Below are 53,310 nucleotides of genomic sequence, written 5' to 3' on the forward strand. Positions count from 1 at the left end.
GACGGACAACCACCGGACGTGGTCTACCGCGCCGGCACGACGATCATGCAACCCGACCAGGAGGCCCAGAGAGTAGCTTAGAAAACGCCAGATCCTGTCCAAGGATCGGGGAGCACCTCAGTAGACATAATTTTATCGTCCTAGGTGGCGCGTGAAAATAGAGGGGAGCACCTGCCACCTGCGGAGCCCACGCCTCATTCGACCGCTTGCGCGGAAGAATTGGTCATGTCTGGAACTCCGTTGATAGCGAACGCGATTCCGCGTCCGTGGGGCATAGGTAGGCTTCCGAGGCCGGGTAGTCAAGAATTTCTTTTTGTAACAGTGGCTTGGCTGTTTAAACGTCGAGCGCAACATTCCCGCGATGTTGCAAAGTTGTTGCAAAATCTGAGGGGCGATGGATCGCCGCCCGACTATTTATCCAACGATTTCATGATGTTATATGGTGCCCCCACACGGACTCGAACCGCGGACCTACTGATTACAAATCAGTTGCTCTACCAGCTGAGCTATAGGGGCACGTCGCGTGCCATAACCGTCGCCGCGCGCCCAGACAAGGGGCGGCGTGGCCCGGCTTTGGCGTTTGCCTGTCCCGCTGGCCGCGGCTAGGCTGGTGCAAAAGACCAGAGGGGCCGGGCCGGTGCAGATCGCTATACATCTGGGTGCACATTGCACCGACGAAGATCTGATCCTTCGGACGCTCGGCGAAAACACATCCCTCCTGACGCAGCATTCCGTTGCCGTGCCGCCGGGCGGCAAGGCCCGACCGGCAATCCGCAAGGCGCTGCAGGGCGAAGCGGCACTGCTGCCGGGCGCGGCGAACCCGCTTCTGCAGGAGCTTCTGACCGATCAGGATGCGGATCGCGTCGTACTGAGCTACGAAGGATTTCTCGGTGTCTATGCCAAGGTGCTGAACGGCACCGGCATGTATGCCGAGGTGGGCCGCCGCGCCGAGATGTTGCGCGATGTCTTTCCCGGTCACGAGGTCCGGTTCTATCTTGCGCTGCGCAATCCGGCCACGTTCATCCCCGCCCTTTTCGAAGCTTCCTCGGCCACCGAATTCCCGGCCTTCATCGCGGGGCAGGATCTCGCGTCGATGCTCTGGTCCGGGCCTGTCTCGCGGATCCGAGAAGCCTGTCCCGACGTGCCCCTGACGCTTTGGTGCAACGAGGATCTGCCGCTCCTGTGGCCCGATGTCCTGGGCGCGATCGCGGGTATCGACGTCGACCTCGAAGGCGAGGACGCCGTCTTGCGCCAAGTGATGACACGGGAGGGTTACAAGCGTTTCACGTCCTACCTGCGCGACAATCCCACGCGCAGCCGCGCGACATGGCGCAAGGTCGTCACCGCCTTTCTCGGGAAATACGCGGATGAAAAGGCCGTCGCGCCCGAGATCACGCTGCCGGGCTGGACCGAGGAGATGATCGTGACGCTCTCCAGCCTCTACGAGCACGACGTCGCCGCGATCCGCGCCCGCGTCGACGTCACCTTCCTCGCGCCCTGAGGTGCGGCGGATCAGCTCATGCCGAGCGCTTCCTTGTACATGTCGAGGATCGCCTCTTCCTCGGCTATGTCGTCAGGCTCCCGCCGGCGGAGTGCGATCAGCTTGCGCATGACCTTGGTGTCGTAGCCGCGGCCCTTGGCCTCGGCCATGACCTCCTTGACCTGCTCGGCGATGTCCTTCTTCTCCTGTTCGAGACGCTCGACACGCTCGATGAACTGCCGCAGCTCGTCCGCCGTCACGCGGTAGCTGTCCGCGGGTCCGTCCTCGACCACCTTGAGATCTACCATTCTTCCCTGCTCCTCTTGTCGGCTTTGCCGGTCTTCGCTACCGCCGGCGGCAGGGTGATGCAATCGGGAGGCCCGGGAATGGCGGCATTGGTTTGGATCGGCGCGAGCCTGACGGCGCTAGGCCTCGCGGGGCTCGTATGGTGCATCGTCGTCGCGGCGCGCGCCCGGGCGTCGGGGCTCGAAGGAGCGGAGATGGAGGCCCGACTTCGCCGGCTCGTGGCGCGCAACCTCGGGGCGCTGGCGGTTTCGGCGATCGGCCTGATGTGCGTTGTCCTGGGCGTTCTGCTGGGCTAGCCGACGCACCGGCGGGGATCCGCGCAACACATTGTCGTAACTTGAAGATCGACGCGACCTTGGCTTGGCGTGTCCGCCTCCGAATTCAAGGTGCCGGACCCGCGCGATAGTGCCGCAGTACGGGCTTTTCCCACTGCCGCTCCTCCCTATCTGCCGCTCATCGGTCCACGCGGCCGAACTGCAATGCAAATGGGAGACATCACATGATCCGCAGAACCTTCATCGCCCTCGCCGCGACGACAGCTATCGCGATGCCCGCCTTCGCCGAAGACGCGAAGGACATCGTCGATACCGCCGCCGAAGCCGGTAGCTTCACGACGCTCCTCGCCGCGGCCGAAGCCGCCGGTCTCGTTGAGACGCTCAAGGGCGAGGGTCCGCTCACGGTCTTCGCTCCGACCGACGACGCCTTCGCAGCCCTGCCCGAGGGCACGGTCGAAAGCCTGCTCGAGCCCGAGAACCAGGAGCAGCTGGTGAACATCCTGACCTATCACGTCGTTCCGGGCGCGGTGATGTCTGGCGATCTCTCCGACGGGCTTGAGGCGACGGCCGTGAACGAGGGCACGCTGACGATCGGCACCGAGGGCGGCGTGACCGTCAACGGCGCGAACGTGACGACGGCCGACATCGAGGCCTCGAACGGCGTGATCCACGTCATCGACGCGGTGCTTCTGCCCGAGGGCTGAGCGACGCAGGGCGGGCGGGTCAGCCGATCCGCTCGCCCGTCTTCGCATCGAAGAGATGACAGATCGAGGCGGGAACGTTCGCCGAGAACGCCGCCTTGATCTCGGTGCGGAAATCCTTCGGGGCCTTCACCGCGACGAGCGCGCCCCCGGCCCGCACCGTCACCATCGTCGAGTCGCCCAGAAGCTCCATAGAGTAGACTGGAGCCGAAACCTCGCCCCTGCCCTCCTCGGCCACGGTCGCATCTTCCGCGCGGAAGCCGCAGATCACCGATCCCTTCACGCCGTCGAAGCCGGGAATCTCGGCACCGTTCGCATGGAAGGTGCCGTCGACGACCTCCCCCTCCATCAGGTTCATGGCCGGACTGCCGATGAAACCCGCGACGAAGGTGTTGGCCGGGCGGTCGTAGATCTCGGTCGGGGTTCCGACCTGCTGGACGACCCCCTGTTTCATCACGACGACGCGGTCGGCGAGCGTCATCGCCTCGATCTGGTCGTGGGTCACGTAGATCGTCGTGACCTTGAGTTCATGGCTGAGGTTCTTGATCTGCGCGCGGGTCGAGACGCGCAGCTTCGCATCGAGGTTCGAGAGCGGCTCGTCCATCAGGAAGACCTTGGGCGTGCGCACGATTGCGCGGGCCAGCGCCACGCGCTGCCGCTGCCCGCCCGAGAGCGCGGCGGGCTTGCGGTGCAGGAAATCGTCGAGTTCCACCATCGCGCTCGCCCGGCGCACGCGCTCGTCGTGTTCCCCCTCGGGCACCTTGCGCACCTTCAGGGGGAAGCGGATGTTCTCGTAGACATTCATGTTCGGATAGAGGCCGTAGGACTGGAACACCATGGCGACGTCCCGGTCCTTCGGGTCGAGGTCGTTCACGCGCGTCTCGCCGATGACGATGTCGCCGTCCGTGGGGTCTTCGAGACCCGCGATCATGCGCATCGTCGTCGTCTTGCCGCACCCCGAGGGTCCGAGCAGCACGAGGAACTCCCGATCCGCGATGTCGAGATCGAATTCCTGCACACCGACGAAATCGCCCCAGCGTTTGGTGACGCCCTTGAGTTGAATTCCCGCCATGGTCGAACCTCGATCACTGTCTCCCGATCACCCTAGACAGCCGCGCCCCTCTGCGGCAAGCGTTTTGCAAGCGTATGCAAGGAGACGACCATGCCCTTCGACACCGCCGCCTCCAGAACGGGCGCCCTGCACGTTCTCGAGGCCTTCGCCGCCGGAGACGACAGCCGCATCCTGCCGGATGCGCCGGTCGACGCGCCCGCGCCCTTCGGGGCGATGGACGGTGCGGGCTATGGCGAGCTTATGGCCGCGCTGCGACGGGCGCTCCCCGATCTGGAGCGACGCGACGAGATCCTCCTTGCCGGTCCGAACCGGCCCGATACCCGCTGGACGCAACATCGCGCACCGACACTCGTCGCGACGCTCGGCTCCTACATGGGCACCTTCCGCGCCCCCTTCGCCGACATTCCGCCGACGCAGGGCTTGGTCACGCTCACCTACGGCGAGGCCCACCACATCGAAGACGGTCGCATCCAAGCGTCCTGGCTGCTGTGGGACATCGCGGGACTGATGCGTCAGGCCGGATGCTGGCCCATGGGACCATCCCTCGGGGTGCCCGGTCACTGGCCCGCCCCCCGAGGCGGCCACGGCCTGCGCCTTGCCCCGGCCGAAGACGCGGGCAGCCTCGACCGCGTGCTGGCGATGCACGACGCGCTTCACCTCTTCGACGGCGAAAACATCGACTCGATGCCGATGGAGGCCTGGGCGCAGGACTTCATGTACTACGCAGCCGGCAACATCGGGGCCTGCCGCGGCCTCGACGGCTTCCGCGCGCATCATCAGATCCCGTTTCTGCGCGCCTTTCCGGACCGCAAGGGTGCCGGCCATTTCGTGCGCCTTTCGGATGGCCCCTTCGCGGTGACGGGGGGCGACGTGCTCTGCCCGCACACCGGCGCGGACTACTTCGGCATCCCAGCCACGGGTCGGGATCTGCGATTCCGGGTGATGGACTTCTACCGCTTCGACGAAACCGGCCGCATCGCCGAGAACTGGCTGCCGAACGACACGATCGGCCTGATGGCGCAGATGGGCGTCGACGTCATGGCGCGGATGCGTCACCTGACCGGTCAGCCGCGCCGGCAGTTGTAGCCTAGTCGCGAAGCCTTTGCCCGAGGGCAATCAGCTCGGGCACGAGCGCCCCGTAGGCGCGGCCCTGCTGGGGGTTCGACGCGTTGCCCGCCGCCGCCCGCGCCCCGACGCCCGCAAGGATCGCCGCGAGGCGATAGGCCGAAAGCACCATCCACGCCGACCAGTCGGTCACCGCGATGCCGCTCGCCGCCGACCATCGCGCGACGTAGGCAGCCTCCTCCGGCAGGCCCAGTGCGCCCCGGTCCAGACCGCCGAGACCGCGCAGCGGGCCGCCATGGGGCAGATGCCACTGCATGCATTGATAGGCGATGTCGGCCATCGGATGGCCGAGCGTCGACAGCTCCCAGTCAAGGAGGCCGATCACCCGCGGCTCCTCGGGGTGGAAGATCATGTTGTCGAGCCGAAAATCTCCATGCACGAGCGCCGGCGGGGCCGGGTCGACCGCCTGACCTGCAAGCCAATCGCCAAGATCCAACATGCCGGGGTCGGGCGTCTCCACGCTGGCTGCATATTGCCGTGTCCAGAGCGAAACCTGCCGCGCGAAGAATCCCTCGGCCCGCCCGTAGTCGGCCAGACCGACGGTCACCGGATCGACGCGAGCGAGCGCCGACAGCACGTCGTTCATCGCGGCATAGATCGCCGCGCGGCCCTCGACCTCCGGCAGGGCCGGATCCCAGAAGATGCGCCCGGCGAGGTGCTCCATGACGTAGAAGTCGCGCCCGAGCGGGTTCGCCCCGTCCGCCAGCAGGATCATCCGGGGCACCGGCACCGCGCTTTCCGCGAGCGCCGCCATCACGCGATACTCCCGGTCGACCATGTGCGCCTTCGGCAGCAGCGGCCCCGGCGGCTTCGCGCGCAGGACGAGTGGCCCGGCATCGGTGTCAAGCGCCCAGGTGGGGTTCGACTGCCCGGTTCCGAACCGGCGCGCCCCGGTGATACGGGGGCGGCCCGGCAGGCGCGGGCCGAGCCAATCGGCGAGATCGGGGGGCAATCCATCCATGGTGGCAGGGTTGCGCGCCCGTCGCGCGCTGGCAAGAGTGGCGCGAGGGAGGACGCCATGGATATCGGACTGAGCGAGAGAGGCCACACGCTGCGGGATGCGGTCGCTGCGATGGTGCGCGAGGAGATCGCCCCCCGCGACGCCGAGTTCCATGCCGAAACGGGGCGCGGCGACGACCGCTGGCAGCACACGGCGCGTCAGACGGAAATCCTTGAAACCCTCAAGCAGATCGCTCGCGCCCGTGGCCTCTGGAACCTGTGGCAGACCCATCTACCTGGTGGGCCCGGCATCACAACGGTCGACTACGCCTGGATTGCCGAGGAGATGGGCCGATCGTGGCTCGCGCCCGAGGTCTTCAACTGCAACGCGCCCGACACCGGCAACATGGAGGTCTTCGCCCGCTACGGCACCGAGGCGATGAAGTCGCGCTGGCTTGCGCCCCTCATGGCCGGGGAAATCCGCTCCGCCTACCTGATGACCGAGCCGAAGGTCGCCTCCTCCGATGCGACGAACATCGCGCTCCGCTGCCACCGCGATGGCGACGACTGGGTTCTCAACGGCGAGAAGTGGTGGGCCACGGGCGCTGGCGATCCGCGCTGCGCCGTCCATATCGTCATGTGCCGCACCGCCGACGACGGGCCGCGCCACGCGCAGCACTCCATGGTGGTGGTGCCGAGCGACACGCTGGGCGTTGAAATCCTGCGGGGGATGCAGGTCTTCGGCGACGACGAGGCCCCGCACGGACACATGCACATCCGATATACGAACGTGCGCGTTCCGCTCGACGCGATGCTGCTCGGCGAAGGCCGGGGCTTCGAGATCGCGCAGGGACGGCTCGGGCCGGGGCGCATCCACCATTGCATGCGCGCGGTCGGCATGGCTGAGAAGTGCCTCGACCTGATGATCGCGCGCGGGGCGGACCGGCGGGCCTTCGGGCAGGACATCAAGGACCTCGGCGGCAACCCCGACCGCATCGCCGAGGCGCGCATCAAGATCGACGCCGCGCGCCTGATGTGTCTGCGCGCGGCCGCCGAGATGGACGCCGCCGAGGCCGAGACGGGCGACATGAAACGCGCCGCGCCCTTCATCAGCCAGGCCAAGGTCTTCGTGCCTCTCGCCGCGCTCGAGGTCTGCGACGCGGCGATCCAGATGCACGGCGCGACCGGCGTGAGCCAGGATACCGATCTCGCCCGCACCTACGCTCACCTGCGCACCCTGCGGCTCGTCGACGGGCCCGACGCCGTCCACCTGCGCAGCGTCACCCGCGCCGAGCTTCGCGCCCGCGGCCTGCGCTGACGCTGCGGAACACCGGGCCCCCTCGCGCGTTCGAATGACAGGAAACCTGCATCAGGAGTGTTCAAGATGGCCAAGACCTACAACGTCGGCGACAAGGTGAAATGGGAGTGGGGCAACGGCACCGCCGAAGGCACCGTCGAGAAGACCTACACTCAGAAGATCACCCGCAAGCTCGGCGGCAGCGAGGTAACCCGCGACGGTTCGGACGACGACCCCGCGCTCTATATCGAGCAGGAGGACGGCGACGGCGTCTTGAAGCTCTCGTCGGAAGTGCGCGCGGCCTGAAAGGCAGCCGGGAAGGACCGACCGGATGGAAAAGCTCCCGACACAGGGCCTGCACCACATCACGCTGATGGGGGCCGACCGCCAGACCTCCATCGAGTTCTGGGAAGGCGTTCTCGGGATGCCCTTCCTCTTCGAGCAGCCAAACCTCGACGACCCCGAGCAGGGGCATCTCTACTTCGATCCGGGCGACGGCCGGCTCATTACGATCTTCACGAACGAGGCCCGCAGCCCCGATCCGGCGCGCACCCCGACCGATGCGGGCTGCGTCCACCACATCGCCTTCGCGGTCAGTCAGGCCACCTACAGCCAGCTCGTCGCCCGACTCGATTCACGTGGCATCGACCACTCGGGCGAGAAGGATCGAGGCTTCATGAACTCGATCTACTTCCAGGATCCGCTGGGGATGCTCATCGAACTCGCGTCGTACAAATTCGTGCCTCCAGAGGGCGCGACGCACGCCGACGTTCTCCACGAAGCACACCTGGTCCGCGTGGCCGCGGGAGACGACGCCATCGCCGACCCGCATATCGCGGACGCCATCGCGCGTCTGAGCCGACGCCGGCACCGCAGCCTGTCGGACGGCTGATCTTCCGCGTGGTTACCCGTAGTGCGTCACCGGCGTCCCGGCGAGCGCCGAGATGTTCAGAAGACCCCGCGCCGTAATCGACGGTGTGACGATGTGGGCCTTGTTCCCCATCCCCATCAGGATCGGACCGACCTCTAGCCCCCCGGCCCGGGCCTTCAGGATGTTGCGCGTGGCCCCGGCGGCATCGGTCGAGGCGAAGACGAGCACATTCGCGGGCCCGTTCATCCGGCAGTCGGCCAGGAAGCGGGCGCGCAACTCGGGGTCGAGCGCCGCGTCGACGTTCATCTCGCCCTCGTACTGGAAGTCGAGCGCCATCGCGTCGAGCCGCGCCATGGCGGCCCGCATGCATTGCCCGGAGGCCGAGTCGAGGTTCCCGAACTGCGACCCCGAGCAGAGCGCGATCCGCGGCTCCACTCCGAAGCGGCGCACATGGCGGGCGCAGGCGATCACCGTCTCGGCGATCTGATCGGGCGTCGGCTGCGCGTGGACATGGGTATCGGCGATGAAGAGCGGGCCGTCCTCCAGGATCATCAGGCTGAGCGCACCGACGGGGTGCAGCCCGCCCTGCCCCAGCACGTCGGTCACGTAGCGCAGATGCCAGAGGAACTGCCCGAAGGTGCCGCATATGAGCGAGTCCGCCTCGCCCCGGTGCACCATGACCGCCCCGATCGCCGTGGTGTTCGTCCGCATGACGGCGCGCGCCAGATCGGTGGCGACGCCCCGGCGGGCCATCAGCGCATGATACGTCTCCCAATAGTCGCGATAGCGCGGGTCGCTCTCGGGGTTCACCACTTCGAAGTCGCGGTCGACGACGAGGGCAAGGCCTGCACGTTCGATCCGGGTGTCGATGACGTCGGGGCGACCGATGAGGATCGGAATGTCGGTCGTCTCCTCGATCATTGCGTGCGCGGCCCTGAGAACCCGTTCGTCCTCCCCCTCGGCGAAGACGATGCGCCGCTGTGCCTGCGCGGCGGCGGCGAAGACGGGACGCATGATCATCGAGGATTTGAAGACGCTGGCGTCGAGATTGGCCTTGTAGGCCTTCATGTCGTCGATGGGTCGGGTGGCGACGCCCGACTCCATGGCGGCCTCGGCCACGGCACTCGCGACGACGCCCATGAGCCGCGGATCGAAAGGCTTCGGGATCAGGTAATCGGCCCCGAAGGTCAGTTGCTCCCCCTGATAGGCGGCGGCCGCCTCGGCCGACGTCGTGGCACGGGCGAGCGCGGCGATGCCCTCGACACAGCCCACCTTCATCGCCTCGTTGATCTCCGTCGCGCCGACGTCGAGCGCGCCGCGAAAGATGAACGGGAAGCAAAGGACGTTGTTCACCTGGTTCGGGTGGTCGCTGCGCCCCGTCGCGATCACAGCGTCGGGCGCGGTCGACTTGGCGAGGTCGTAGACGATCTCGGGGTTCGGGTTCGCGAGCGCGAAGATGATCGGTTTCGCGGACATCCTGGCCACCATCTCGGGCTTGAGGACACCCGGTCCCGACAGCCCGAGGAACAGATCCGCCCCCTCGATCACGTCATCCAGCGTTCGCGGACCGCCCGACTGGGCGAAGGCCGCCTTCTCCTCTGTCATATCCTCGGTCCGGCCCTCGTGGACGAGGCCGGCGAGATCGCAGAGAAAGACGTTCTCCCGCTTCACGCCAAGCGTGACGAGCATGTTGAGGCAGGCGATCCCGGCCGCGCCGCCGCCGGTCGAGACGACCTTGATGTCGCCCCAGTCACGCCCGGTCAGTCGCAACGCATTCAGCGCGGCAGCCCCGACGACGATCGCCGTGCCGTGCTGATCGTCGTGGAAGACGGGGATGTTCATCCGTTCCCGGCAGAGACGTTCGACGACGAAGCAGTCAGGAGCCTTGATGTCCTCGAGGTTGATCGCACCGAAGGTCGGCTCCAGCGCGCAGACGATGTCGGCGAGCCGCCGGGGGTCGCTCTCGTTCACCTCGATATCGAAGCAGTCGATGCCGGCGAACTTCTTGAAGAGCACCGCCTTGCCCTCCATCACCGGCTTGGAGGCGAGCGCGCCGATGTTGCCCAGACCGAGGACGGCCGTGCCGTTCGATACGACGGCGACGAGGTTGCCACGCGCGGTGTAGTCGCGCGCCGTCTCGGGGTTCTCGTGGATCGCGGTGGAGGCATCGGCGACGCCCGGCGAATAGGCCCGCGCGAGGTCGCGACCATTGGCGAGCGGCTTCGTCGCGCGGATTTCGAGCTTCCCGGGTTTCGGATGCTGATGGTAGTGCAACGCTGCCTGGCGCTGTGCGGCCTGGCTGTCGTCGGTCGGGTCGGTCATCGCGGAATCCTCGGTCTGGCTCGCGATTTGTTTAACGTTAAACCAAACTCCTCGGCCAGCCTGAATTTCCGCAACGGCACCCGTGTGACCCGCCTCAGATCGTGTCGAGGCCCCGGCGCAGATCCGGCGGAATCCGCTCGTGCAGCGGCGTGACGAGGCGGCGGCTCTCGGCGATGCAGAGCAAGATCTGGTTACGCGTCAACGCGGCCCCCTGGATCTGCCGGTAGTCGCGGGGCTCCGTCACGTAGAGCCCGACCGACGCGATGACCTCGGCGTCCGTCAGCGCGAAGGATTCGCCGAGATACCAGGCCATGACCTCGGCCTCGGTCAGCGGCAGCAGCGCCGCATGATCCGCCGCCCAGCCGTCGGGACAGAAGGCATCGTCGAAGCCGGCCTCGACCACGGCGCGCCGCAGCGCCGCCTCCGTCTCGAGAACGGGCGGCAGGGTCGCCTGAGCCACGGTCACCCCGAGCGCGAGTCCGAGCCCGCCGAGGCCGACCATCATGCAGAGCGTCTCGGCCCGGCTGGCGCGGCGCGACAGGGGCGACCTGCCAAGCGACAGGACAAGCGGAGGAGTCCTCCGCTTGAGTGTTTCGAAAAGCTTCACCGGCAGGTCGGCAAGGGGCATTGAGGCAGAACTCCGGTCGGATTGCGTCGGATATAAAGCAGATTTGCGGCCAGATTTTGTCGAATTGACCGCGTATTCGCGCGAAAGTCGAGACAATGATGGAAATCGGCGCAGATCGTTCGCAGGCGCGCGCGGGATTTCAACTGGCGCGCTCCGAGGCGACCGTGCCAGATGCGGCCATGTCGCTCTGGGTCCTCGCCACGCTCTTCGCCGCCTCCGTACAATCGTTCCGGTTCCTGCTGCAGAAGCGGCTGGCAGTCTCCGGGCTGAGCGCGGCGGCCGCGACCTTCGCACGCTTCGTCTATGCGCCGGTCGCGATCGGGGCGGGGCTCGCACTCTATGCCGGGGTCTCCGGCGCGCCGCTTCCGTCCGTCGGACCGGGTTTCTGGAGCTACGCGCTCGCCGGTGGCATCTGCCAGATCCTGGCGACGATGTGCGTCGTCGCGCTTTTTGCCTACCGCAACTTCGCCGTCGGCATCGCCTTCTCGAAGATCACCGTCCTGATGACCGTCGCGACCGGCTTCCTGATCCTCGGAGAGACGGTGACCTGGCTCGATCTTGTCGCAATGGGCGTCGGCCTCGTCGGCGTGCTGATGCTCTCCGTGCCGGCCTCCGGCGGCTGGCAGGTGCTCAACCGCGGCGCGCTGCTGGGGCTCGGCTCGGGCGTCTTCTTCTCGGTCTCGGCGGTAGGTTACCGCGGTGCCTCGCTCCTCGTGGAGAGTGACGCACCCGTGCTGCGGGCCGCGGTGACGCTTGGCCTCGTCACCCTCGCGCAGGCGGCGATGCTGGGGAGCTGGCTGGCCTGGCGCGACCGCGCGGGCCTCATTGCCGTCTTCACGCGCTGGCGGGCGACGACGCTCGTGGGGCTGACCTCCATGGCCGGCTCGCTCGGCTGGTTTACCGCCTACACGCTCCAGACCGCCGCCTACGTCAATGCCGTCGGGCAGGTGGAACTGGTGCTTTCCATGGGCATCTCCTGGCTCGTGCTTGGCGAGCGGTTCACCCGGCGCGAACTCGCCGCCATCGCTCTCGTCACGGCGAGCGTCCTCGCGCTGATCCTGATGCGTGCCTGAGGCGGCTGGCCGAAGGCCCTTGTGCGGGCGCTTGAATCGCGACAAGTTGAATACGTATGCAAGCCACAGCCGGCACCCGCCCGGATCTGCGGCCACCGACCCTTCAGGGAGGCCCGACCATGACCATCGACTACCTCAAGCGCGGCAAACCCGAGACCGAACGCGCCGAAGACGACGCCAAGACCGCCGCGATCGTGGCCGACACGCTCCGCGACATCGAGGCGCGGGGCGACGCGGCCGTGCGCGAGCTTGCGGTCAAGTTCGACGGCTTCGAGCGCGAGAGCTACCGTCTGAGCCCCGAGGAGATCGAGGCGATCATCGCCAAGGTGTCTCCCGAGGACATGGACGACATCCGCTTCGCCCAGGCCCAGGTGAAGGCCTTCGCGCAGGTCCAGCGCGACTCCATGCGGGACGTCGAGGTCGAAACGATGCCGGGCGTCATCCTCGGCCACAAGAACATCCCGGTGCAATCCGTCGGCTGCTACGTGCCCGGCGGCAAGTTTCCCATGGTGGCCTCGGCCCATATGTCGGTGGCGACCGCCGCCGTCGCCGGTGTGCCGCGCATCGTCGCCTGCACGCCGCCCTTCAAGGGTGAGCCGAACCCCGCCGTGATCGCCGCCATGCACCTCGGCGGCGCGCATGAGATCTACGTCCTCGGCGGCATCCAGGCCGTGGGTGCCATGGCCATCGGGACCGAGAGCATCGACCCCGTGCACCTGCTCGTGGGCCCAGGCAACGCCTTCGTCGCCGAAGCCAAGCGGCAGCTCTTCGGACGCGTGGGCATCGACCTTTTCGCCGGGCCGACGGAGACCATGGTGATCGCCGACGACACTGTCGACGCGGAGCTCTGTGCGACCGACCTGCTCGGGCAGGCGGAACACGGCTACAATTCGCCCGCCGTGCTGGTGACGAACTCGCGCAAGCTCGCGGAAGGCACGCTCTCGGAGATCGACCGCCTGCTCGAAATCCTGCCGACGGCCGACACCGCATCCGTCAGCTGGCGCGACTACGGTGAGGTGATCCTTTGCGACACCTACGAGGAGATGCTGGAGGTCGCCGACGAGATCGCCTCCGAGCACGTACAGGTGATGACCGACCGCGACGACTGGTTCCTCGAGAAGATGACCTGCTACGGGGCGCTCTTCCTCGGGCCGCGCACGAATGTCGCCAACGGCGACAAGGTGATCGGCACGAACCACACGCTGCCAACGAAGAAGGCGGGGCGCTATACGGGCGGGCTCTGGGTCGGGAAGTTCCTGAAGACCCATTCGTATCAGAAGGTCACCACCGACGAAGCCGCCGCCGAGATCGGGGCCTATGGCTCACGCCTCTGCCTGCTCGAAGGTTTCGCCGGCCACGCCGAGCAATGCAACGTCCGTGTCCGCCGCTATGGCAAGGTCAACGTGCCCTACGCCGGAGCCGCCCGCCTGACCGGCTGAGCGAGGCGGCGCGTCATCGTCAGGCTCGACCCGACGATCTCCCGCCCCTCAGAGCCGCAGAAAGGTGGAGGTGTCCCCGGAATTGTCGAAGAACGGCGTCCCCGGCGCGTCGGTGCCCTCAAGGATCGCCGCCGTCTCGGCCAGGACGACTTCGGTGATGAAGGGCATGTCCAGCCCCCGCGCGGCCTCGAGCGGCACCCATTGCAGGTGGCTCAACTCGTCCTCGGCGCGGGTGAAATCATCCGGGTCGGTCAGGAGCGCCGTCGCGGGCGCAAGGAAGAAGCGGGCGTCGAACCGACGGGGCCGGCCGGGCGGCGTGATCGCGCGAAACACGAACCGCAGATCGCGCGGATCGGGCAGCAGACCCGAGAAGCCGGGCCAGTCACAGCCCGCCCCCGGGGCCGCGATGATCTGTCCGGTTTCCTCGGCCAGCTCGCGCAGGGCAGCCGCGACGAGCGCCTGCGGCGGGACGTCGCTGTCGCGGGCGAGCGCATCGCGCAGGGTACCGGGCAACGGACGGGCCAAGGGCACTTCGCCATCGTCCGGATCGACCGCGCCACCCGGGAAAACGAACTTGCTCGGCATGAAGACCGCCCCGGCCCCCCGCTGTCCCATCAGCACCGAAGCCCCGCCGGGCGTCTCACGGTAGAGGACGACCGTCGCCGCGGGCCGGATGGGCTGCTCCGTCACCGACTGACGTCCGACGGCGCGTCCCCCTGGCCGAAGCCGCCCATCCGCGTGGCCCACTGGATCGCCACGAGCATCCCCTTCAGACGCGGCAGGAACCACAGCGACATCGCGGTCGCCGCCACCATGAAGATCGCCATGAAGGTATAGGGATCGGGCTCGTAGGCGACAAAGAACCAGAGCATCGCCGGCCCGATGATGTGCCCCACCACCAGCAGCGTCAGGTAGGGCGGTCCGTCATCGGCGCGGTGGTGATGCAGCGCCTGCTCGCAGACCGGGCAGCTGTCACGGACCTTGAGGTAGCCTTTGAGCATAGGCCCCGTCCCGCAGTTCGGACAGCGCCGCCGCCAACCGCGCACCATGGCCGGCCAGATCGGGCGTTCGGCCTGAACCTCTTCGGTCGGCGTCGGGGCGGTCTCGGCGAGGGCGTCGGTCATGGCGGTATCCTTTTGCGCCTGTCCTACGCCCGCTGCGCCGCATCGGGAAGGGAGCAGAGGGTCGCTGCGGCGGGATGTCGCTTTTCTTACCCGGTGCGCGACGGAACGGCGGCCGGCCGTCGTGAAAGAGGGGAGCGCAGGGCAAAGGGCCCGCGCAGACGAAGGAGACGAAGATGAAGAAGATCACCTACCTCGGCCTCGCGATCCTGGCCGGCCTTTCGCTCGGCACGCTGGCCGAAGCGCGGGAGCCCGGCGGGGCACGGCCGGCCTTCAACGAGGTCGACGCGAACGGTGACGGTGCCGTGACCGAGGAGGAACTTCGTGCCCACCGCGAGGCCCGCGGGACCGAGCGGTTCGACATGGTTGACACTAACGGCGACGGCCGGCTCTCGGCGGCCGAGTTGCAGGCCGCCCGGAGCGGGCGGGTCGAGGCGCGGGCCGCGCGGATGATCGAGCGTCTCGACGCCGACGGCAACGGCCAGCTGAGCCAGGCCGAGCTGCGCGAGGGAGCCGGCAATCGCGGCCCGCGGGGCCGTGCCGGAAATCGGTTCGAGCGTGCGGACACCGACGGCAACGGCAGCCTCAGCTTGGAAGAATGGGACGCGATCGGCGAGCGCCGCGCGCGCGACTGAGCCCCGCCCGGCCGGGCGGTTTGCGCTGCCCGGCCGAGACTGCCAAGGAAGTGCATGACCGACGACGCAGATCAGACAGACGCGGCCCTGCTGGCCCGCGCCCGGGCCGGAGACGGGCCGGCCGCCGCGGTTCTCGTCGATCGGCTCGGGCCGCGCCTGCTGGCCTTCGTCCAGCGCATGACCGGCGGCGACAGGGCACTGGCCGAAGACATCGTGCAGGAGGCCTTCCTGCGGCTCTGGGGGCGCGCCAGGGAGTGGGAAGTGGACGGCGCGGCGCAGGTCTCGACCTGGCTCGGCCGGGTCGCGGCGAACCTCGCCATCGACGCGCACCGGCGGAACAGGCGGACGACGGCCCTGTCGGACGGCTGGGACGCCGAGGACACCACGCCTGGAGTCGAGGCCCGGATGATCCGTGCGGAACGGCTTTCCGCACTCGACGCGGCCCTTCGGGCGCTTTCGGAACGGCAACGCCAGGCCGTGGTCCTGCGCCACATCGAAGGCTACTCGAACCCCGACATTGCCGCCATGATGGACTGCGGCGTCGAGGCGGTGGAAAGCCTGACGGCGCGCGGCAAACGCCGTCTGGCGGCCCTCATGCGCGGAGCGGAAGGAGAGCGACATGAATGACGACGATCTCGATCGGCTGCTGCGGGCGGCGCGGGACGACGAGGCCCCGCTCGGGGACGGCCTGCGCGCGCGCCTGCTCGACGATGCGACCCGCGCAACGACCGCACGACCGTCCGCGCGAAGATCGCCGTGGTCGTGGATCGGTGGGGCCCTCGGCGTGCCCACGGCCGCCGTGCTTGGGCTCTGGCTGGGGCTGGCGCAGGCGGATGTGGTGCTGAGCTACGTTCCGCTGACCGACGGCACGCTTGCCGCGACCGAGACGGAACTGCTCGACGGTGTCTTCGGCACGGTCTGGATGGAGGGAGATACGGGATGACGCGCGGATGGATCAAGGTGGCGCTCGTCGTCTCGGTGGCGCTCAACGTCGCGGTCGCGGCGGCGGTGGCCGGGGCGCTCCTGTCGGGAGAACCGGACCGGCGGCAGGGATCGGCGGGACGTCATGGCGGCGGGCCACCCGAGATCGCGACGCTTGCGCGCGGGCTCGACCGGTCCGACCGCCGAGCCCTGTTCCGGGCCCTGCGGCAAGATCCTGTACTTGCCGAGGCGCGGCCCCGCATCCTCGCACAGCGCGCCGAGGTCGCCGGCACGCTGCGGGCGGACCCTTTCGACCCCGAAGCCTTCGAGGCGGCTCTCGGGGCGCAACGCAGGCTGCAGGCGGAACTGGCCGATCGCGGGCTCGTCGTCCTGACCGGGATCATCGCCGATCTGTCGGCCGCCGACCGCGCCACCCTCGCCGACCGGATGACGGCCTTGCGCGGCCCGGGCCGCTGAGGCCCGTCAGGTCTCGATGAGATGGATCCGGTTGCGCCCGCCGTCCTTGGCGGCATAGAGCGCGCGGTCGACCCGGGTGAGCGCGTCGGTCGCCGCCACGTCCGCGGGTTGCAGCAGCCCCGCACCAAGCGAGATCGTGACGCGCAGCTCCGTGCCGTCGGGCAGCGGGATCACCATATTCTCGATCTCGCTGCGCAGCCGTTCGGCCACGAGCCGCACGTTCGGCAGGTCCGTATCGGGAAGGACGGCGAGAAACTCCTCCCCGCCGATGCGGGCGACGACATCCTCTGAACGCAGACCGAGTTTCAGCGCCTGCCCCACCCGGGCGAGGGCCGCATCGCCGGCAGCATGGCCATAGGTGTCGTTGACGCGCTTGAAGTGGTCGATGTCCATCAGGATGAGACCGGCACGGATACCCTGCACCCGGCAGCGGGTCGCGACCAGGTCGAGTTGATGCAGGCCGTAGTGCCGGTTGTGCAGCCCCGTCAGCGAGTCGAACATCGCCATCTTGAGCCCGGATTCGAGCGTGTCGCGCATCCGGTCGGCCCGGCGCTTGCGTGCAAGCTGCGTGCGGATGCGCATGGCGATCTCGTCGGCGGAGAACGGGTGGTAGCTGACGTCCGCCGCGCCGAGGTCGAGAGCCGTGGCCGCGCGCTCGCTATCGCCCTTGGGCAGCAGGACGATGAAGGCCGCGTGTCGCGTCGCCGGACGCGAGCGCAACTCCGACATGAGCCTCAAACCGTCGTTGCGGGCAGCGAGGTCGGCGTCGACGAGGAAGAGATCGGGCGCGCGATCCTCCGAGACGGCGAGGGCGACGTCGCGCCCCATGATCTTGACCGCCTCGCGGAACATCGGGCGCAGGCGATCCCTTTGAACCGGCAGCCAGGTCGCCCCGGGGCCGCCGATGAGGGCGATGCGCCCCGTGCTCGTGGCCGGGGTCGCGTCGTAACCGGTCTGCCGGCCCGCTTCGCAGAGACCCGGCATTGCTGCACGGGCCATTTCCAGCATGTCGCCGCCCCGGGCGTGGAACTCCTGCTCTTCCCCCCGCGTGCGCAGAAGCGAGCGGACTCGGGCCAGCAGCGCCAGCTCGTCCACCGGTTTCGACAGGAAGTCGTCCGCCCCGGCGGAGAGGCCGTCCATCCGCGATTCCACGTCGTCTGAGGCGGTGACCAGAATGACGGGAATGGTGGCGATCGCCGGCGTCTCGCGCAGGCGGCGGCAGGTCTCGGCCCCACTCATGCCGGGCATCATCATGTCCATGATGATGATGTCGATTCCCCCGGCGAGCGCGATCTCGATCGCTTCCTCACCGCTTGCGGCCAACACGACGTCGTAGCGGGCCGCCGCAAGCTTGACCTTCATCACGATGCGATTGGTGGCGACGTCATCGACAATAAGGATGCGGCCGGTCATTCAAAGGTACTCGCGGAGTTCGGATTGGAGCTTTTGTCGTACATCTTTAGAGACGATTAAAGTTAACAAAAGGTTTCCTTTGGTTGTTTCTACGTAAAGGCAAGCACACGTGACACCGGAGAATGCAGAAGTGGTCGCCCTGGGGGCGCTCGGCTGGCTCGCCGAGGCCGATCTGCTCGACACGTTCCAGACGACCACCGGCGCGGACCGCGAGACGATCCGGCGGGCGGCGGGCGACGCGGAGTTTCTGGCCGCCGTGCTCGACTTCGTCATGCTCGATGACGACTGGGTTCAGGCCGTCTGCACGGCCCAGTCCCTGCCCTATCCGCAATTCCTCGCGGCCCGCGCGGCCCTGCCCGGAGGCGATATGCCGCACTGGACCTGATCCTGCGCTATTCCTCGACCCACCAGACATCCGGCTGGAACCCGATCCAGTCGCCGTAGATCGGCAGGCGGTCGGCCGGGTACTTGAGGTCGGCACGATGGGCGATCCAGCTGACGGGGTTGTGCCAGATCGGCACGACATAGCGGCCCGCCGTCAGTACACGATCGAGCGCGCGCACCGCAGCGACGTAGTCGTCCTGGCTCCCGGCCGACAGCATCGCCTCGATCATCGCCGCGATCGCCGGGTCGGAGGCTCCCATGAGGTTGCGCGTCCCCGGCGTCTCGACGCCCGCCGGCCCCCAATAGCCCAGCTGCTCGTTGCCCGGGCTGAGCGTCAGGCCCCACTGGTACCAGATCATATCGAAGTCATAGGCCGCGCGGCGGTCGTTGAACTGCGCGCTGTCGACCGAGGCGACGGAGACGGAGATGCCGAGCCGCTTGAGCGCCTCCACGTAGATGTCGACGATCGAGGCCACCTCCGAGGAGCCCTGCGGCACGAGGATCTCGAAGGAGACCGGGCCATCGGGGCCCGTCAGCCGTCCGCCGTCGACGGTATAGCCGGCCTCCTGCAGCAGGCGGGTCGCCTGGCGCAGGCCGCGCCGGTTGCCGGCCGATCCGTCGGTGGACGGCAGCTCGTAGCCCTCGATCGTGCCCGGGAGGAGGTCCGCCGCCATCGGTGCAAGCAGCTCCTCCACCCGACCCGTCGCGGCCCCCGGCTCCATCCCGAGGGGCGAGTTCGAGAAGTAGGAGGTGATCCGCGGCTGTTCGCCCGCGTTGATGACGCCGTTGGTGTAGTCGAAGTTGAACGCCTGTATCATGGCTTCGCGCACCCGCCAGTCGGCGAAGAACGGCTTTCGGGTGTTCATGACGAGACCCGTCATCCCGCTCGGACGCTGGTGCGGCACCTCCGAGAGCACGATGTCGCCGGAGCGCACGGCGGGGAAATCGTAGTCCCGCGCCCAGCGGGCAGCGTTGGTCTCGCGCATGGTCGACAACTCGCCGCCCTTGAACGCCTCGAAATGCGCCGTCGCATCGGCGAAGAACTCCATGCGGATCGTTCCGACGTTGTTCGTGCCCCGCCGGAACGGAAGGTCCGCACCCCAGTAGTCCTCGTCGAGCGTCAGCTCGACATAGCGACCCGCCTCGACGTCAGTGACGACGTAGGGCGCGCTGGAGATCGGCAGGTTGCCGAGGCCCGAGCGGAAAAACGCCGATGGATCGTCGGCATACTGCGCCGCCTTCATGATCGGGCGCAGACCGATGCTCATCAGAAGCTCCCGATCCGGGCTGTCGATGGTGAAGCGAACGCGCCCCTCACCCAGATCCTCGACCGCTTCAACCTTGGAGAACGCGCTGCGATAGCGCCCGTTCGCACCCTCCTCGCCCAGAATGTTCCAGGACCAGATGACGTCCTCTACCGTCACCGGCGTGCCGTCCGAGAACCGCGCCGCCGGGTTCAGCGTAAAGGTGATCTCCGTTTGCGCCTCGTTCACTTCGACGGTCTCGGCCAGAAGCCCGTAGAGCGTGAACGGCTCGTCATAGGCGCGCCCGAGAAGGCTCTCGTAGGCGAGGAAGCGCAACTGCCAGGGGACCCGGCCCTGACCGATGTGGGGATTGAGGCTGTCGAAGCTGCCGACCTGCCCATCGGAGAAGATGCCACCCTTCGGCGCATCGGGATTTGCCTGCGGCAGATGGGTGTAGTCGGGGGGCAGCGCGGGCTCGCCGTAGAGGGCGATGCCATGTCCATCGGCAAACGCCGGGCGCGCGAATCCCAGGACCGCCAGAGTTGCAAGCGTTGCAAATTTGCGAAGCCCGATTCTTCGGAAACACTGACCTGCCATTGTCTTGTCCTTCGGTAACAGCCTGTTGAATTTGAGGTTTATCCGAAACGCATCCGGCCTTCAGGCAAAACTTTCGCTTGGACTCCGTGACGTGAACGTCTATAAGAACGGTACTGCTCGATAGGTTTCTTGCCTGTATGAAACCTGCCTCAATGACTTAGCGCCGGCCTTGTGCCGGCGTTTTTTTGTCCGAGCAGAAAGATTTACCTGTCGATTTGCCTTGTGGAAGCCCGGTTCGGAACGGACCGGCGCGATGTACGTTTTGCGCAGACCCCGACTTTCGCAGGCGCAGCATCTGTGGTCCAGTCGGCGGCAACCGGACAGCAAGGGAATGCCGATATGTCGCTTCAGGGAAAAACCGCGGTCGTCACCGGATCGAACTCCGGCATCGGGCTCGGCGTGGCCCGCAGCTTTGCCGCGGCAGGGCTGAACGTCGTGCTCAACTCCTACACCGACGACAAGGCCGACCATGCGCTGGCCGAGGAGCTGGCGACGGCCCACGGCGTCGACGTGCGCTACATCCAGGCCGACATGTCGAAGGGCAAGGAAGCCCGCGCCCTGATCGAGAAGGCCGGAGCCTGCGACGTGCTCGTCAACAACGCCGGCATCCAGCATGTCGCCGGCATCGACGAGTTTCCGGCCGACAAGTGGGACGCGATCATCGCGATCAACATGTCCTCGGCCTTCCATACGACCGCTGCCGCCCTGCCGATGATGCGCGAGGCCGGATGGGGCCGCGTCATCAACATCGCCTCCGCCCACGGGCTGACGGCCTCGCCCTACAAGTCCGCCTATGTCGCGGCGAAGCACGGCGTCGTCGGCATGACCAAAGTCGTCGCGCTGGAAACGGCGGAAGAGCCGATCACCGCCAATGCCATCTGCCCCGGCTACGTGATGACGCCCCTCGTCGAGGAGCAGATCCCCGACACGATGAAGAAATACGACATGGACCGCGAGACGGCGATCCGAGAGGTCCTGTTGACGCGCCAGCCGTCGAAGGAGTTCGCCACGACCGATCAGCTCGGCGGCACCGCGCTCTTCCTCTGCTCCGATCACGCCGCCCAGATCACCGGCACGACGATCAGCGTCGACGGCGGCTGGACGGCGCTATGAGCAACGAGGACGCGAAGCGCGACAAGCTCGAGATCGAAGACACCTATCTCTGCGGTTCCGCCTTCACCCGCGTGAGCCTGAAGGACAGCACCTTTCGCGACGCCCACCTGATGAACACGCTCTTCGAGGACATCGATGCAACCGGTCTGCGCTTCGAGAACGCGAATCTGAGCGATGCGCGGCTCCATGACGTGAACCTGTCGAAGGCGCACGTCGAATACGCCAACCTCACGGGGCTCGAAATCACCGACGCGAACATGACCGGTACGCGGATCACGAACGTCAACATGACGGGCTTTCACCTCTCGAACGTCAACCTCACCGATGCGTCGATCAGCAACGGCAATTATGCCGGGCTGACGATCGACGGCATCCTCGTGACGGACCTTCTGAAGAAGTGGGCCGATGGCTGATCGCCCCGCACCGCGCAAGCCGACGCTGCCGGCACGGATCGCGCTCCTGCTGATCGAGCGGGCGGAGGTGCGCCTCGGCGTATCGCTGGCCTACGTGCGCGAGATCGCGGAGGCCGACCTCGGGCTCCTGCGGCGCTACAACCGGATCTTCGGCTTCCTCGACCCGGTCAATCACCTGCCCGCCGACGCCCATGCCGCCGCCCGCCTGCGCGGAACACTCGCCGCCGATTGCGGCAGCTGCGTCGAAGCGGAGATCAACCTCGCGCGCCGGGCCGGCCTGAAGCCCGCAACGATCGACGCCATCCTCGCCGGCGACCCGTCACTGCCCGCGCCCCTTCCCGCGATCATCCGGCTCTCGGACGCCGTCACCTGCGACCGCGCCGACGACGCCGGGGCGCGGGCGGAAATCCTGCACCACTACGGCAAACGGGGGTTGATCGAACTCTCCTTCGCCATGAATGGCGCGGCGCTCCTGCCCGGGGTCAAGCGTGCCATGGGCCACGCGACGGCCTGCGACCTCGAAACCATGCGCAAGCTGGCCGGGGCGAAGGCATGAAAGCGAAACGCATCAACCTCGCCCTGCAGGGCGGCGGCGCCCACGGGGCCTTCACCTGGGGCGTGCTCGACCGGATCCTCGCCGACGACCGGCTCGAGATCGCTGCCATCTCCGGCACCTCCGCCGGCGCACTGAACGGCGCGGCGGTCAAATGCGGCCTCGCCCGGGGCAGCCGGGATCTGGCCCGTGACACGCTGGAAGCCCTCTGGACGGATGTGGGCGCGCTCACCGACGAGCGCCTCGCCCCCTGGCTCGAAGCCTTCTCGCCTCTGGCCCTCAGCCACGGGGTCGAGATGTCGCCGCTCTACCAGGCGGGCGATATGTTCTCCCGGGCCGTGTCGCCCTACCTGACCGGCGGGGCGACGGAACATGCTCTGCGCCGCATCGTCGGGAAGTTGAATTTCAGGAGCATCTGTTCGGACGCGGGCCCGGATTTCCACATCTGCGCCACGAACGTGCGCACCGGCAAGATCAAGCTCTTCACCGGGCAGGCGATCGGGGTCGACGCGATCCTGGCCTCCGCCTGCCTGCCGACGCTCTTTCCCGCGGTCGAGATCGGGGGCGAACACTACTGGGACGGCGGCTACACCGGCAATCCAGCGCTCTTCCCGCTCTTCGAGGCGCATCTCCCGCGCGACATCCTCATCGTGAACATCAATCCGCTGGAGCGCCCGGAATTGCCGGTGACGGCCCGCGACATCCAGAACCGGATCAACGAGATCAGCTTCAACACCTCACTCCTGCGGGAGCTCCGCGCGATCGAGTTCGTGCAGCGCCTCGTGCGCGGCGGCAAGATCCCAGAGGGCGCGATGAAGGACGTCCTCGTCCACATGGTCGCCGACGACAGCCTGATGCGGCAGCTCTCGGTGGCGACGAAGACCGTCGCCAACCCCGTCGTCATGTCGCAATTGCGCAGCGCGGGGCACCGCGCGGCCGACGCTTTCCTCGACCGCGACTTCGACAAGGTCGGCGCGGCGTCGACCGTCAACCTCGAGGAGATGTTCGGCTGACGCCCTCGCATGACGCGGGATGACAGGGCCTTTGCGACCTGCTTAACTCCGGCGCGACAGGAACCGGCCAATGCGCCCCGCGTTTCCCTCCCAAAGGAAAGGAAACACAATGAGCCGACACGACTTCGCCCAGGATTGGGTGCCCTTCCGCGATCCGATCCTCTCGACCTATCCCGAACTCGACGATGCCGACCTGGAGGCCGCCGACGGCTCCACCGCCGAACTCGCGCGGCGCATCGCCGAGAAGCGCGGCACCGACGCCGCGGAGGCGCAGCAGCGCCTGCACGAGTTCCTGGCCGGCCCGCTCCCGGCGGATGCATATGCCGCCCCCGTCCACGACAACGCCGCCGTGCGCGACAGCGGCGACTACGTTCCCGAAGGAGAAGACCCGATGGCAGACGACGAGCGCTTCGGCGACGACACGACCCCCGACACGCCGATGGGTCGCACGCAGTGAAGGCGTTGCTCGCGGCCGCCCTCATCGTCCTCGCCCTGCCGGCGGGGGCGCATCCGACGCTGAACCTCGCCACCGACATCGACACCCGCTACCTCTGGTACGATGCCCCGAACACGACAGATGCCGGTGACGCGCGCATCCGTATCGTTTTCAACGGCCACGAGGGGGCCGCGGCGCTGACGCCGAACCAGTACTGGGCCTACTCCCGTGCCTATCAAAGGCACCTCGCCCATCTCTCGTTTCACCAGAGCGTCGCACAGGCCATCCCACGCGCCCGCCACCGCGCCTTCCGCGATGTGGTCGCGCGCTATCCGAACCTTCGGGTCGACGGCTTCGATCTGAAGATCAGCTACGGCGACGCCTTCATTACGCCAGACTTGTGACCCAGAGAATCGTCGCGTCCTCGGGCGAGGTGGAGATGACGTTGTGGCCCATGGACGCGTCGTAATACGCGCTGTCGCCGCGCTTCATGTCGACCGGCTCGTAGAACTCGAGGAAGAGCCGCACGGTGCCCGTCAGCACGAGCATGAACTCCTCGCCGCCATGGCGAACCCAACCGTCGAACTCGTCGAAGCTGCGCGCCCGGATCCGGGCACGGTAGGGTAGCATGGTCTTCTTTGTCATCGACGCCGCCAGCAGCTCGTGCTCGTAGGTCGTCGTCACATGCGCCTGACCCTCGCCGAGGCGCGTGATGTCGCGCCGCCCCATCACCTGCGCCTTGCTCGGCGGCGTGAAGAGCTGCGGCACGCTGATCTCGAGCCCAGTGGCCAGCTTCTTCAGCGCGTCGAAGGTGGGCGACATCTGCCCGTTCTCGATCTTCGAGAGAGTGGAGCGCGCAAGCCCCGCTTGCTGCGCCGCCTGTTCCAGCGTCCAGCCGCGCGACTTGCGCAGGTCGCGCACCCGCACCCCGAGGTCGAGCGGTTCGGCTTGGACCTCGGCCCCGTTTTCGCGGGCAAGGCGGATAAGGCTGGGTTCATCGCTTTGGGTCATGCGCGCTTTTAGGAAACGCCCCGCAGCGCCTCAAGCAAGATAATTTGCGGGTGACGCGACGCCGGGCCGCCTAGCGGGCAAGCCAGCCACCATCGACGTTGAGGACCGCACCGTTGACATAGTCGGACGCCGGTGCCGAGAGGTAGACCGCGGTCTGCGCGATATCCTCCGCCCGGCCCCAGCGACCGGCGGGGATCCGGTCGAGGATGGCCCGGTTGCGTTCGGGGTCGGCGCGCAGGGCCTCGGTGTTGTTCGTCTCGATGTATCCGGGCGCGATCGCGTTCACGTTGATCCCCCGCCCCGCCCATTCGTTGCAGAGCGCCTTCGTCAGCCCGGCGACCCCGTGCTTCGACGCCGCGTAGGACGGAACGCGGATGCCCCCCTGGAACGACAGCAGTGACGCGATGTTGACGATCTTGCCGGTGCCCTCCCGCGCGAAGACGGCGCGGGCAAAGGCCTGGCACGTGAAGAAGAGCGCCTTGAGGTTCACATCCATAACCGCGTCCCAGTCGGCCTCGGCGAAGTCGGTCGCATCGTCGCGCCGGATGATGCCCGCATTGTTGACCAGCACATCGATCGGACGCGCGTCGAAGACGTCACGCGCCGCCATCGGGTCGGCGAAGTCGAGCACCATCTCCTCGGCCGAGGCGATCCGCCCGACCGTCTCCGCGCACGTTCGGCGGCCGGCACAGATGACATGCGCCCCCGCCGCGCCGAGCGCCACGGCGACGGCCTGCCCGATCCCGGTGTTGGCCCCGGTGACGAGCGCCGTGCGACCGTTGAGGTCGAAGGCCGTCACCGCAGATCCTCCATCGCGACCATCTCGACGTCCTTGTAGTCGACGTTGTCGCCCGCCATCGCCCAGCAGAACGTATAGCTCCCGGTGCCGCAACCGCAGTGGATCGACCACGGCGGCGAGACCACCGCCTCCTCGTTCTGCATCACCAGGTGGCGCGTTTCCTGCGGCTCGCCCATGAAGTGGAAGATGCGGTTCGCGGGATCGAGGTCGAAATAGAGGTAGGCCTCCATCCGCCGGTCATGCAGATGCGCGGGCATCGTGTTCCAGACCGATCCGCCATGGAACATCGTGTAACCCATGACGAGCTGGCAGCTTTCCATCACGTCGGGGTGGATGAACTGGTAGATCGTGCGGTCGTTCGCCGTCTCGGGCGCGCCCATCTTCACCTGCCCGGCCTCGCCGATCTTGATGAGCTTCGCGGGAAAGCTCCGATGCGCCGGTGCGGAGACGAGGTAGAACCGCCCGCCCGTGCCGAACGTCACCGGCCCGCTGCCGCGTCCGAGGTAGAGCACGTCGCCGCGCGCAAGCTCGTGGGTCTCGCCCCCCGCCGAGACGCGCGCCGTCTCCCCGATGTTGAGCACCCCCATCTCGCGCCGGTCGAGGATCGAGGGCGTGCCGCATTCCCGCACCTCGTCGAGCACGATGTCGGCCCCGTCGGGGACGACACCCCCGACGATCATCCGGTCGTAATGCGTATAGTGCAGCCGCGCCTCGCCCGGCGCAAAAAGGCCACCGATATGGAAGCTGTCGCGCAGGGCCTGCGTATCCATTGCCCGGGTTTCGGCCTGGCTGACGGCGTGCAGGGTTGTCGTTGTGAGCATGGGTCTGGCCTTTCAGAGAAAATCGTCGCGTCGCGGTGTGAAACAGTCGACAAGCTCGCCCGCCTCGAGGCAGCGGCAGCCGTGCAGCGCCTCCGACGGGATGACGAAGCTGTCGCCGGCGCGGACGGTCGTGGCCGTCCCGTCGACGGTGAACTCGAACGCACCGGATTTGACGTAGGTCGACTGCACATGCGGATGCCGGTGCAGCGCACCCTCGGCATCCGCCTCGAAGCGGAAGGAGACGACCATCAGGTCCGGGTGATCGGCCAGCACCTGCCGCTTCACCCCGTCTCCGAGATCGATCGTGGGGAAAGCCATGCCGGTCTCCGTCCGCTTGCGAAATACTGGTATGGTAGTTGACAGAGAAACCCGACCGTCGCAATACGGAAACCGACGGTTCGGTCCGGATCGCCCTCGCGTCCGCACGACGGGACGGCTAGGACCGGCCCGCAACCAGGGCGGATGACGATGACCTCCAGCACCGATACGCGGCGCAAGACCGCTGACATCATCTTTGGCGCGCTCCGCGATCAGATCATGTCGCTCGAACTCCTGCCCGGCACCAAGATGTCGGAGGCCGAGATCGCGCTGAAGTTCGGCGTCTCGCGCCAGCCCGTGCGCGAGGCGTTCAACCTCCTCGGCAACCTCGACCTCCTCGACATCCAGCCGCAGAAGGCGACGCGGGTGCAGCGCTTTTCGCTCCGTCGCATCGCCGCCGCCCGGTTCGAGCGGCTCGCGATCGAGCTCGAAGTCGCCAGATCCGCCTGCAGAAACTGGTCAAGCGTCCATGCGCCCGGGCTCGAAGCCTGCCTCTCGGCGCAGCACACCGCGGTCGAGACGACGGACGCCAAGCTCTTCCATACGCTCGACGCCAAGTTCCACCGGCTGATCTTCGACGTGGCCGCCCCGCCCCTGCCCTTCGCGCGGGTGCTCGAGAAGAAGGCGCAGGTCGACCGCATCTGCGTCCTGAGCCTCAAGGACGCGGAGGAGATGGCCACGCTCGTCGCCGACCACGCCCTGATCCTCGATGGGCTCACGCGGCGCGACGAAGCCGGCCTCGACGCCGCGATCCGGCTTCACCTGTCCCGGATAGATCGAACGATCGCCGCCGTCCGCGCCGCGCACCCCGACTATTTCGACGATTGAACTGCCATCCCAGTTTTCGCTTTACCATATCTGGTATGGTAGTATGGTGAAACGGTAGTTTGGGAGGACACGATGAAATTCACCAAGATCCTGGCGGCAACCGCCGTCGCAATTGCGCTGCCCGTCGCAGCCACCGCGCAGGACTGGCGCGCCTGGAACATCCACCCCGAGGGCTATCCGAACAGCGTCGCCCTCGATCAGTTCGCGGCCGATGTCGCCGAGACCACCGACGTTTCGATCCAGGTGTTCCACGGCGGCGTCCTCGGCTCCCAGCCGGACGCGATCGAGCAGGTGCGCAATGCCGCGCTCGAAGTCGGCAACTTCAATCTCGGGCCAATGGGGCCGATCATCCCGATGACGAACGTCGTCTCCCTGCCCTTCATCTTCTCGAACGTCGACCACATGCATGCCGCGATGGACGGCGAGGTCGGTAAGACCTTCGAGGAGGCCATGACGGCCGAGGGCATCGTGCCGCTCGCCTGGTACGACAGCGGCTCGCGCAGCTTCTACAACTCGAAGCGCCCGATCATGTCGCCCGCCGACGTGGAGGGCCTGAAGGTGCGCGTGATGAACAACGACATCTTCGTCGACATGATCGCGCAGCTTGGCGGCAATGCGACGCCCATGGCCTTCGGCGAGGTCTACCAGTCGCTCCAGACGGGTGTGATCGACGGGGCGGAGAACAACTATCCCTCCTACGAGTCGACGGGCCATTACGAGGTGGCCGGCTTCTACTCGATCACCGAACATCTCATCATCCCCGAATGCCTCTGCGTGGCCACCGCCGCCTGGGAACAGCTCGACGCCGAGACGCAGGAAGCAGTGCGCACCGCCGCCCGCGCCTCCGCCGAGACCCAGCGTCAGTTCTGGGCCGAGCGCGAGCAGGAGAGCCGCGCCGCGGTCGAGGCCGCGGGTGCCACGGTCAACGAGGTCGAGAACAAGGTCGCCTTCCAGGAACGCATGGCCCCGGTCTACGAGGGCTTCGTCGCGGCGAACCCCGATCTCGCCCCGGTCATCGAGGCGATCCAGGCCCTCAACTGAGCCTGAGCACATCCATCGAAAGGGGGGCCACGCGGCCCCCCTTTGTCGCGCGGGAGAGACGAGCATGACCCAGATCCGGCACCGCATCCTCGACGGGGCCGCCGCGGTGGCGATGGCCTTCGCCAGCCTGCTGATGGTGGTCCTCATCGTCATCTTCGGCTGGCTCGTCTTCGGGCGCTACGTCCTCAACGCGACGCCCACCTGGGTCGAGCAGGCCGCGCTCCTCATGATCGTCTGGATCACCTTCCTCGGGGCCGCCGTCGGCGTCCGCCGGAACACGCACCTCGCGGTCGACTTCATCCGCGAGGGGCTGCCCGCGCCGCTCCGCACGGCCTGCATCGTCCTGTCGCTGGCCGCGCTCGCTGCCTTCGGGGCCGTCATGGCCTGGCAGGGCTACGTGATGTTCGAGCGCACCGCGCGCCGGGCCATCCCGCTCCTTGGCATCTCGGAGGGCTGGCGCGCCGTGCCCGTGAGCCTCAGCGGCGGGCTCATCTTCCTCTTTGCGCTCGACGCGCTGATCGGCCGGTTCCAGCGGGGGGCGAACTGACATGGGACTGGCCCTTCTCTTCGGCGTCTTCTTCCTGCTCCTGGTCGCCGGCGTGCCCGTCGCCTTCTGCCTCGGCATCGCGGCGGTCGTGGGCTTCCTCTACGAGGGCCTGCCGCTCTTCATCGCCTTCCAGCGGATCGTCTCGGGCATCTCGATCTTCTCGCTCCTCGCGATCCCCTTCTTCATCTTCGCGGGCGAGCTGATGCTCCAGGGCGGGATCGCGCTGCGCCTCGTCCGTCTCGCCTCGGCCGCCGTCGGCTGGATGCGCGGCGGCCTCGGCGTGGTCAACGTGGCCTCGTCGATGCTCTTCGGCGGCATCTCGGGCTCGGCCGTCGCCGACACCTCGGCCCTCGGGTCGATCATGATCCCGGTGATGAAGGAGAAGGGCTACGACGGCGACTACGCGGTCAACGTCACCGTCACCTCCTCGATCGCGGGCGTGGTCATCCCGCCCAGCCACAACATGATCCTCTACGCCATCGCCGCCGGCGGCCTGCCGATCAGCCAGCTCTTCCTGGCCGGCGTGGTCCCCGGCATCCTGATGTGCCTCTGCCTCGCCTTCGTCGCCTGGCTCGTGGCCGTGAAGCGCGGCTACCCCTCCGAGGCCTTCCCCGGCATCGCCCCCCTCCTCATCAGCTTCGCCGTGGCGCTTCCGGGGCTCATGACCGCCGTCATCATCGTCGGCGGCGTCCTCTCGGGCATCATGACGGTGACCGAATCCGGGGCCTTCGGTGCGATCTACGCCATCGTCGTCACCGCGCTCGTCTACCGGGAGCTGACATGGGAGAAGTTCAAGCAGGCGGTACTCGTCGCCGTGCGAACAACGGCCATGGTGATGATCCTCGTCGCCTGCGCCTCGGCCTTCGCCTACCTGCTGACGCTCAACCGCGTGCCCGACCTCCTGGCCGGGTTCGTGCTGTCGCTCTCGGAGTCGGAATTCGTCATCCTTCTGCTCCTCAACGCCACGTTCCTCGTCCTCGGCATGATCATGGACATGGCGGCCCTCATCCTCATCACCACGCCGATCTTCCTGCCGATCGTCATGGACCTCGGGATGAGCCCGGTGCAGTTCGGCATCATCATGATGATGAACCTCGGGCTCGGCCTGACGACGCCCCCCGTCGGGGCCTGCCTCTTCGTCGGATGCGTCGTCGGCGGGGAGCGGATCGAGAGCGTCGTGCGCACGATCTGGCCCTTCTACCTCGCCATTCTCGTGGCCCTCGCGCTCGTCACCTACGTGCCGGCGGTCTCGCTGGGCCTCGGCGCATGGATCGCCGGCGGCCCGTGACCCTCAGTCGCCAAGCCCTTCGAGCAGCATGATCTGCGCCTCGCCCGCGCCGATGCGGTGTTCGCGCGCTGCCTGATATTCGGGCGAGGCATAACAGGCCTGCGCCGCCTCGAGGCTCTCGAACTCGATGATGACATTGCGCGGCCGGCTCTCGCCCTCGAGCCCGACGACAGTGCCGCCGCGCGCCAGAACCTTCGCGCCCCACTTGGAAAATACCTCCGTCGCGCCCTTCGCATAGAGCGCATAGGGGTCCGGGTCGGTGACGGTGACATGGGCCACCCAATAGGCCTTGGGCATGTTTCCCTCCTGCTGATTTTTTACCAGTTGATAAAATTTCAATCCGTGGCACTCTGTCCAGAGCAAAGTTCAACCGGAGACACCCATGACCGAAGCACTGCGCCTCGACGGCATCCGCGCCGGACGTCTGGGGGCCGAGGATCTGGCCCGCAACTTCGACGACCTGCATGCCCCCCTCACCGGCCACGAGGCGCTGATCGCCGCCGATCGCTGCTACTTCTGCCATGACGCGCCCTGCGTGACGGCCTGCCCGACCGACATCGACATTCCCATGTTCATCCGCCAGATCGCCACCGGGATGGAGGATGCGGCCGCCAAGACGATCTTCGATCAGAACATCCTCGGCGGCATGTGCGCCCGCGTCTGCCCGACCGAGACGCTCTGCGAAGAGGTCTGCGTGCGCGAGGTGGCCGAGGGCAAGCCGGTGGAGATCGGCCGGCTCCAGCGCTTCGCCACCGACGCGATGATGGCCGAGGGCGAGCATCCGTACACCCGCGCCGCCGAGACCGGCAAATCCGTCGCCGTCGTCGGGGCCGGGCCCGCGGGCCTCGCCTGCGCGCACCGCCTCGCCATGCACGGCCATTCGGTGACGCTCTACGACGCGCGGCCCAAGGCCGGCGGGCTCAACGAATACGGCATCGCCGCCTACAAGACCGTCGACGGCTACGCCCAGGCCGAGGTCGATTGGCTCATGCAGATCGGCGGGATCAGCCTGAAGACCGGCCGCACGCTCGGCGACAGCCTGACGCTCGCCGCGCTGCGCGACGATTACGACGCCGTGTTCCTTGGCATCGGTCTCGGCGGCGTGGGTGCGCTCGGCCTCGAAGGCGAAGGCATGACCGGGGCCGAGAACGCCGTCGACTTCATCGCCACCCTGCGCCAGACGGCCGACCTGACACAGCTTCCGGTGGGGCGGCATGTCGTGGTGATCGGCGGCGGCATGACAGCCGTTGACGCCGCCGTGCAGTCGAAGCTCCTTGGGGCGGAAACCGTGACCATCGCCTACCGCCGCGACCAGGACCGGATGCCGGCCAGCCGCTACGAACAGGACCTCGCCGCCACCCATGGCGTGCGCCTCATGTTCGGGGTCGTCCCCGCCGCGCTCCGCGGCGAAGGGCAGCTGCGCGAGGTCGAACTCTCCTACGTGGACGGCGACATGAAGCCCACGGGCGAGACGGTGACGCTCCGCGCCGATCAGCTCTTCCGCGCCATCGGCCAGAAGCTCGAAGCGGTCGAAGGCCTGTCCCTCGACAGCGGCAAGATCGCGGTCGATACCGAGGGCAAGACCTCGCTCGACGGGGTCTGGGCCGGGGGCGACTGCGCGGCGGGCGGCGAGGATCTGACCGTCACCGCCGTCGCCGAGGGCCGGGACGCGGCCGAGGCGATCCACCGGGCGCTTTCCACCTGATGCCCGAACTGCCCGAGGTCGAGGCCCTGCGCCGGCGCATCGAGGACGGTGCCCTGCACCGCACGATCGCGCGCGTCCGCCCGGGCAACGACACCGCTCATATCGAGGTGCCCGACGCCGCCGGCCGCAAGCGGCTGGAGGGGCGGCAGTTCAGCCGCGCCACGCGCCACGGCAAGTACCTCTTCGCCGGCTCCGACGGCGGCCCCTGGCTCGCGCTGCACATGGGCATGGCCGGCTCCGTGCGCCTCTACGACGACGGCGACGCGCAGCCCGACTACGCCCGCCTGATCGTCGAGTTCGAGGGCGACCGCCGCCTCGCCTTCCGCGATCCGCGCAAGTTCGGCTGGGCCCGCGTGATCGACGCCCCCGAAGACGAGATCGCCGCCCGCGACCTCGGCCCCGATGCGCTCGCCATCGACGCCGAGACCTTCGCCCAGCGCATCGGCCAAAGCCGTGGGGCCGTCAAATCCGCCCTCATGGCGCAGGAGAAGCTGGCCGGCGTCGGCAACCTCTGGGCGGACGAGACGCTCTACCAGACCGGAACTCACCCGGAGACGCGGGGCACCGACCTCGGCGACGGAAAACTCTCCGACCTCCACACGGCGATGCGCCGCATCCTCACCGGCGTCTGCGACACGAACGCCACCTATTCCGACCTGCCCGACGCCTGGCTCATCCACCGGCGCGAGACGGGTCGCGCCTGCAGCCGCTGCGACGGCACCCTTACCTCCGAGAAGGTCGGCGGCCGCACATCCTACTTCTGCCCCTCCCATCAGGAGCGGGCGGCATGAGTCCCGCGAAGGCCCGCGGCCCGCGCCGCCCGGCCCGCACGGCGGGGGCGACATTCACACCGGCGGCTGAACCGCCCCAGAGACCCGACAGGAGACACCCATGGCTGATCTGACGACAGACTTCCTCGGCATCAAATCCCCGAACCCCTTCTGGCTCGCCTCCGCGCCGCCGACCGACAAGGAGTACAACGTCCGCCGCGCCTTCGAGGCGGGCTGGGGCGGTGTCGTCTGGAAGACGCTCGGGGCCGAGGGGCCGCCGGTCGTCAACGTCAACGGCCCCCGCTACGGCGTCATCCACGGGGCCGACCGCCGCGTGCTCGGCCTCAACAACATCGAGCTCATCACCGACCGCGACCTGGAGACCAACCTCGAGGAGATCACCCGCGTCAAGAAGGACTGGCCCGATCGCGCGCTGATCGTCTCGATCATGGTCCCCTGCGAGGAGGCGGCGTGGAAGGACATCCTGCCGCGCGTCGAGGCGACCGGCGCCGACGGGATCGAGCTGAACTTCGGCTGCCCCCACGGGATGAGCGAGCGCGGCATGGGGTCGGCCGTGGGCCAGGTGCCCGAGTACATCGAGATGGTCACGCGCTGGTGCAAGCAATACTACTCGAAGCCCGTGATCGTGAAGCTCACGCCCAACATCACCGACATCCGCAAACCGGCCGAGGCGGCCCGCAAGGGCGGCGCGGATGCCGTCAGCCTCATCAACACGATCAACTCCATCGTCTCGGTCGACCTCGATACGATGTCCCCCCACCCGTCGATCGACGGCAAGGGCACCCACGGTGGCTACTGCGGCCCCGCCGTCAAACCCATCGCGCTCTCCATGGTCTCCGAGATTGCCCGCGCGCCCGCGACCCACGGGATGCCCATCTCGGGCATCGGCGGCGTCACCACCTGGCGCGACGCGGCGGAGTTCATCACCATGGGCTGCGGCAACGTGCAGGTCTGCACGGCGGCCATGACCTACGGCTTCAAGGTCGTACAGGAGATGATCGCGGGTCTCAGCCGTTGGATGGACGAGAAAGGCCACGAGAGCATCGCTGACTTCATGGGCGCCGCCGTCCCGAACACGACCGACTGGCAGTACCTGAACCTCAACTACATCGCCAAGGCGAAGATCGACCAGGACGCCTGCATCTCCTGCGGGCGCTGCTATGCCGCCTGCGAGGACACCTCGCACCAGGCCATCGCCATGTCCGAGGACCGCACGTTCTCGGTCATCGACGAGGAATGCGTGGCCTGCAACCTCTGCGTGGAGGTCTGCCCGGTGGAGAACTGCATCTCCATGGTCCCCATGGAAGCCGGCACGACCGACCCGCGCACCGGCAAGGTGGTGCAGGACGACTACGCCAACTGGACGACCCATCCGAACAACCCCGGCGCGGTGGCCGCCGAATGATCGCCCGCGCGCTCGCCACGCTCCTGCTCCTCGGCGGGCCGGCGGCGGCGGACGGCTTCGCCAGCCCCACGGGCAACATCCTGTGCTATCTGGAACCGTCGGCCGCCCCGGCCACGGCCCCCGTCTCCTGCCTGATCTTCGAGGCGACCTGGCCCATGCCCGACGCCGATCCGACCTGCGACCTAGACCGCACGCGGATGGTCACGCTGCCGCGCCGAGGCCCGGCGCGGGCGGAACTGGCCTGCCACGGGGACGTGTTCTGGCCGCTGCCGCTGGGCACCCTCGGCTACGGGTCGGAATGGTCGGTCCAGGGTATCGGCTGTTCCATGGCGACCGACGGCGTGCGCTGCGTCAACGCGACCGGCGACGGCTTCCACGTCCGCCGCGCGGCCCTAACCTTGCGCTAGCGGTCGCGCCCGGCGACGTCATCCGCCCCCGGGCTCTCGGCCTGTACGCCCCTCAGGCGTTCCAGGCCTGATCCGGCCCGTCCAGCCCGCCGATCCGCATGCGCGTCGGCAGGCCGATCCGGTCGAGGATGGTGAAGAAGGGCTTCGGATCCAATTCCTCGACGTTGCGCATGGTGCCGGCGTCCCATTCGCCCGACGCCACCAGCATCGCGGCGGCCACCGGCGGCACGCCCGCGGTATAGCTGATCCCCTGGCTGCCCACCTCCTCGTAGGCCTCCTTGTGATCGGCTACGTTGTAGACGAAGATCTCGATCTCCTCCCCCTCCTTCACGCCCTTCACCAGATCCCCGATGCAGGTCTTGCCGGTGTAGTTCGGCGCAAGGCTCGACGGATCCGGAAGGCAGGCCTTCACCACCTTCAGCGGCACGACCTCCTGTCCCTCGGCCGTCACGACGGGCTGCTCGGACAGAAGGCCGATGTTCTTCAAGACAGTGAAGACGTTGATGTAGTGATCCCCGAACCCCATCCAGAAGCGCACGTCCGCGTTGGGGTAGTTCGTGGCCAGGGAATGCACCTCGTCGTGGCCCGACATGTAGGCCTGCGACGGCCCCACCACCGGCAGGTCCCAGACGCGGCCCACCTCGAACATGTCGTTCTCCTGCCAGGCCCCCTCCTGCCAGGAATAGACCGTACCGGTGAATTCGCGGAAATTGATCTCGGGGTCGAAATTCGTGGCGAAATACTTGCCGTGGGAGCCCGCGTTTATGTCCACGATGTCGATGCTCGTCACCTCGTCCATCTGGTCGATGGCGAAACGGGCATAGGCGTTCACCACGCCCGGATCGAAGCCAGCGCCCAGGATCGCCGTGATCCCCTTCTCGGCACAGAGGTCGCGCTTCTTCCACTCGTAGTTGGCGTACCACGGCGGCGTCTCGCAGATCTTGTCCGGCTCCTCGTGGATGGCCGTGTCGATATAGGCCGCGCCCGCCTCGATGCAGCCGTCGAGGACGTGCATGTTCACGAAGGCCGTGCCCACGTTGATGACGATCTGCGAGCCGGTCGCCCGGATCAAATCGGCCACGGCCGCGCTGTCGGTCGCGTCGAGCTGATGCGCGGCCAGAACGCCGTCCTGCTTCATCGCGCCCTTCTCGCGCACGCTGTCGAGGATCGCCTCGCACTTCGAGAGCGTCCGGCTCGCGATGTTGATGTCGCCCAGCACGTCGTTGTTTTGCGCGCATTTGTGCGCCACGACCTGCGCGACGCCGCCGGCGCCGATGATGAGAACGTTCGTCTTCAAGGGGTCACACCTCTCTCTTGCGGGGTGGGCGCGGCACTCAGGAGAGGGCCGCGACGAAATCGTCATAGGTGAAGTCGCGCACCGGACGGACGCTGCCGTCAAGCTCGCGGATGGCAATCGCCGGCATCTTCACCCCGTTGAACCAGTTCTTCTTGACCATGGTGTAGCCCGCCGCATCGAGGATCGACAGGCGGTCACCGGGTTTCAGAGCCTCCGGGAAGCGGAACTCTCCGAAGATGTCGCCGGCGAGGCAGGACTTGCCGCAGATCATCCATTCCTCGGGGCCCGCGTCGGGGGTCATCTTCGCGCTCTCGCGGTAGATCAGAAGGTCGAGCATATGCGCCTCGGTGGAGCTGTCGACGATGGCGAGCTTCTTGCCGTTGTCGAGCGTGTCGAGCACCGTCACCTCGAGCGACGTGGAATTCGTCACCGCCGCCTCCCCCGGCTCGAGGTAGACCTGCACCTCGTTCTCGCCCGCGAAGCGCTTCAACCGCTCGGCCAGCCGGTCCAGCGGATAGCCCGCGCCGGTGAAATGGATGCCGCCGCCCAGCGAAATCCACTCCATGCGCCGGATCAGCGCGCCGAACCGGTCCTCGATCTGGCCCAGCATCGCGTCGAAGCGGTCGAAATCGCCGTTCTCACAGTTGTTGTGGAACATGAAGCCGGAGATCAGGTCCGCCACCGGCTCGATCGCCTCGGGCGTGTGCTCGCCCAGCCGCGAAAAGGGCCGCGCCGGGTCCGCGAGGTCGAAATCGGAGGTCGACACGCCCGGATTGACCCGCAGGCCGCGCACATGGTCCCGGCTTTCCGCCTCGAAGCGGCGCAACTGGCCGGCGGTGTTGAAGATCACCTTGTCGGAATTCGCGATCACCTCCGCCATCTCGTGATCGGCCCAGGCCACCGAATAGGCATGGGTCTCCCCCGGGAACGTCTCCCGCCCCAGCTTCAGCTCGAAGAGAGAGGAGGACGTCGTCCCGTCCATGTACTCGGCCATCAGGTCGAAGACCGACCAGGTCGCGAAGCACTTGAGCGCTAGAAGCGCCTTCGCGCCCGAGGCCGCGCGCAACTCGGCGATCTTCTCCAGGTTCGGAAGAAGCGCGCTCTTGTCGATCAGGTAATACGGCGTCTGCATCCCGGCCCCCTCGCAAGCTGGGTCGGCACCTAATGCGCCCACGGACGGCCGGCAACCGCTGTGAAGACCCGGGCGACTCACTTGATTTCCGTCAAGTGGGCATTGTGTTTCCCGAAATATCGGCAGAATTGCGCGATTTTCAGAGATGTTTCCAATAGGCGACAGCGAAAACATGCGAACAGCCAAAGCCCTTTATAAAGGCCAATACGGAAAACACTTCTTCGATAGATCCGGATTTTCACGCCGTTCCTGCTCGTTTTCGCAAGATCTCGCGAACAATCGGCACCTCGGTTGCGCGAGTGGCACTCCCGTTTAGGTAGGCGGCTGACCCGAGGGCACCCAAGGCCTGACGGTTTGCGAGTAACTTCTACGAAAGGAGACGCTTCATGGCTCTCGACACCTCTACCTTCCTCGAGAAGGACACGGATACTTTCGCCTTCAACGACGCCCCCGTCGTACCGACCGCGCTCGACGCGCTCAACAAGGCGCTTGCCGCGCGCGGCATAGACAGCACCGCCCTGGACGAGACGCAGACCGCCATCATCACGGAGGCCGCGTCGCACATCGATACGCTTGCCGCAACGCCGATCGAAACGGCCGAGGACGCGCGCGAGCTGCTGGGTGACGGGATCGACCTGAAGGTGGTCGACGATCTGCGCACGACGGACGGTGCAAAGCTGAACGGCGTCGCCATGAAGGATGGCACGATCATTGTGGACGCTGCGCTGACGGGTCAGCAGCTGCGCGAAACGTTGATCGAGGAAGTGGCGGACGCGGCTTTCTACGAGGCCTTCCTGACGACATCCCAGGGCGATTTCGGCGCAGAGGTCGAAGCCCGCGCGGAGGGCACGAAAGATCCCGTCGAACTCGCGTCCTATGTGACTGAAGCGCAGGACGACACCGTGCAGACCGCATTCGGCGAAGGCGAAGCCAACAACGGCATCAACGATCCGGACCGGCCGATCGACGACCAGCTGATCGCAAGTCCCTGGATCAGGGACTTCGACCGTTCGAACGCGTTCTCGGGATTGGAAGCCGCGAAACTATCGCTCGTGACCCGGTCGCAGCCGGGCGCGACGGAGCAGTCCTTCATTGACCCGATCACCAATTTCGATGCGCGCAAGATCAACTACAGCGGCATACAGGGCAAGTATGACCTCAACGGCGACGGGCTGGCCGACGAGTACGGCAACCCCTCCGTCTACAAGAACATCGAGTCCTCTGACCCGCAGGACCCCGAGAAGTACATCACGATCCGGGACGTAAGAGCGACGGAACTCACGCCGACGTCGGAGACGAAGCAAATCATCGTGGGCCGCGGAGAATCCGGCCAGGTGCTGGTCATGAGGACAGGACAGACGCATACGACCGAGACCGCCATTGACTGGAACGCGACGGTCGGTGTCGAGTTGTCGGCATCCGGCAAACTGTTTGGCCTCGGTCTCGAAGCCTCGGCGAGCTTCGAGGGAAGTGCCGGCGGATCCGTCACCACCAGCAAGACCTTCACGGTGGGCCGCGAAATCCGGGACGAATACCGGATCCCGGCGGGGGCCTATGAAGAAGGAACGTTCGTCGTCTACGGCTTCCATGCGGTCAAAGGCGACGTCGAGGTGCTGGAGCAGGTCGACATCTACCTGAACATCACCAACGCCAAGGAAGGGTACAAGAACGGCATCAAGGTGGATGCCTTCAACATCGACACGATCGAGGATCACTACCTCGGCATTGTCGCGACCGACTACGACGTCACGAAGCCGCCAAGCGTGGAGGGGCTCTTCGGCATCGCGTAGAATACCGACACACACGGCCCGATCGTTCGCGCGACAGGCGCGCGGGCGGTCGTGCCACCGCTAAGATCAGTCAGACCGAGGGTGCCGCCAGCACCCGCCGGAAATGCGCCGTCAGATGCGCCTCCGCCTCGGCCCAGCGATCCCGCTCCGGGCCGAGGACCGCCGCGACCTGCACCTCGAAATCGGCGTAATGCTGGGTCAGCGCCCAGATGGAGAAGATCAGGTGATGCGGGTCCGACGGCGCGAGCCGCCCGGCCGCCATCCAGGCCGAGATGACGGCGCAATGGGCGTCGACGAGATGGCGCAGCTCCTCGCCGAGGACCGTCTCGATCAGCGGTGCCCCCCGCAGGATCTCGCCCGCGAAGAGCCGGCTCTCGCGCGGATAATCCCGCGACAGGCGCAACTTGCGCCGCACGTAGCCCAGCATCTCCTCCAGCGGCTCGCCATCCGGATCGAGCGCGCGCAGCGGATCGAGCCAGGTGTCGAGCAGCGTATCGAGCAGCTCGCGGTAGATCGCCTCTTTCGACGGGAAGTAATAGAGCAGGTTCGGCTTCGACAGCCCCGCCGCCCGTGCGATCCCGTCGAGCGTCGCCCCCCGGAACCCGTCGGCCGAGAACACCTCGAGCCCGGCATCGAGGATCTGCGCGCGGCGGTTCTTCTGGATCCGTGTCTCGTCGTTGGCCATGCATCTTCTCCGGGCGCGGTCGCGGACCGATGCCTCATTTTTCGGCAAAAGCCGTTGCGCCGCGTGGACGATCGCGCGACGGTTGACTGGTCTCGAACCTCTGGTAGCGTCTCTTTTACCAGACGGTCAAATATTTGGAGCGAGCATGACAGCCAGCGCGGGACAGAACCTCAAGGTCGACCCCGATCGCCTCTGGGACAGCCTGATGGAAATGGCGAAGATCGGTCCCGGCGTCGCCGGCGGCAACAACCGCCAGACGCTGACCGACGCCGACGGCGAGGGCCGCCACCTCTTCCAGACTTGGTGCGAGGACGCGGGCTGCACCATGGGTGTCGACCAGATCGGCAACATGTTCGCCCGCCGCGAGGGCACCGACCCCGAGGCCCCCGCCGTCTACGTGGGCTCCCACCTCGACACACAGCCCACGGGCGGCAAGTACGACGGGGTGCTGGGCGTCCTCGGCGGGCTGGAACTCATCCGCACGCTCAACGACCTGAACATCCGCACGAAACACCCCATCGTCGTCACCAACTGGACGAACGAGGAAGGCACCCGCTTCGCCCCCGCCATGCTGGCCTCGGGCGTCTTCGCGGGTGTGCACACGCAGGATTGGGCCGAGGACAAGACCGACGCCGAGGGCAAGCGCTTCGGCGACGAGCTCGACCGCATCGGCTGGCGCGGCGAGGAGGACGTGGGCGCGCGGAAGGACGACATGCACGCCTTCTTCGAGCTGCACATCGAACAGGGCCCGATCCTCGAAGCGGAAGCAAAGGACATCGGCGTCGTCACCCACGGCCAGGGCCTCAGCTGGACGCAGGTGACCGTGACCGGCAAGGAAAGCCACACCGGCTCCACTCCCATGCCCATGCGCCGGAACGCGGGCCTCGCCATGGCCCGCATCCTCGAGAAGGTCGAGGAGATCGCCCTGTCGCACGCCCCCCACGCCGTCGGCGCGGCGGGCCATATCGACGTCTCCCCGAACTCCCGCAACGTGATCCCCGGCAAGGCCGTCTTCACCGTCGACTTCCGCTCGCCCGAGCTTGCCGTCATCGAGGACATGGAGGCCCGCTTGCGCCGCGAGGGGCAGGCCATCGCGGACGCCATGGGCATGGAGATCGAGTTCGAGAAGGTCGGCGGCTTCGATCCCGTCACCTTCGACGAGACCTGCGTCACCGCCGTGCGCACCGCCGCCGAACGGCTCGGCTACAGCCACATGGACATCATCTCGGGCGCGGGCCACGACGCCTGCTGGATCAACCGCGTCTGCCCCACCGCCATGGTCATGTGCCCCTGCGTCGACGGGCTTTCGCACAACGAGGCCGAGGAGATCACCAAGGACTGGGCGCGCGCCGGCGCCGACGTCCTCCTCCACGCGGTCGTCGAGACGGCGGAGGTGGTGGCATGAACCGCGACAATCGCAACGGTCGGCGCATTGCAGGCGCTCTCGCCCTCGGCCTGGCGGTCCTTGCCGGGTGCACCGTCCCCGTACCCGGCGGCCCCGTGCCGGACCCCCAGACCTATTCCACCACCGATGCCCCCATCCCCTTCGCCGTGACCCGGCTCCTGCCACGCGGCGTCACCGCGCAGGACGTCCGCGTCGCCGACAATTGCTACGGCTATGTCTTCGAGGGGCAAATCTATCCCGTGCTGATCCCCCGCGGCACCCAGTATTGCCTGTGAGGCCCGCCATGTTCCGTTTCGCCCCGCTCATCCTGCTCGCCGCCTGTGTCGAGGCCGGCCCGAACCCCGCTGCCCTGCCGGCAGCGGTCGAGGCCAACCTGCCCGCCGACGTCTCGGCGCAGGCGGTCGGCCTGCAGGGCGGCTGCTACATCTACGACTACGAGGGCGACGTCTTTCCCGTGACCGACGCCTCGGGCCGCCAGATCTGCCGATAACCTCCCAGGAGCCCACCATGCCCCTTCGCCTCGCCCTCATCGCCCTCGCGACCGCCGCCCTCACCGCCTGTTTCGGAGCCGACACGCCCGAGCCCGAGCCGCCCGTCATCCTGCCGCCGACCAACGCCGCGCTTGCCGCGTCGACCGTGACACTGGCCTGACGGGTCGAGGTGCGCGCCCGCGTCCTCCCTCTGGTCCCGCTCCTCCTCGGAGCCGCTCCCGTCCTCGCGCAGGAGAAGGGCTATGTACCCGCGCCCCCCGACGACGTACCCGAGATCGTCAACATGATGCGTCCATCGAGCATTCCCCGCGCCGATCTGCTGATCCGCGACGGCTGCTACTACTACCGCGACCGCCACGGCGAAGTCCGCCCCTTCGACTTCGCCGGCCCCGCGCTCGGCACCCCCTATTGCACGGGCGATGCCCCGCCCGCCCCAACAACACCCCTGCCAAGGAGCCGCTAAATGTCCAAGGTCATCAAGAACGGCACCATCGTCACCGCCGACCGCCAGTGGAAGGCCGACGTCCTGATCGAAGGCGAGACCATCGCCGAGATCGGCGAGAACCTGAAGGGCGACGAGACCATCGACGCCTCCGACGCCTACGTCATCCCCGGCGGCATCGACCCGCACACGCACCTCGAGATGCCCTTCATGGGCACCACGGCGGCCGAGACCTTCGAGAGCGGCACCTTTGCCGCCGCCGCCGGGGGCACCACGATGCTGGTCGACTTCTGCCTGCCCGGCGAGGACGGCAGCCTGCTGAACGCCATCGACGACTGGGACCGGAAGTCGAAGGACCAGATCTGCACCGACATCTCCTACCACATGGCGATCACCGGCTGGAACGAGCGGATCTTCGAGGAGATGGAGGCCGTCGTGAAGGCGCGCGGCATCAACACCTTCAAGCACTTCATGGCCTACAAGGGCGCGCTCATGGTGGAGGACGACGAGATGTTCGCCTCCTTCAAGCGCTGCGCCGAGCTGGGGGCCCTGCCCCTCGTACACGCCGAGAACGGCGACATCGTGCAGGCCATGCAGGAGAAGTTGCTGGCCGAGGGCAACACCGGCCCCGAGGCCCACGCCTATTCCCGCCCCCCCGAGGTCGAGGGCGAGGCCGCCAACCGCGCCATCATGATCGCCGATGCTGCCGGCACGCCCCTCTACATCGTCCATGTGTCGTGTGAGCAGGCGCACGAGGCCATCCGCCGCGCCCGCCAGAAGGGGATGCGCGTCTATGGCGAGCCGCTGATCCAGCACCTCACCCTCGACGAGACCGAGTATTTCAACAAGGACTGGCAATATGCCGCGCGCCGCGTCATGTCTCCGCCGTTCCGATCGAAGGACCATCAGGACAGCCTCTGGGCCGGCCTCGCCGCGGGCTCGCTGCAGGTCGTCGCCACCGACCACGCTGCCTTCTCCGACGAGCAGAAGCGCATGGGCGTGGGCGACTTCACCAAGATCCCCAACGGCACCGGCGGGCTCGAGGAGCGCATGGCGATGCTCTGGACGAAGGGCGTCGAGACTGGTCGCCTGACCCCCGAGGAATTCGTCGCCGCCACCTCGACGAACATCGCCAAGATCCTCAACATCTACCCGATGAAGGGCGGCATCGCCGTGGGCGGCGACGCCGATCTGGTGGTCTGGGACCCCGGTCTGCACCGCACCGTTTCGGTGGCCACGCAGAAGAGCATCATCGACTACAACGTCTTCGAAGGCATGGATCTGAAAGCCGCCCCGAGGTTCACGCTCTCCCGCGGCGACGTCATCTGGGCCCACGGGCAGAATAGCCAGCCCCAGCCCGGGCGGGGGAAGTTCGTGCGCCGGAAGCCGTTTGCCTCGGCGTCGACGGCGCTGAGCAAGTGGAAGGCGCTGAACACGCCACGGAAGATCGAGCGGGATCCGCTGAATATTCCGGCGGGGGTTTAAATTCGTTGCACTGTCAGATGTTTACCCGCCCCCTTAGACAACTACTGTCGTGTCTTTTGTTGACATTTCGTACGCGAACGTATTTATTTAACGAGCGTCCCGCAGCACAGCGTCGAACCCCTCGTCATCTTGGGAGCGGCCCTTCCTGCGGGGCTTTTTCGTTCAATGACTAAGGTCGCGGTCCTCATAGATGGAGGCTTCTTTCTGAAGCGCCTGCGGACGGTGTGTCCATCCGTAGATCGGACCGATCCCGCAGCAGTCGATCGAGCGATTGGCGATCTCGTTCGTAGTCACCTAAAGCACATGCATCGCCGCTATGGTGGGGCAACCCCAGACGCTCTGTTGTATCGAGCCTTCTACTACGATGCCGAGCCATACCGCCGCAAGGCACATAGGCCGATAACCAAGCGCGGTTTCGACTATGCAAAATCCGATGAAGCTGTCTTTCGAATGGCCCTGTTTGATCGACTTCGGAAACGAGCGGCGTTTGCCGTTCGTCTGGGCGAGGTCATTCGCGAAAGAGCTTGGGTACTATCTGAGTCTGCGCAAAATGATCTCCTAAACCGAACGAGGACGCTCGACGAGCTCTCCGACGAAGATTTTGCTCCAGGGCTGCGTCAGAAGGCTGTAGATATGCGCCTTGCATTAGATGTTGCCTCCATCACCCTGAAAAGACAGGCTGAAGTGATCGTCTTGGTAACTGGTGACTCTGACTTCGTACCGGCGGCCAAGCTCGCCAGACGGGAAGGTGTGCGCGTCATATTGGATCCGCTATGGCAGGACGTGACAGCAAGTCTATTCGAGCACATCGACGGCGTTAGAAGCGGCGTTCGGAAACCTGGGGCAAAGGGCCAAGACGAAGAGCAATGACCACCATCTCCGCCAAATCCCTCGACCTTACCTTCCAGACCGGCGACGGCCCCGTGCACGCGCTGCGCGACGTCTCCCTCGACGTCGCCGAGGGAGAGTTCGTCTCCTTCATCGGCCCCTCGGGCTGCGGCAAGACCACCTTCCTGCGCTGCGTCGCGGCGCTCGAAACACCGACGGGCGGCACGCTCACCGTCAACGGCATGAGCCCGGACGACGCCCGGAAAGCGCGCGCCTACGGATACGTGTTCCAGGCAGCCGGCCTCTTCCCGTGGCGCACCATCGAGCGCAACATCACGCTTCCGCTGGAAATCATGGGATATTCCCGCGAAGAACGCCGAGCACGCGCGCGTCAAGCCCTGGAATTGGTGGAACTCTCTGGTTTCGCTGCGAAACTTCCGTGGCAGCTTTCGGGCGGAATGCAGCAGCGCGCCTCTATCGCCCGGGCGCTCGCCTTCGACGCGCCGATCCTCCTGATGGACGAGCCCTTCGGCGCGCTCGACGAGATCGTGCGCGATCGCCTCAACGCCGAGCTTCTCGACCTCTGGAAGCGCACGACGAAGACCATGCTCTTCGTGACCCACTCCATCCCCGAGGCCGTCTACCTCTCGACCAAGATCGTCGTCATGTCCCCCCGTCCCGGCCGCATCACGGACGTCATCGACAGCCCCCTGCCGAAGGACCGCCCCCTCGACATCCGCGACACGCCCGAGTTCCTCGAGGTCGCCCACCGCGTGCGCGAGGGCCTGCGCGAGGGGATGGCCGATGCCTGAGTGCCCCGTCCCGCCTCTCGCGCATCCGGCGGGTCGCGCATGAGCCGGAACGGAGCGCAGACGCTGGCCGATCTGGTCGTCATCGCCATCGTGGTCTGGTTCCTCGTGGCCGACCGTTTCGACACGATGCCGTCGCGGAGCCTGCTGAACCTCGTAGGGTATTTCGTGATCGCCACATCCGTCTGGCGCATCTGGCGGCGCAGCCGCACGGGGGAGCGGTGAAGATCCGCCGCGCCACCGCCGTGGACTCGCCCGCCTGTGCCCGGATCGTCGACGACTGGTTCACCGCGACCGACTGGATGCCCCGCGGACCGGGGCTGGCCCGGCTGGAGCAGATCATGCGCGAGGGATTCCCGGTGCGCGAGGCCTGGGTCGCGATGGAGGGCGAGGCGACGGCGGGCTACCTTTCGATGAAGGTGGAGGAGCACCACATCTTCGGCCTCTACACCGCGACGCCGGGCCACGGCGTCGGGCGCGCGTTGCTCGACCATGTCAAGAAAGGGCGCGATCGGCTGCAATTGCGCAGCCACGCCCCGAACCACGCCGCCCACCGCTTCTACAAGCGCGAAGGCTTCTATACCGTGGCCCATAACCTGACGGGCCACGACGGCGTGCCCGAGATCCTGATGGAGTGGCGCAGATGAGCGATACCCCCCTCTCCGCCCCCGGGGCCGGCATCGGCCGGTCGGGCAAGGTCGCGCTGGCGCTGCGCGGCACGGCGCGGCGCGCGGGGCCGGTGCTTGCGGTGGTCGTGGCGCTGATCGGGCTCTGGTATCTGGCCTGCATCCCGATGAACGCGCAGAATTCGCTCCTCCTGGCCGAGCGCGCGGGCGAGACCGTGACCCCCGCCACCGCGGCCGAACGCCGGAGCATGTCGGGGCTTGCCCTCGCGCTGGCCTCGCCCGGAGCGGCCGTGGAGCATGCCTTCGCGCAGGACAGGCCGCGCCTGCCTTCGCCGCATCAGGTCGCGGTGGAGCTCTGGGACAGCACGGTCGACAAGAAGATCACCTCGAAGCGCAGCCTCGTGCGCCATGCGGGCATCACCCTCGCGCCGACGCTTCTGGGCTTCGTGATCGGGTCACTCGCCGGCATCGCGCTTGCCGTCGGCATCGTCCACTCGCGGCTCATGGACCTGAGCGTCATGCCCTGGGCCATCGCCTCCCAGACCATCCCGATCCTCGCCATCGCGCCGATGATCATCGTGGTGCTCAACTCGGTCGGCATTCAGGGGGTGCTGCCGAAGGCGATCATCTCGGCCTACCTGTCGTTCTTCCCGGTCACGGTCGGCATGGTGAAGGGCCTGCGCGCGCCCGCGCCCGCGGACCTCGACCTGATGCGCACCTGGAACGCGAGCGGGCTGCGGACATTGGTCAGTCTGCGCTTACCTTCTTCGCTTCCCTATCTCTTCGCCTCGCTCAAGATCGCGGTCGCCGCGGCGCTCGTCGGGGCCATCGTAGGCGAGTTCCCGACGGGGGCCGTCTCGGGCCTCGGCGCGCGGCTCCTAGCGGGGAGCTACTACGGCCAGACCATCCAGATCTGGTCGGCTCTGTTCGGTGCGGCGATCGTCGCGGCGCTCCTCGTGGCGGCCATCGGCCTGACGGAGCGGGTGACGCTCAAACGCATGGGGCTGACATGAGCGGGTTGTCCTGGGCGCGACGAAATCAGAACTGGCTTCCGTGGGTCGGGGGAGCGGCTCTGGTGGCCGTGCCTCTCTTCGTCATTCCAGCTCTCTCGCCGGCATGGGACCCTCTGCGGCTCGCCTTCGTCTGGCTCATACTTTGGCAGTGGAACGCGCAGATCAGTCGAACCCGGTTCGGCCCGGTGGCCGCTCCCGTCCTCTTCGGCCTGACGCTTCTGATCCTCTGGGAAATGACCGTCCGGCTCTTCGATGTGCCCTCGGTCATCCTGCCAGCACCGACGGCGATCGGAATAGCGCTAGTCGATCAAGCCGGCACGCTCCGGGGCGACTGGGTTCAGACCGTCGCGAAAGGGGCCTTCGGTGGTTGGCTCATGGGGAGCGCCGCGGCCATCGCCATGGCCCTTCTGGTGGCGCGGTCGGATGTCCTGCGCCGGGGCCTCCTGCCCGTCGGCAACTTCTTCGCCGCGCTCCCGATCGTCGGCACGGCCCCGATCCTCGTGATGTGGTTCGGCTTCGGCTGGGAATCGAAGGCGGCGGTCGTCGTCGTCATGGTGTTCTTCCCGGTTCTGGTGAACACGATCGCGGGCCTCGACGACACCACGGCGATGCAGCGCGACCTGATGCGCACCTACGGAGCCTCGGCCGGACAGGAGTTGCGCTACCTGAAGGCCGCCGCCGCCCTGCCCTTCCTCTTCAACGGGCTCAAGATCGCCTCCACGCTTGCCCTGATCGGAGCCATCATCGCGGAATTCTTCGGCAGTCCGACCTTCGGCCTCGGCTTTCGCATCAGCACCGAGGTGGGGCGCTTGAACCTGCCGGTGGTCTGGGCCGCTATCGTGGTCGCGGCGGTGACCGGCAGCCTCTGGTACGGTCTGCTGGCGCAGCTCGAAGCGCGCCTAACCTTCTGGCACCCATCCCAACGCGGGCGGGCCTGAACCCGCCCCTTCACCCGGGGGCGTTCCCCCGCAACACGGAGAGAGACATGAAACATCTGATCGCAGCCACGGCCCTCGCGGCCCTCGCCACGCCGGCGCTTGCCGACGACGAGGTCACGCTGCAGCTGCAGTGGGTCACGCAGGCGCAGTTCGCGGGCTACTACGTCGCCCTCGACCAGGGGTTCTACGAAGAGGAGGGCCTTGACGTCACCATCCTGCCCGGCGGTCCGGACATCGCGCCGCCGCAGGTGCTGGCCGGGGGCGGCGCGGACGCGATGCTCAACTGGATGCCCTCGGCGCTCTCGGCGCGCGAGAAGGGCCTGCCGGTCGTCAACATCGCCCAGCCGTTCAAGTCGTCGGGCCTGATGCTGACCTGCTGGAAAGACACCGGGATCACCGGCCCGCAGGACTTCAAGGGCAAGACCATCGGCGTCTGGTTCTTCGGCAACGAATATCCGTTCCTCAGCTGGATGAGCCAGGAGGGCATCCCGACCGACGGCGGCGAGGAGGGCGTGACCGTCCTCAAGCAGGGCTTCAACGTCGATCCGCTCCTGCAGCGGCAGGCCGACTGCATCTCGACCATGACCTACAACGAGTACGGTCAAGTGCTCGACGCGGGCGTCTCCGAGGACGAACTCGTGACCTTCAAGTACGAGGACATGGGCGTCGCCACGCTGGAGGACGGCATCTGGGTGCTGGAGGAGAACCTCGAGGACCCGGCCTTCGTTGACAAGATGACCCGTTTCGTGCGCGCCTCGATGAAGGGCTGGAAGTGGGCCGAGGAGAACCCGGAAGAGGCCGCGGGCATCGTGCTCGACAACGACGAGACCGGGGCCCAGACCGAAGCGCATCAGGTACGCATGATGGGCGAGATCGCCAAGCTGACCGCCGGCTCCGACGGTTCGCTCGACGAGGCCGACTACCAGCGCACGGTCGACACGCTGCTGGCGGGCGGCTCGGACCCGGTCATCTCGGCCGAGCCCGAGGGGGCCTGGACGAGCGAGATCACCGACGCCGCGCTGCAGTAGGCCCGGCGAAGGCGCGATGCGGGCACCCTTCGGGGTGCCCTTTTTTATTTCAAGTCAATTGATTGGATGGATTTCCGACCCACGCCGCGGCATGGACCGAGTGCTCCTACCGGATAGAAGTCGAACAAGTCACGCGAACCGCCGAACTTGCACAGACTTCCCGCGCCGAACGCACGCGGGGCGATCAAGCAACTGATAAGTAGTCGATATTTTGTATGGCGCGACTCATAGTTCTGCCATTGGGCTACTGCTAAGCCATTGATACGTCGTTCTGGCTCAGCCGGAAATGCGTTCAATGTTGCCATTTGCGACTCAAAGGTTTGCCATTCGAAGCTCCCCGCGGTTCGAGCGCTGAGGCTAGAATCATCGTCCCCAGTGGCTTGGCGGGCCTCTTCCGGTAATCGTTCAACGATGGATCGGCAGGTGCATCATTCCCTTAGCGAAGTCGGCGCCATCTGCTTCGACGCGTTCGGCACGCTCGTCGAAATCAAGGACCGCCGAGGAGCCTACTTACCGGTACTCCGCGCCCTGCCACCACAGCGCGACGCGCGTTCACCGACCGGCTGATGCGCGAGAACCATTCCCTCCGGGATTGGCCTCGCGTTCTTGACCTTGAGCTAGATGGTGCTCTGCTTGAAAGGGTCGAAGCGTCGATCAGCGCCGAGACTGCGTCCGTCGCGATGCGATCCGGGATGACTGTCATTTGGACACTGTGAGGGAAGCCGGCCTGCTGACGGCGGTCTGCTCAAACCTGGCATCGCCCTATGGCCCGGCCCTCCGCCGAGTTCTCCCCTCGCCGGCGGATGTCGAGGTGCTTTCCTACGAGGTGGGGGCAATCAAGCCAGAACCGGCGATATACAAGCGGGTCCTGCAGGAACTCGATTTGCCCGCAACCGATGTCCTCTTCGTCGGCGATACGCCTTCAGCAGACGTCGACGGACCTCGCGCCGCTGGTTTCAGCGCGATGCTCGTCGAGGACTTCGAACGCCTGTTCTCCCTGAGCGGCATATGACGGCTGGTTTTAGCGCTGCGCCCGCGGTCGCGCGGTTGGAGTTCTTCACGAGATCGCGCCCTTCGGAGGAGGCACCGACAGGCCGAGCCTAGCGAATGGGCGGACCAGCGGCCGCCTAGCGTAGTAGCAACTCACGCCAGGGGTGTCGTCCTCAGGGCAAATGTCCCTTGCCTCCAGGTACACCTTGAACGGACCAGACGCCCTTCGGTTGAAGCGCGACAACTGACCGAGGGAGACATATCGCTCCTCGAAGCGGTAAAGGCTTTCGAACGTGATCGCGTCGATGAACTGCCGCGACTTCGGGTTTCGTGATCGGATCACCTCGAGCGATCCCGCCTCCACTAGAGCGTTGATTGTCGGATAGGCCACGCGAAGACGTCGGCTCGCGTCTCCTTTCGACATGGCGGCCATCTCAAGCGGCGGGAGCATGAGCTTCAGAGCAGGAACGCTCACCGCGACACGACCGAGGGAGCCTCTCCCGGCTTCCAGCTGATAACATTCAAGCTCATCACGCAGAATAAGCCTGATGATATCGATAGCGGCACACCGGACCCGAATGGCTGCCTCAGTTAGGGGGCTGAGGTCGTCGCAACTTGATGTCGCCCGCGGCGCTGCGCCAAGGTCCGCGACGAAGTCTTCAAGGTCCCTCCGTCTATACTTCGGTCGCTGATCGAGAGCGTCCAGCGTCGGTGAAAGTAATCCGGCGTGCCGCAAGGCCTCGAGGAGCCCGATACTGACACCGAGATGAACTGCAGCACCCCCATAGGTCATACGGTTCTTCATTTCAGCACGAAGCGCAGCGACATCGCTACGGTCGAGAACTTTCCGAAGCCATATTTCCCCATCGGGACCGTCGTCCGTCGCGGCACCGGTTCCTATGAGGAAGCGTGTCATGCGGACCCGCTCCATCTGCAGTTCGCGGCAAGCGCCCTCGATGGTGAAGCCGGACGGCTCCTTACAGGTTTGTCCGAGGACCATATCTCCGCGACGAAAGGGGTAGGTGCGGAAGATGTACCGACGCACGTTGTCCTTCAGGTCTTCGAACTCTGGACCGATCTTCGCATTGCGGAGCCACTCGAAGAAGGCCCCGAAGTCGGACTGGTGCCGGACCGTCCGCGTCGCAATGGGCGATACCAGTCCGTCGAGCGCCTGATAGAGGCTTTCTTCGCCGCCGCGCAGGGCTTGAAAGCCAATCCCACCGGCTTCCGACATTTCGCCCGTATCAGCATCGGAGATCGGACGCTCCGAGCCGAACGCGAGGACGAATCCGAGTACCTCGCAGAGACGCGTCGCGAGATGGAGCGGGAGGCTATCGAGGAACGTCTCCTGTCGATGTCCATGGAGACGTTTGACAAGGTAGCCCTCCAGGGGCGTGGGGCGTAATTCTTCGCCCTGCTTTGACGTGGCTTCGATGGTCTCCCAGTGTTTCTCAACCTGTCCGAGAAAGTCGTAGTTCGCGATCGTGTAGCGCTCGGGCGCCAGGGTGATCAGTGGCGTGTGATGTCGCTCGCAGGCACGGATCGACTGGAACTGCCAGAACGGTCGACGATGCGGACCGAGCGACCCATCATGCTCCCGGTCCTCGATCACGCAGCGCGGGCACAGCCGGATACGGGCCCGAAGCATGGAGTTCCGGTTCCCGGCCTCCCCTGCGACCTCGAAGCGGTTGTGCCCGACCGTCTTGATCGCCCAGCGAACTAAGTCGCCGAACGGTACGCCCGTGATCGATGCGAGCCGCTCGAACAACATGTCGTCACCCCGAACGAAGTCCCGCCACCGGAACCCGAAGTCGAGGCAGAGGTCCCGTGGATCCCTGACGGCGCAGTAGCGGGTGAGCCGAGACACGTAGGATGTCGGGGTCTCGTCGGGGTACACCGGAAACCAAAGCTGCTGCGCCGCCATCATTGTCCGGTACTCGCATCTGCGGCCGCATCACTCTGGCCAAACCGCCGGGTGTCGATCGAACGGAAGTCGTCGGCGAGGAACGGATTGAACGCGGGGATGCAATCGGCCTTCCGCCGAAACGCTGTCGCGAAATGGTGCCGACCAACGGTCGTGTCCCCCGCGATCAGTGCCTCCTCCAAACCGGAGACCATCGTCTCGACGATACGACCGAACTCGTTGGCGCCGGCATGGACGAGGCGGCGGGTGAAGTCGTCGCCCCTCACATCCTCGTCGGCCCTCAGCCCTGCGCGTCTTCGGAACTCGTTGAGAATGGCGCCCACATTCGAGGCGTCCGCCTCCCACGAGACGGCATCTAGCTTCGCGATGTCGACGCGCCGCGCGAGCTGGGGATCGGAGTTTACCAGCTCCATGAGTTCCGGTGTTCCCGACAGGATCAGACCGACGGGCCACGCCTTGTTGTTCATTAGAGACTTCAGCGTGTTCACCACATCGCTACGAGCGGCCAGCGACTTCTTCATGTAGAGGTCTTGCGCTTCGTCCAGATGGACGAAAAGGGTTCCTCGCTGCTGCAGTAAATGCCGGACTTGATCCCATATGAAGGGAGCCGGACGATCTCGGGTCAGGGGATATCCGAGCGCCTGCAGCATCGCCGCGCCGACATGCTTCAGCGTGGCGGGCGACGGAACTTGCAAGCAGACGACTTCAGCAAGCTCGACACCGCGTTCCGGTCGGGCCAGATCGGGATACCGTTCCAGCAGCCGGGCCACGGCGGTGGTCTTTCCGCTGCCGGAAGCCCCCACTACAACAATACCACCTGCCTCGCGCGTCAGGCCCATCGCGTCGGCCGCGCGCCGCCGTTTCATATGGCGATCGAAGAGCGTGCTCAGATTCTCGAAGGCGTCGTTCGATATGAACGTTGAGCGAAGCCGAGCGATGAGCAACTCGACATCCCATTCTCTGTTTTCGTCGGGTTCACTCATCGTCATCGAACCGCCAAGCGCGTTTTGCCGTATCGGTGTCACGGTCATCGAGATCGTTCGTCGGCTCTTCCCTCTCCGGTTCATCGAGCCGAACGATGCGCCCATGGAGGGAGTCATCCGTCGGCAGGTCGAGTACATCGTCCCTGTCCGGCGTGATCGAGAGGCCAAGGAAAAGCTGGTCGTGCGCTCGTTCCAGACTCTCGGGTGTCTGCGCTGCTAGGATGGTCCCAAACCGCGTTGCCTCCCTCTCGTTGATCGCGATGATCCGCCGGAGGGCCTCGAAGACCGTACGCTCGTGAAGGACAGCCTCGTCATGGTGTTTCTGCCGCAAGCTGCGAACGGCTGCGGACCAGGTGTCGAAGCTGACACCCTCGGCGCACTTCTGAAGGGCTCGAGCAACGTGCCATGTCCGATCAACCCGAACCATGATCCAACCGAGGTCCCGGAGATCGACGCGAATAGCGACATCCTGTTCGTGGCTATGGAGATGGAAGTCGCGAAGAGCCGGGCAGACGTAGTCGATCCCGAACTTCCTGACGCCCCGGCCCGATACGCGTCGTTTGTCTTTCAGTCCGAACGCGAGACAGCGCGTCTGTTGAGATAGGGCGGGGACGACGCCCTTCTCGCTTGAAAGC

The 53,310-nt window shown here is 66.7% G+C and carries 63 protein-coding genes and 1 tRNA gene (1 of these 64 only partly in view); 43 read left to right on the forward strand and 21 right to left on the reverse strand.

Annotated elements, in window-relative coordinates; all coding sequences use genetic code 11:
* Positions 1 to 440: 440 nt before the first annotated feature.
* A tRNA-Thr gene (locus HSX43_RS17410) sits at positions 441 to 516 on the reverse strand.
* A gap of 94 nt (positions 517 to 610) precedes the next feature.
* Here HSX43_RS17410 and HSX43_RS17415 point away from each other — a divergent pair.
* Positions 611 to 1,501, forward strand: coding sequence for a hypothetical protein (locus HSX43_RS17415; RefSeq protein ID WP_179381416.1), 891 nt, complete (start codon positions 611 to 613; stop codon positions 1,499 to 1,501).
* Between the two features lie 11 nt (positions 1,502 to 1,512).
* Here HSX43_RS17415 and HSX43_RS17420 read toward each other — a convergent pair whose 3' ends face one another.
* Positions 1,513 to 1,788, reverse strand: coding sequence for a DUF2312 domain-containing protein (locus HSX43_RS17420; protein ID WP_179381417.1), 276 nt, complete (start codon positions 1,786 to 1,788; stop codon positions 1,513 to 1,515).
* 78 nt (positions 1,789 to 1,866) lie between these two features.
* On the opposite strand from HSX43_RS17420, the gene HSX43_RS17425 reads away from it, so the two are divergent.
* Together HSX43_RS17425 and HSX43_RS17430 are read left to right on the forward strand one after the other, a co-directional pair.
* A complete protein-coding gene (locus HSX43_RS17425) occupies positions 1,867 to 2,082 on the forward strand; it encodes a hypothetical protein (RefSeq protein ID WP_179381418.1) in 216 nt (71 codons plus the stop codon).
* 203 nt (positions 2,083 to 2,285) lie between these two features.
* Positions 2,286 to 2,765 carry a fasciclin domain-containing protein gene (locus HSX43_RS17430; protein WP_179381419.1) on the forward strand — a complete coding sequence of 160 codons (480 nt, stop codon included), beginning with the start codon at positions 2,286 to 2,288 and terminating at the stop codon, positions 2,763 to 2,765.
* Positions 2,766 to 2,784: 19 nt separating this feature from the next.
* On the opposite strand, the gene HSX43_RS17435 is transcribed toward HSX43_RS17430, so the two are convergent.
* Positions 2,785 to 3,834, reverse strand: a complete 1,050-nt coding sequence (locus tag HSX43_RS17435; RefSeq protein ID WP_179381420.1) for an ABC transporter ATP-binding protein — start codon at positions 3,832 to 3,834, stop codon at positions 2,785 to 2,787.
* 90 nt (positions 3,835 to 3,924) lie between these two features.
* Between HSX43_RS17435 and HSX43_RS17440 the strand changes: the two genes are divergently transcribed.
* Complete coding sequence (locus HSX43_RS17440) at positions 3,925 to 4,920, forward strand: ester cyclase (RefSeq protein WP_179381421.1); 996 nt, start codon at positions 3,925 to 3,927, stop codon at positions 4,918 to 4,920.
* A 1-nt stretch (position 4,921) separates the two neighbouring features.
* Here the strand turns inward: HSX43_RS17440 and HSX43_RS17445 are convergent, their stop codons facing one another.
* Positions 4,922 to 5,920 carry a phosphotransferase family protein gene (locus HSX43_RS17445; RefSeq protein WP_179381422.1) on the reverse strand — a complete coding sequence of 333 codons (999 nt, stop codon included), beginning with the start codon at positions 5,918 to 5,920 and terminating at the stop codon, positions 4,922 to 4,924.
* Between the two features lie 57 nt (positions 5,921 to 5,977).
* On the opposite strand from HSX43_RS17445, the gene HSX43_RS17450 reads away from it, so the two are divergent.
* The 3 genes from HSX43_RS17450 (at position 5,978) to HSX43_RS17460 (ending at position 8,087) form a co-directional block, all read left to right on the forward strand.
* On the forward strand, positions 5,978 to 7,216 hold the full coding sequence (locus HSX43_RS17450; RefSeq protein WP_179381423.1) for an acyl-CoA dehydrogenase family protein: 1,239 nt from the start codon (positions 5,978 to 5,980) through the stop codon (positions 7,214 to 7,216).
* Between the two features lie 66 nt (positions 7,217 to 7,282).
* On the forward strand, positions 7,283 to 7,501 hold the full coding sequence (locus HSX43_RS17455) for a hypervirulence associated TUDOR domain-containing protein (RefSeq protein WP_179381424.1): 219 nt from the start codon (positions 7,283 to 7,285) through the stop codon (positions 7,499 to 7,501).
* A 25-nt stretch (positions 7,502 to 7,526) separates the two neighbouring features.
* Positions 7,527 to 8,087, forward strand: a complete 561-nt coding sequence (locus HSX43_RS17460; protein WP_179381425.1) for a VOC family protein — start codon at positions 7,527 to 7,529, stop codon at positions 8,085 to 8,087.
* A 12-nt stretch (positions 8,088 to 8,099) separates the two neighbouring features.
* Here HSX43_RS17460 and HSX43_RS17465 read toward each other — a convergent pair whose 3' ends face one another.
* Both HSX43_RS17465 and HSX43_RS17470 read right to left on the reverse strand, forming a co-directional pair.
* Positions 8,100 to 10,388, reverse strand: coding sequence for an NADP-dependent malic enzyme (locus HSX43_RS17465; protein WP_179381426.1), 2,289 nt, complete (start codon positions 10,386 to 10,388; stop codon positions 8,100 to 8,102).
* Positions 10,389 to 10,482: 94 nt separating this feature from the next.
* Positions 10,483 to 11,016, reverse strand: a complete 534-nt coding sequence (locus HSX43_RS17470; RefSeq protein ID WP_179381427.1) for a hypothetical protein — start codon at positions 11,014 to 11,016, stop codon at positions 10,483 to 10,485.
* 98 nt (positions 11,017 to 11,114) lie between these two features.
* Between HSX43_RS17470 and HSX43_RS17475 the strand changes: the two genes are divergently transcribed.
* Positions 11,115 to 12,089: a DMT family transporter gene (locus HSX43_RS17475; protein ID WP_328795493.1), complete on the forward strand. Its 975-nt coding sequence runs from the start codon at positions 11,115 to 11,117 to the stop codon at positions 12,087 to 12,089.
* Positions 12,090 to 12,208: 119 nt separating this feature from the next.
* Positions 12,209 to 13,528: a histidinol dehydrogenase gene (gene hisD / locus HSX43_RS17480; protein ID WP_179381428.1), complete on the forward strand. Its 1,320-nt coding sequence runs from the start codon at positions 12,209 to 12,211 to the stop codon at positions 13,526 to 13,528.
* Positions 13,529 to 13,576: 48 nt separating this feature from the next.
* Here the strand turns inward: hisD and HSX43_RS17485 are convergent, their stop codons facing one another.
* Both HSX43_RS17485 and HSX43_RS17490 read right to left on the reverse strand, forming a co-directional pair.
* Complete coding sequence (locus HSX43_RS17485; protein WP_179381429.1) at positions 13,577 to 14,218, reverse strand: NUDIX hydrolase; 642 nt, start codon at positions 14,216 to 14,218, stop codon at positions 13,577 to 13,579.
* Entirely contained in the window at positions 14,215 to 14,652 is a 438-nt protein-coding gene (locus tag HSX43_RS17490; RefSeq protein ID WP_179381430.1) for a DUF983 domain-containing protein, read from the reverse strand. The genes HSX43_RS17485 and HSX43_RS17490 overlap by 4 nt, the downstream gene beginning before the upstream one ends.
* Positions 14,653 to 14,825: 173 nt before the next feature.
* On the opposite strand from HSX43_RS17490, the gene HSX43_RS17495 reads away from it, so the two are divergent.
* The 4 genes from HSX43_RS17495 to HSX43_RS17510 are packed head-to-tail and all read left to right on the forward strand — an operon-like array spanning position 14,826 to position 16,682.
* Positions 14,826 to 15,284, forward strand: a complete 459-nt coding sequence (locus HSX43_RS17495) for an EF-hand domain-containing protein (protein ID WP_179381431.1) — start codon at positions 14,826 to 14,828, stop codon at positions 15,282 to 15,284.
* 54 nt (positions 15,285 to 15,338) lie between these two features.
* Positions 15,339 to 15,911 carry a sigma-70 family RNA polymerase sigma factor gene (locus tag HSX43_RS17500; RefSeq protein WP_179381432.1) on the forward strand — a complete coding sequence of 191 codons (573 nt, stop codon included), beginning with the start codon at positions 15,339 to 15,341 and terminating at the stop codon, positions 15,909 to 15,911.
* A complete protein-coding gene (locus HSX43_RS17505; RefSeq protein WP_179381433.1) occupies positions 15,904 to 16,227 on the forward strand; it encodes a hypothetical protein in 324 nt (107 codons plus the stop codon). Before HSX43_RS17500 ends, HSX43_RS17505 begins: the two co-directional genes overlap by 8 nt.
* Positions 16,224 to 16,682: a periplasmic heavy metal sensor gene (locus tag HSX43_RS17510; RefSeq protein ID WP_179381434.1), complete on the forward strand. Its 459-nt coding sequence runs from the start codon at positions 16,224 to 16,226 to the stop codon at positions 16,680 to 16,682. The genes HSX43_RS17505 and HSX43_RS17510 overlap by 4 nt, the downstream gene beginning before the upstream one ends.
* Positions 16,683 to 16,688: 6 nt before the next feature.
* Here HSX43_RS17510 and HSX43_RS17515 read toward each other — a convergent pair whose 3' ends face one another.
* Positions 16,689 to 18,095 (reverse strand): diguanylate cyclase, encoded by a 1,407-nt coding sequence (locus HSX43_RS17515; RefSeq protein WP_179381435.1) that lies wholly within the window; start codon positions 18,093 to 18,095, stop codon positions 16,689 to 16,691.
* A 109-nt stretch (positions 18,096 to 18,204) separates the two neighbouring features.
* Between HSX43_RS17515 and HSX43_RS17520 the strand changes: the two genes are divergently transcribed.
* On the forward strand, positions 18,205 to 18,480 hold the full coding sequence (locus HSX43_RS17520) for a DUF3572 domain-containing protein (RefSeq protein ID WP_179381436.1): 276 nt from the start codon (positions 18,205 to 18,207) through the stop codon (positions 18,478 to 18,480).
* A 7-nt stretch (positions 18,481 to 18,487) separates the two neighbouring features.
* Here HSX43_RS17520 and HSX43_RS17525 read toward each other — a convergent pair whose 3' ends face one another.
* Positions 18,488 to 20,320 carry an extracellular solute-binding protein gene (locus HSX43_RS17525; protein ID WP_179381437.1) on the reverse strand — a complete coding sequence of 611 codons (1,833 nt, stop codon included), beginning with the start codon at positions 20,318 to 20,320 and terminating at the stop codon, positions 18,488 to 18,490.
* Between the two features lie 339 nt (positions 20,321 to 20,659).
* Between HSX43_RS17525 and HSX43_RS17530 the strand changes: the two genes are divergently transcribed.
* The 6 genes from HSX43_RS17530 to HSX43_RS17555 all read left to right on the forward strand — a co-directional run bounded on the left by HSX43_RS17530 (position 20,660) and on the right by HSX43_RS17555 (position 24,252).
* Complete coding sequence (locus HSX43_RS17530; protein ID WP_179381438.1) at positions 20,660 to 21,433, forward strand: 3-hydroxybutyrate dehydrogenase; 774 nt, start codon at positions 20,660 to 20,662, stop codon at positions 21,431 to 21,433.
* Complete coding sequence (locus HSX43_RS17535; RefSeq protein WP_179381439.1) at positions 21,430 to 21,846, forward strand: pentapeptide repeat-containing protein; 417 nt, start codon at positions 21,430 to 21,432, stop codon at positions 21,844 to 21,846. Before HSX43_RS17530 ends, HSX43_RS17535 begins: the two co-directional genes overlap by 4 nt.
* Positions 21,839 to 22,402, forward strand: coding sequence for a carboxymuconolactone decarboxylase family protein (locus HSX43_RS17540; protein WP_235962726.1), 564 nt, complete (start codon positions 21,839 to 21,841; stop codon positions 22,400 to 22,402). Before HSX43_RS17535 ends, HSX43_RS17540 begins: the two co-directional genes overlap by 8 nt.
* Positions 22,399 to 23,412, forward strand: a complete 1,014-nt coding sequence (locus tag HSX43_RS17545) for a patatin-like phospholipase family protein (RefSeq protein ID WP_179381440.1) — start codon at positions 22,399 to 22,401, stop codon at positions 23,410 to 23,412. The genes HSX43_RS17540 and HSX43_RS17545 overlap by 4 nt, the downstream gene beginning before the upstream one ends.
* A gap of 109 nt (positions 23,413 to 23,521) precedes the next feature.
* The gene (locus HSX43_RS17550; protein ID WP_179381441.1) at positions 23,522 to 23,869 is read left to right on the forward strand and encodes a hypothetical protein; all 348 of its coding nucleotides are present in this window, start codon (positions 23,522 to 23,524) and stop codon (positions 23,867 to 23,869) included.
* A complete protein-coding gene (locus HSX43_RS17555; protein ID WP_179381442.1) occupies positions 23,866 to 24,252 on the forward strand; it encodes a hypothetical protein in 387 nt (128 codons plus the stop codon). The genes HSX43_RS17550 and HSX43_RS17555 overlap by 4 nt, the downstream gene beginning before the upstream one ends.
* Here HSX43_RS17555 and HSX43_RS17560 read toward each other — a convergent pair.
* The 4 genes from HSX43_RS17560 to HSX43_RS17575 all read right to left on the reverse strand — a co-directional run bounded on the left by HSX43_RS17560 (position 24,236) and on the right by HSX43_RS17575 (position 26,797).
* Positions 24,236 to 24,859: a helix-turn-helix domain-containing protein gene (locus HSX43_RS17560; protein WP_179381443.1), complete on the reverse strand. Its 624-nt coding sequence runs from the start codon at positions 24,857 to 24,859 to the stop codon at positions 24,236 to 24,238. The two genes, HSX43_RS17555 and HSX43_RS17560, sit on opposite strands and share 17 nt — an antisense overlap.
* 70 nt (positions 24,860 to 24,929) lie before the next feature.
* Positions 24,930 to 25,658, reverse strand: a complete 729-nt coding sequence (gene kduD, locus HSX43_RS17565) for a 2-dehydro-3-deoxy-D-gluconate 5-dehydrogenase KduD (RefSeq protein ID WP_179381444.1) — start codon at positions 25,656 to 25,658, stop codon at positions 24,930 to 24,932.
* Complete coding sequence (gene kduI / locus HSX43_RS17570; protein WP_179381445.1) at positions 25,655 to 26,479, reverse strand: 5-dehydro-4-deoxy-D-glucuronate isomerase; 825 nt, start codon at positions 26,477 to 26,479, stop codon at positions 25,655 to 25,657. The genes kduD and kduI overlap by 4 nt, the downstream gene beginning before the upstream one ends.
* Before the next feature lie 12 nt (positions 26,480 to 26,491).
* Complete coding sequence (locus HSX43_RS17575; RefSeq protein ID WP_179381446.1) at positions 26,492 to 26,797, reverse strand: cupin domain-containing protein; 306 nt, start codon at positions 26,795 to 26,797, stop codon at positions 26,492 to 26,494.
* Positions 26,798 to 26,947: 150 nt separating this feature from the next.
* Here HSX43_RS17575 and HSX43_RS17580 point away from each other — a divergent pair, with 150 nt between their 5' ends.
* From HSX43_RS17580 to HSX43_RS17595, 4 genes are all read left to right on the forward strand, one after another.
* Positions 26,948 to 27,625 (forward strand): GntR family transcriptional regulator, encoded by a 678-nt coding sequence (locus HSX43_RS17580; RefSeq protein ID WP_179381447.1) that lies wholly within the window; start codon positions 26,948 to 26,950, stop codon positions 27,623 to 27,625.
* 72 nt (positions 27,626 to 27,697) lie between these two features.
* Positions 27,698 to 28,666 (forward strand): TRAP transporter substrate-binding protein, encoded by a 969-nt coding sequence (locus HSX43_RS17585; RefSeq protein ID WP_179381448.1) that lies wholly within the window; start codon positions 27,698 to 27,700, stop codon positions 28,664 to 28,666.
* Positions 28,667 to 28,730: 64 nt separating this feature from the next.
* Entirely contained in the window at positions 28,731 to 29,213 is a 483-nt protein-coding gene (locus HSX43_RS17590; protein WP_179381449.1) for a TRAP transporter small permease, read from the forward strand.
* 1 nt (position 29,214) lies between these two features.
* Entirely contained in the window at positions 29,215 to 30,501 is a 1,287-nt protein-coding gene (locus HSX43_RS17595) for a TRAP transporter large permease (protein ID WP_179381450.1), read from the forward strand.
* Between the two features lie 3 nt (positions 30,502 to 30,504).
* Here HSX43_RS17595 and HSX43_RS17600 read toward each other — a convergent pair whose 3' ends face one another.
* Entirely contained in the window at positions 30,505 to 30,798 is a 294-nt protein-coding gene (locus tag HSX43_RS17600; RefSeq protein WP_179381451.1) for a DUF1330 domain-containing protein, read from the reverse strand.
* 85 nt (positions 30,799 to 30,883) lie between these two features.
* Here HSX43_RS17600 and HSX43_RS17605 point away from each other — a divergent pair, with 85 nt between their 5' ends.
* The 4 genes from HSX43_RS17605 (at position 30,884) to HSX43_RS17620 (ending at position 34,809) form a co-directional block, all read left to right on the forward strand.
* Positions 30,884 to 32,206, forward strand: a complete 1,323-nt coding sequence (locus tag HSX43_RS17605; protein ID WP_179381452.1) for an NAD(P)-dependent oxidoreductase — start codon at positions 30,884 to 30,886, stop codon at positions 32,204 to 32,206.
* Positions 32,206 to 32,997 carry an Fpg/Nei family DNA glycosylase gene (locus HSX43_RS17610; protein WP_179381453.1) on the forward strand — a complete coding sequence of 264 codons (792 nt, stop codon included), beginning with the start codon at positions 32,206 to 32,208 and terminating at the stop codon, positions 32,995 to 32,997. The genes HSX43_RS17605 and HSX43_RS17610 overlap by 1 nt, the downstream gene beginning before the upstream one ends.
* A gap of 100 nt (positions 32,998 to 33,097) precedes the next feature.
* Complete coding sequence (preA, locus tag HSX43_RS17615) at positions 33,098 to 34,402, forward strand: NAD-dependent dihydropyrimidine dehydrogenase subunit PreA (protein ID WP_179381454.1); 1,305 nt, start codon at positions 33,098 to 33,100, stop codon at positions 34,400 to 34,402.
* Entirely contained in the window at positions 34,399 to 34,809 is a 411-nt protein-coding gene (locus tag HSX43_RS17620; protein WP_179381455.1) for a hypothetical protein, read from the forward strand. Before preA ends, HSX43_RS17620 begins: the two co-directional genes overlap by 4 nt.
* A 52-nt stretch (positions 34,810 to 34,861) precedes the next feature.
* Here the strand turns inward: HSX43_RS17620 and HSX43_RS17625 are convergent, their stop codons facing one another.
* Positions 34,862 to 36,106 carry a saccharopine dehydrogenase family protein gene (locus HSX43_RS17625; protein WP_179381456.1) on the reverse strand — a complete coding sequence of 415 codons (1,245 nt, stop codon included), beginning with the start codon at positions 36,104 to 36,106 and terminating at the stop codon, positions 34,862 to 34,864.
* 37 nt (positions 36,107 to 36,143) lie between these two features.
* Entirely contained in the window at positions 36,144 to 37,238 is a 1,095-nt protein-coding gene (locus HSX43_RS17630) for a carboxynorspermidine decarboxylase (RefSeq protein ID WP_179381457.1), read from the reverse strand.
* A gap of 386 nt (positions 37,239 to 37,624) precedes the next feature.
* On the opposite strand from HSX43_RS17630, the gene HSX43_RS17635 reads away from it, so the two are divergent.
* On the forward strand, positions 37,625 to 39,028 hold the full coding sequence (locus HSX43_RS17635) for a hypothetical protein (protein WP_179381458.1): 1,404 nt from the start codon (positions 37,625 to 37,627) through the stop codon (positions 39,026 to 39,028).
* Between the two features lie 70 nt (positions 39,029 to 39,098).
* On the opposite strand, the gene HSX43_RS17640 is transcribed toward HSX43_RS17635, so the two are convergent.
* Positions 39,099 to 39,713 (reverse strand): TetR family transcriptional regulator C-terminal domain-containing protein, encoded by a 615-nt coding sequence (locus tag HSX43_RS17640; RefSeq protein WP_179381459.1) that lies wholly within the window; start codon positions 39,711 to 39,713, stop codon positions 39,099 to 39,101.
* A gap of 145 nt (positions 39,714 to 39,858) precedes the next feature.
* On the opposite strand from HSX43_RS17640, the gene HSX43_RS17645 reads away from it, so the two are divergent.
* The 14 genes from HSX43_RS17645 (at position 39,859) to HSX43_RS17710 (ending at position 49,790) form a co-directional block, all read left to right on the forward strand.
* Positions 39,859 to 41,118 (forward strand): Zn-dependent hydrolase, encoded by a 1,260-nt coding sequence (locus HSX43_RS17645; RefSeq protein ID WP_179381460.1) that lies wholly within the window; start codon positions 39,859 to 39,861, stop codon positions 41,116 to 41,118.
* Positions 41,115 to 41,393 (forward strand): hypothetical protein, encoded by a 279-nt coding sequence (locus HSX43_RS17650; protein ID WP_179381461.1) that lies wholly within the window; start codon positions 41,115 to 41,117, stop codon positions 41,391 to 41,393. Before HSX43_RS17645 ends, HSX43_RS17650 begins: the two co-directional genes overlap by 4 nt.
* Positions 41,394 to 41,401: 8 nt before the next feature.
* Positions 41,402 to 41,608, forward strand: coding sequence for a hypothetical protein (locus HSX43_RS17655; protein ID WP_179381462.1), 207 nt, complete (start codon positions 41,402 to 41,404; stop codon positions 41,606 to 41,608).
* A gap of 17 nt (positions 41,609 to 41,625) precedes the next feature.
* Entirely contained in the window at positions 41,626 to 41,769 is a 144-nt protein-coding gene (locus HSX43_RS17660) for a hypothetical protein (protein WP_179381463.1), read from the forward strand.
* A 9-nt stretch (positions 41,770 to 41,778) separates the two neighbouring features.
* Positions 41,779 to 42,072 carry a hypothetical protein gene (locus tag HSX43_RS17665; RefSeq protein WP_179381464.1) on the forward strand — a complete coding sequence of 98 codons (294 nt, stop codon included), beginning with the start codon at positions 41,779 to 41,781 and terminating at the stop codon, positions 42,070 to 42,072.
* Entirely contained in the window at positions 42,073 to 43,536 is a 1,464-nt protein-coding gene (gene hydA / locus HSX43_RS17670) for a dihydropyrimidinase (protein ID WP_179381465.1), read from the forward strand.
* A 165-nt stretch (positions 43,537 to 43,701) separates the two neighbouring features.
* The gene (locus HSX43_RS17675) at positions 43,702 to 44,406 is read left to right on the forward strand and encodes an NYN domain-containing protein (protein WP_179381466.1); all 705 of its coding nucleotides are present in this window, start codon (positions 43,702 to 43,704) and stop codon (positions 44,404 to 44,406) included.
* A complete protein-coding gene (locus HSX43_RS17680; protein ID WP_179381467.1) occupies positions 44,403 to 45,176 on the forward strand; it encodes an ABC transporter ATP-binding protein in 774 nt (257 codons plus the stop codon). Before HSX43_RS17675 ends, HSX43_RS17680 begins: the two co-directional genes overlap by 4 nt.
* A 39-nt stretch (positions 45,177 to 45,215) precedes the next feature.
* A complete protein-coding gene (locus HSX43_RS17685) occupies positions 45,216 to 45,398 on the forward strand; it encodes a hypothetical protein (RefSeq protein WP_179381468.1) in 183 nt (60 codons plus the stop codon).
* On the forward strand, positions 45,395 to 45,820 hold the full coding sequence (locus HSX43_RS19725; RefSeq protein WP_179381469.1) for a GNAT family N-acetyltransferase: 426 nt from the start codon (positions 45,395 to 45,397) through the stop codon (positions 45,818 to 45,820). The genes HSX43_RS17685 and HSX43_RS19725 overlap by 4 nt, the downstream gene beginning before the upstream one ends.
* Entirely contained in the window at positions 45,817 to 46,812 is a 996-nt protein-coding gene (locus HSX43_RS17695; protein WP_179381470.1) for an ABC transporter permease, read from the forward strand. Before HSX43_RS19725 ends, HSX43_RS17695 begins: the two co-directional genes overlap by 4 nt.
* Positions 46,813 to 46,925: 113 nt before the next feature.
* Positions 46,926 to 47,750 carry an ABC transporter permease gene (locus tag HSX43_RS17700; protein WP_235962730.1) on the forward strand — a complete coding sequence of 275 codons (825 nt, stop codon included), beginning with the start codon at positions 46,926 to 46,928 and terminating at the stop codon, positions 47,748 to 47,750.
* Positions 47,751 to 47,797: 47 nt separating this feature from the next.
* Complete coding sequence (locus tag HSX43_RS17705) at positions 47,798 to 48,778, forward strand: ABC transporter substrate-binding protein (RefSeq protein ID WP_179381472.1); 981 nt, start codon at positions 47,798 to 47,800, stop codon at positions 48,776 to 48,778.
* 712 nt (positions 48,779 to 49,490) lie between these two features.
* Positions 49,491 to 49,790 carry an HAD family hydrolase gene (locus HSX43_RS17710; RefSeq protein ID WP_179381473.1) on the forward strand — a complete coding sequence of 100 codons (300 nt, stop codon included), beginning with the start codon at positions 49,491 to 49,493 and terminating at the stop codon, positions 49,788 to 49,790.
* Positions 49,791 to 49,835: 45 nt separating this feature from the next.
* On the opposite strand, the gene HSX43_RS17715 is transcribed toward HSX43_RS17710, so the two are convergent.
* The 3 genes in view from HSX43_RS17715 to HSX43_RS17725 are tightly spaced (at most 26 nt apart) and all read right to left on the reverse strand, a layout consistent with a single transcriptional unit that may run on beyond the window.
* Complete coding sequence (locus HSX43_RS17715) at positions 49,836 to 51,665, reverse strand: TniQ family protein (RefSeq protein ID WP_179381474.1); 1,830 nt, start codon at positions 51,663 to 51,665, stop codon at positions 49,836 to 49,838.
* Positions 51,666 to 51,691: 26 nt separating this feature from the next.
* Positions 51,692 to 52,681, reverse strand: a complete 990-nt coding sequence (locus HSX43_RS17720; RefSeq protein WP_179381475.1) for a TniB family NTP-binding protein — start codon at positions 52,679 to 52,681, stop codon at positions 51,692 to 51,694.
* Positions 52,668 to 53,310: the end of a Mu transposase C-terminal domain-containing protein gene (locus tag HSX43_RS17725; protein WP_179381476.1), read on the reverse strand. Its footprint extends 1,478 nt past the window's final position; only the last 643 of its 2,121 coding nucleotides appear in the window; the start codon falls outside the window, past its right edge; its stop codon occupies positions 52,668 to 52,670. Before HSX43_RS17725 ends, HSX43_RS17720 begins: the two co-directional genes overlap by 14 nt.

The sequence above is a fragment of the Jannaschia marina genome (assembly GCF_013404595.1).
In the GTDB taxonomy this organism is placed as follows: domain Bacteria; phylum Pseudomonadota; class Alphaproteobacteria; order Rhodobacterales; family Rhodobacteraceae; genus Jannaschia; species Jannaschia marina.

Excerpts from the sequence above, each read along its gene's own strand:
- HSX43_RS17705 (WP_179381472.1), top strand. The coding sequence starts at position 47,798 with ATGAAACATCTGATCGCAGCCACGGCCCTCGCGGCCCTCGCCACGCCG.
- HSX43_RS17550 (WP_179381441.1), top strand. The coding sequence starts at position 23,522 with ATGAGCCGACACGACTTCGCCCAGGATTGGGTGCCCTTCCGCGATCCG.
- HSX43_RS17460 (WP_179381425.1), top strand. The coding sequence starts at position 7,527 with ATGGAAAAGCTCCCGACACAGGGCCTGCACCACATCACGCTGATGGGG.
- HSX43_RS17500 (WP_179381432.1), top strand. The coding sequence starts at position 15,339 with ATGACCGACGACGCAGATCAGACAGACGCGGCCCTGCTGGCCCGCGCC.
- HSX43_RS17695 (WP_179381470.1), top strand. The coding sequence starts at position 45,817 with ATGAGCGATACCCCCCTCTCCGCCCCCGGGGCCGGCATCGGCCGGTCG.
- HSX43_RS17685 (WP_179381468.1), top strand. The coding sequence starts at position 45,216 with ATGAGCCGGAACGGAGCGCAGACGCTGGCCGATCTGGTCGTCATCGCC.
- HSX43_RS17505 (WP_179381433.1), top strand. The coding sequence starts at position 15,904 with ATGAATGACGACGATCTCGATCGGCTGCTGCGGGCGGCGCGGGACGAC.
- HSX43_RS17535 (WP_179381439.1), top strand. The coding sequence starts at position 21,430 with ATGAGCAACGAGGACGCGAAGCGCGACAAGCTCGAGATCGAAGACACC.
- HSX43_RS17470 (WP_179381427.1), bottom strand. The coding sequence starts at position 11,016 with ATGCCCCTTGCCGACCTGCCGGTGAAGCTTTTCGAAACACTCAAGCGG.
- HSX43_RS17660 (WP_179381463.1), top strand. The coding sequence starts at position 41,626 with ATGCCCCTTCGCCTCGCCCTCATCGCCCTCGCGACCGCCGCCCTCACC.
- HSX43_RS17650 (WP_179381461.1), top strand. The coding sequence starts at position 41,115 with ATGAACCGCGACAATCGCAACGGTCGGCGCATTGCAGGCGCTCTCGCC.
- HSX43_RS17575 (WP_179381446.1), bottom strand. The coding sequence starts at position 26,797 with ATGGCTTTCCCCACGATCGATCTCGGAGACGGGGTGAAGCGGCAGGTG.
- preA (WP_179381454.1), top strand. The coding sequence starts at position 33,098 with ATGGCTGATCTGACGACAGACTTCCTCGGCATCAAATCCCCGAACCCC.
- HSX43_RS17545 (WP_179381440.1), top strand. The coding sequence starts at position 22,399 with ATGAAAGCGAAACGCATCAACCTCGCCCTGCAGGGCGGCGGCGCCCAC.
- HSX43_RS17465 (WP_179381426.1), bottom strand. The coding sequence starts at position 10,388 with ATGACCGACCCGACCGACGACAGCCAGGCCGCACAGCGCCAGGCAGCG.
- hydA (WP_179381465.1), top strand. The coding sequence starts at position 42,073 with ATGTCCAAGGTCATCAAGAACGGCACCATCGTCACCGCCGACCGCCAG.
- HSX43_RS17630 (WP_179381457.1), bottom strand. The coding sequence starts at position 37,238 with ATGCAGACGCCGTATTACCTGATCGACAAGAGCGCGCTTCTTCCGAAC.
- HSX43_RS17510 (WP_179381434.1), top strand. The coding sequence starts at position 16,224 with ATGACGCGCGGATGGATCAAGGTGGCGCTCGTCGTCTCGGTGGCGCTC.
- HSX43_RS17605 (WP_179381452.1), top strand. The coding sequence starts at position 30,884 with ATGACCGAAGCACTGCGCCTCGACGGCATCCGCGCCGGACGTCTGGGG.
- HSX43_RS17475 (WP_328795493.1), top strand. The coding sequence starts at position 11,115 with ATGGAAATCGGCGCAGATCGTTCGCAGGCGCGCGCGGGATTTCAACTG.
- HSX43_RS17585 (WP_179381448.1), top strand. The coding sequence starts at position 27,698 with ATGAAATTCACCAAGATCCTGGCGGCAACCGCCGTCGCAATTGCGCTG.
- HSX43_RS17495 (WP_179381431.1), top strand. The coding sequence starts at position 14,826 with ATGAAGAAGATCACCTACCTCGGCCTCGCGATCCTGGCCGGCCTTTCG.
- HSX43_RS17525 (WP_179381437.1), bottom strand. The coding sequence starts at position 20,320 with ATGGCAGGTCAGTGTTTCCGAAGAATCGGGCTTCGCAAATTTGCAACG.
- HSX43_RS17540 (WP_235962726.1), top strand. The coding sequence starts at position 21,839 with ATGGCTGATCGCCCCGCACCGCGCAAGCCGACGCTGCCGGCACGGATC.
- HSX43_RS17680 (WP_179381467.1), top strand. The coding sequence starts at position 44,403 with ATGACCACCATCTCCGCCAAATCCCTCGACCTTACCTTCCAGACCGGC.
- hisD (WP_179381428.1), top strand. The coding sequence starts at position 12,209 with ATGACCATCGACTACCTCAAGCGCGGCAAACCCGAGACCGAACGCGCC.
- HSX43_RS17580 (WP_179381447.1), top strand. The coding sequence starts at position 26,948 with ATGACCTCCAGCACCGATACGCGGCGCAAGACCGCTGACATCATCTTT.
- kduI (WP_179381445.1), bottom strand. The coding sequence starts at position 26,479 with ATGCTCACAACGACAACCCTGCACGCCGTCAGCCAGGCCGAAACCCGG.
- HSX43_RS17590 (WP_179381449.1), top strand. The coding sequence starts at position 28,731 with ATGACCCAGATCCGGCACCGCATCCTCGACGGGGCCGCCGCGGTGGCG.
- HSX43_RS17675 (WP_179381466.1), top strand. The coding sequence starts at position 43,702 with ATGACTAAGGTCGCGGTCCTCATAGATGGAGGCTTCTTTCTGAAGCGC.
- HSX43_RS17640 (WP_179381459.1), bottom strand. The coding sequence starts at position 39,713 with ATGGCCAACGACGAGACACGGATCCAGAAGAACCGCCGCGCGCAGATC.
- HSX43_RS17490 (WP_179381430.1), bottom strand. The coding sequence starts at position 14,652 with ATGACCGACGCCCTCGCCGAGACCGCCCCGACGCCGACCGAAGAGGTT.
- HSX43_RS17430 (WP_179381419.1), top strand. The coding sequence starts at position 2,286 with ATGATCCGCAGAACCTTCATCGCCCTCGCCGCGACGACAGCTATCGCG.
- HSX43_RS17440 (WP_179381421.1), top strand. The coding sequence starts at position 3,925 with ATGCCCTTCGACACCGCCGCCTCCAGAACGGGCGCCCTGCACGTTCTC.
- HSX43_RS17635 (WP_179381458.1), top strand. The coding sequence starts at position 37,625 with ATGGCTCTCGACACCTCTACCTTCCTCGAGAAGGACACGGATACTTTC.
- HSX43_RS17595 (WP_179381450.1), top strand. The coding sequence starts at position 29,215 with ATGGGACTGGCCCTTCTCTTCGGCGTCTTCTTCCTGCTCCTGGTCGCC.
- HSX43_RS17515 (WP_179381435.1), bottom strand. The coding sequence starts at position 18,095 with ATGACCGGCCGCATCCTTATTGTCGATGACGTCGCCACCAATCGCATC.
- HSX43_RS17450 (WP_179381423.1), top strand. The coding sequence starts at position 5,978 with ATGGATATCGGACTGAGCGAGAGAGGCCACACGCTGCGGGATGCGGTC.
- HSX43_RS17530 (WP_179381438.1), top strand. The coding sequence starts at position 20,660 with ATGTCGCTTCAGGGAAAAACCGCGGTCGTCACCGGATCGAACTCCGGC.
- HSX43_RS17645 (WP_179381460.1), top strand. The coding sequence starts at position 39,859 with ATGACAGCCAGCGCGGGACAGAACCTCAAGGTCGACCCCGATCGCCTC.
- HSX43_RS17560 (WP_179381443.1), bottom strand. The coding sequence starts at position 24,859 with ATGACCCAAAGCGATGAACCCAGCCTTATCCGCCTTGCCCGCGAAAAC.
- HSX43_RS17655 (WP_179381462.1), top strand. The coding sequence starts at position 41,402 with ATGTTCCGTTTCGCCCCGCTCATCCTGCTCGCCGCCTGTGTCGAGGCC.
- HSX43_RS17620 (WP_179381455.1), top strand. The coding sequence starts at position 34,399 with ATGATCGCCCGCGCGCTCGCCACGCTCCTGCTCCTCGGCGGGCCGGCG.
- HSX43_RS17600 (WP_179381451.1), bottom strand. The coding sequence starts at position 30,798 with ATGCCCAAGGCCTATTGGGTGGCCCATGTCACCGTCACCGACCCGGAC.
- HSX43_RS17455 (WP_179381424.1), top strand. The coding sequence starts at position 7,283 with ATGGCCAAGACCTACAACGTCGGCGACAAGGTGAAATGGGAGTGGGGC.
- HSX43_RS17720 (WP_179381475.1), bottom strand. The coding sequence starts at position 52,681 with ATGACGATGAGTGAACCCGACGAAAACAGAGAATGGGATGTCGAGTTG.
- HSX43_RS17425 (WP_179381418.1), top strand. The coding sequence starts at position 1,867 with ATGGCGGCATTGGTTTGGATCGGCGCGAGCCTGACGGCGCTAGGCCTC.
- HSX43_RS17610 (WP_179381453.1), top strand. The coding sequence starts at position 32,206 with ATGCCCGAACTGCCCGAGGTCGAGGCCCTGCGCCGGCGCATCGAGGAC.
- HSX43_RS17420 (WP_179381417.1), bottom strand. The coding sequence starts at position 1,788 with ATGGTAGATCTCAAGGTGGTCGAGGACGGACCCGCGGACAGCTACCGC.
- HSX43_RS17435 (WP_179381420.1), bottom strand. The coding sequence starts at position 3,834 with ATGGCGGGAATTCAACTCAAGGGCGTCACCAAACGCTGGGGCGATTTC.
- HSX43_RS17445 (WP_179381422.1), bottom strand. The coding sequence starts at position 5,920 with ATGGATGGATTGCCCCCCGATCTCGCCGATTGGCTCGGCCCGCGCCTG.